General features: G+C 61.4%; 48 protein-coding genes (1 of these 48 running past the window's edge). 12 read left to right on the top strand and 36 right to left on the bottom strand.

Annotated elements, in window-relative coordinates; genetic code table 11:
- The 7 genes in view from N5D48_RS06455 to N5D48_RS06425 are tightly spaced (at most 47 nt apart) and all read left to right on the top strand, a layout consistent with a single transcriptional unit that may run on beyond the window.
- Positions 1–1412 carry the 3' portion of a hypothetical protein gene (locus N5D48_RS06455; RefSeq protein WP_279882361.1) on the top strand. It extends 364 nt beyond the left edge of the window, so only the last 1412 of its 1776 coding nucleotides appear in the window; the start codon falls outside the window, past its left edge; its stop codon occupies positions 1410–1412.
- Positions 1409–2026, top strand: coding sequence for a hypothetical protein (locus N5D48_RS06450; RefSeq protein ID WP_279882359.1), 618 nt, complete (start codon positions 1409–1411; stop codon positions 2024–2026). The genes N5D48_RS06455 and N5D48_RS06450 overlap by 4 nt, the downstream gene beginning before the upstream one ends.
- Positions 2027–2030: 4 nt before the next feature.
- Entirely contained in the window at positions 2031–2333 is a 303-nt protein-coding gene (locus N5D48_RS06445) for a hypothetical protein (protein WP_279882358.1), read from the top strand.
- Positions 2333–3811, top strand: a complete 1479-nt coding sequence (locus N5D48_RS06440; protein ID WP_279882356.1) for a GMC oxidoreductase — start codon at positions 2333–2335, stop codon at positions 3809–3811. The genes N5D48_RS06445 and N5D48_RS06440 overlap by 1 nt, the downstream gene beginning before the upstream one ends.
- Positions 3808–4812, top strand: a complete 1005-nt coding sequence (locus N5D48_RS06435) for a WavE lipopolysaccharide synthesis family protein (protein WP_279882354.1) — start codon at positions 3808–3810, stop codon at positions 4810–4812. Before N5D48_RS06440 ends, N5D48_RS06435 begins: the two co-directional genes overlap by 4 nt.
- Positions 4813–4859: 47 nt before the next feature.
- Positions 4860–5276, top strand: coding sequence for a hypothetical protein (locus N5D48_RS06430; RefSeq protein ID WP_279882352.1), 417 nt, complete (start codon positions 4860–4862; stop codon positions 5274–5276).
- Positions 5277–5298: 22 nt separating this feature from the next.
- Complete coding sequence (locus N5D48_RS06425; RefSeq protein ID WP_279882350.1) at positions 5299–6417, top strand: glycosyltransferase family 4 protein; 1119 nt, start codon at positions 5299–5301, stop codon at positions 6415–6417.
- A gap of 36 nt (positions 6418–6453) precedes the next feature.
- Here N5D48_RS06425 and N5D48_RS06420 read toward each other — a convergent pair whose 3' ends face one another.
- The 29 genes from N5D48_RS06420 to mtnA all read right to left on the bottom strand — a co-directional run bounded on the left by N5D48_RS06420 (position 6454) and on the right by mtnA (position 44471).
- Complete coding sequence (locus N5D48_RS06420; RefSeq protein WP_279882348.1) at positions 6454–9486, bottom strand: glycoside hydrolase family 99-like domain-containing protein; 3033 nt, start codon at positions 9484–9486, stop codon at positions 6454–6456.
- Positions 9487–9499: 13 nt separating this feature from the next.
- Complete coding sequence (locus N5D48_RS06415) at positions 9500–10852, bottom strand: ABC transporter ATP-binding protein (RefSeq protein WP_279882346.1); 1353 nt, start codon at positions 10850–10852, stop codon at positions 9500–9502.
- Positions 10842–11663, bottom strand: a complete 822-nt coding sequence (locus N5D48_RS06410; protein ID WP_279882344.1) for an ABC transporter permease — start codon at positions 11661–11663, stop codon at positions 10842–10844. Before N5D48_RS06410 ends, N5D48_RS06415 begins: the two co-directional genes overlap by 11 nt.
- A gap of 240 nt (positions 11664–11903) precedes the next feature.
- Positions 11904–12449: a dTDP-4-dehydrorhamnose 3,5-epimerase gene (gene rfbC / locus N5D48_RS06405; RefSeq protein WP_279882342.1), complete on the bottom strand. Its 546-nt coding sequence runs from the start codon at positions 12447–12449 to the stop codon at positions 11904–11906.
- Positions 12449–13333, bottom strand: a complete 885-nt coding sequence (rfbA, locus tag N5D48_RS06400; RefSeq protein ID WP_279882340.1) for a glucose-1-phosphate thymidylyltransferase RfbA — start codon at positions 13331–13333, stop codon at positions 12449–12451. Before rfbA ends, rfbC begins: the two co-directional genes overlap by 1 nt.
- A complete protein-coding gene (gene rfbD, locus N5D48_RS06395; RefSeq protein ID WP_279882338.1) occupies positions 13333–14232 on the bottom strand; it encodes a dTDP-4-dehydrorhamnose reductase in 900 nt (299 codons plus the stop codon). Before rfbD ends, rfbA begins: the two co-directional genes overlap by 1 nt.
- Positions 14229–15299 (bottom strand): dTDP-glucose 4,6-dehydratase, encoded by a 1071-nt coding sequence (rfbB, locus tag N5D48_RS06390; RefSeq protein ID WP_279882336.1) that lies wholly within the window; start codon positions 15297–15299, stop codon positions 14229–14231. Before rfbB ends, rfbD begins: the two co-directional genes overlap by 4 nt.
- Before the next feature lie 4 nt (positions 15300–15303).
- Positions 15304–16311 (bottom strand): glycosyltransferase family 2 protein, encoded by a 1008-nt coding sequence (locus tag N5D48_RS06385; RefSeq protein WP_279882395.1) that lies wholly within the window; start codon positions 16309–16311, stop codon positions 15304–15306.
- A 446-nt stretch (positions 16312–16757) separates the two neighbouring features.
- The gene (locus N5D48_RS06380) at positions 16758–18743 is read right to left on the bottom strand and encodes a nucleoside-diphosphate sugar epimerase/dehydratase (protein ID WP_279882334.1); all 1986 of its coding nucleotides are present in this window, start codon (positions 18741–18743) and stop codon (positions 16758–16760) included.
- Positions 18744–18840: 97 nt separating this feature from the next.
- Positions 18841–19851, bottom strand: a complete 1011-nt coding sequence (locus N5D48_RS06375; protein WP_279882332.1) for a glycosyltransferase family 4 protein — start codon at positions 19849–19851, stop codon at positions 18841–18843.
- Positions 19848–20810 carry an SDR family oxidoreductase gene (locus N5D48_RS06370; protein ID WP_279882330.1) on the bottom strand — a complete coding sequence of 321 codons (963 nt, stop codon included), beginning with the start codon at positions 20808–20810 and terminating at the stop codon, positions 19848–19850. The genes N5D48_RS06375 and N5D48_RS06370 overlap by 4 nt, the downstream gene beginning before the upstream one ends.
- Entirely contained in the window at positions 20810–22063 is a 1254-nt protein-coding gene (locus tag N5D48_RS06365; protein ID WP_279882328.1) for a glycosyltransferase family 4 protein, read from the bottom strand. Before N5D48_RS06365 ends, N5D48_RS06370 begins: the two co-directional genes overlap by 1 nt.
- 16 nt (positions 22064–22079) lie before the next feature.
- On the bottom strand, positions 22080–23210 hold the full coding sequence (gene wecB / locus N5D48_RS06360) for a UDP-N-acetylglucosamine 2-epimerase (non-hydrolyzing) (RefSeq protein WP_279882326.1): 1131 nt from the start codon (positions 23208–23210) through the stop codon (positions 22080–22082).
- A 27-nt stretch (positions 23211–23237) separates the two neighbouring features.
- Complete coding sequence (locus N5D48_RS06355) at positions 23238–24356, bottom strand: capsular polysaccharide biosynthesis protein CapF (protein ID WP_279882324.1); 1119 nt, start codon at positions 24354–24356, stop codon at positions 23238–23240.
- A 3-nt stretch (positions 24357–24359) separates the two neighbouring features.
- Positions 24360–25397: a polysaccharide biosynthesis protein gene (locus N5D48_RS06350; protein ID WP_279882322.1), complete on the bottom strand. Its 1038-nt coding sequence runs from the start codon at positions 25395–25397 to the stop codon at positions 24360–24362.
- Entirely contained in the window at positions 25394–26605 is a 1212-nt protein-coding gene (locus N5D48_RS06345; protein WP_279882321.1) for a glycosyltransferase family 4 protein, read from the bottom strand. Before N5D48_RS06345 ends, N5D48_RS06350 begins: the two co-directional genes overlap by 4 nt.
- Positions 26598–27803, bottom strand: coding sequence for an EpsG family protein (locus N5D48_RS06340; RefSeq protein ID WP_279882319.1), 1206 nt, complete (start codon positions 27801–27803; stop codon positions 26598–26600). The genes N5D48_RS06345 and N5D48_RS06340 overlap by 8 nt, the downstream gene beginning before the upstream one ends.
- Positions 27803–29269: a flippase gene (locus N5D48_RS06335; RefSeq protein ID WP_279882317.1), complete on the bottom strand. Its 1467-nt coding sequence runs from the start codon at positions 29267–29269 to the stop codon at positions 27803–27805. Before N5D48_RS06335 ends, N5D48_RS06340 begins: the two co-directional genes overlap by 1 nt.
- 375 nt (positions 29270–29644) lie before the next feature.
- On the bottom strand, positions 29645–30682 hold the full coding sequence (locus N5D48_RS06330) for a Wzz/FepE/Etk N-terminal domain-containing protein (RefSeq protein ID WP_279882315.1): 1038 nt from the start codon (positions 30680–30682) through the stop codon (positions 29645–29647).
- Between the two features lie 106 nt (positions 30683–30788).
- A complete protein-coding gene (locus tag N5D48_RS06325) occupies positions 30789–32219 on the bottom strand; it encodes an MBL fold metallo-hydrolase (protein ID WP_279882313.1) in 1431 nt (476 codons plus the stop codon).
- Between the two features lie 99 nt (positions 32220–32318).
- Positions 32319–32582, bottom strand: a complete 264-nt coding sequence (locus tag N5D48_RS06320) for a lipopolysaccharide assembly protein LapA domain-containing protein (RefSeq protein ID WP_279882311.1) — start codon at positions 32580–32582, stop codon at positions 32319–32321.
- Positions 32583–32602: 20 nt separating this feature from the next.
- Positions 32603–32899 carry an integration host factor subunit beta gene (gene ihfB, locus N5D48_RS06315; RefSeq protein ID WP_279882310.1) on the bottom strand — a complete coding sequence of 99 codons (297 nt, stop codon included), beginning with the start codon at positions 32897–32899 and terminating at the stop codon, positions 32603–32605.
- A 240-nt stretch (positions 32900–33139) separates the two neighbouring features.
- Entirely contained in the window at positions 33140–34816 is a 1677-nt protein-coding gene (gene rpsA / locus N5D48_RS06310) for a 30S ribosomal protein S1 (RefSeq protein ID WP_028690822.1), read from the bottom strand.
- A gap of 123 nt (positions 34817–34939) precedes the next feature.
- The gene (gene cmk, locus N5D48_RS06305) at positions 34940–35626 is read right to left on the bottom strand and encodes a (d)CMP kinase (protein WP_279882308.1); all 687 of its coding nucleotides are present in this window, start codon (positions 35624–35626) and stop codon (positions 34940–34942) included.
- Positions 35623–37863 (bottom strand): bifunctional prephenate dehydrogenase/3-phosphoshikimate 1-carboxyvinyltransferase, encoded by a 2241-nt coding sequence (locus N5D48_RS06300; RefSeq protein ID WP_279882306.1) that lies wholly within the window; start codon positions 37861–37863, stop codon positions 35623–35625. Before N5D48_RS06300 ends, cmk begins: the two co-directional genes overlap by 4 nt.
- Positions 37864–37957: 94 nt before the next feature.
- Complete coding sequence (pheA, locus tag N5D48_RS06295; protein WP_279882304.1) at positions 37958–39052, bottom strand: prephenate dehydratase; 1095 nt, start codon at positions 39050–39052, stop codon at positions 37958–37960.
- Complete coding sequence (gene serC, locus N5D48_RS06290) at positions 39052–40137, bottom strand: 3-phosphoserine/phosphohydroxythreonine transaminase (protein WP_279882302.1); 1086 nt, start codon at positions 40135–40137, stop codon at positions 39052–39054. The genes pheA and serC overlap by 1 nt, the downstream gene beginning before the upstream one ends.
- A gap of 246 nt (positions 40138–40383) precedes the next feature.
- The gene (gene gyrA / locus N5D48_RS06285) at positions 40384–43146 is read right to left on the bottom strand and encodes a DNA gyrase subunit A (RefSeq protein WP_279882300.1); all 2763 of its coding nucleotides are present in this window, start codon (positions 43144–43146) and stop codon (positions 40384–40386) included.
- Between the two features lie 248 nt (positions 43147–43394).
- A complete protein-coding gene (mtnA, locus tag N5D48_RS06280; protein WP_279882298.1) occupies positions 43395–44471 on the bottom strand; it encodes an S-methyl-5-thioribose-1-phosphate isomerase in 1077 nt (358 codons plus the stop codon).
- Positions 44472–44582: 111 nt separating this feature from the next.
- Between mtnA and N5D48_RS06275 the strand changes: the two genes are divergently transcribed.
- From N5D48_RS06275 to N5D48_RS06260, 4 genes are all read left to right on the top strand, one after another.
- On the top strand, positions 44583–45908 hold the full coding sequence (locus N5D48_RS06275; RefSeq protein ID WP_279882296.1) for a TRZ/ATZ family hydrolase: 1326 nt from the start codon (positions 44583–44585) through the stop codon (positions 45906–45908).
- A 63-nt stretch (positions 45909–45971) separates the two neighbouring features.
- Positions 45972–46670 (top strand): bifunctional 2-polyprenyl-6-hydroxyphenol methylase/3-demethylubiquinol 3-O-methyltransferase UbiG, encoded by a 699-nt coding sequence (gene ubiG, locus N5D48_RS06270; RefSeq protein ID WP_279882295.1) that lies wholly within the window; start codon positions 45972–45974, stop codon positions 46668–46670.
- Between the two features lie 2 nt (positions 46671–46672).
- The gene (gene mupP / locus N5D48_RS06265; RefSeq protein ID WP_279882294.1) at positions 46673–47344 is read left to right on the top strand and encodes an N-acetylmuramic acid 6-phosphate phosphatase MupP; all 672 of its coding nucleotides are present in this window, start codon (positions 46673–46675) and stop codon (positions 47342–47344) included.
- 122 nt (positions 47345–47466) lie between these two features.
- On the top strand, positions 47467–48207 hold the full coding sequence (locus N5D48_RS06260; protein WP_279882292.1) for a YciK family oxidoreductase: 741 nt from the start codon (positions 47467–47469) through the stop codon (positions 48205–48207).
- Between the two features lie 80 nt (positions 48208–48287).
- Here the strand turns inward: N5D48_RS06260 and N5D48_RS06255 are convergent, their stop codons facing one another.
- The 7 genes from N5D48_RS06255 to N5D48_RS06225 form a co-directional block, all read right to left on the bottom strand.
- Positions 48288–49073: an iron-containing redox enzyme family protein gene (locus N5D48_RS06255; RefSeq protein WP_279882290.1), complete on the bottom strand. Its 786-nt coding sequence runs from the start codon at positions 49071–49073 to the stop codon at positions 48288–48290.
- A gap of 38 nt (positions 49074–49111) precedes the next feature.
- Positions 49112–51568: an EAL domain-containing protein gene (locus N5D48_RS06250; RefSeq protein ID WP_279882288.1), complete on the bottom strand. Its 2457-nt coding sequence runs from the start codon at positions 51566–51568 to the stop codon at positions 49112–49114.
- A 144-nt stretch (positions 51569–51712) separates the two neighbouring features.
- The gene (locus N5D48_RS06245; RefSeq protein WP_279882286.1) at positions 51713–53545 is read right to left on the bottom strand and encodes an ABC transporter ATP-binding protein; all 1833 of its coding nucleotides are present in this window, start codon (positions 53543–53545) and stop codon (positions 51713–51715) included.
- Positions 53538–54170, bottom strand: a complete 633-nt coding sequence (locus tag N5D48_RS06240) for a DsbA family protein (RefSeq protein ID WP_279882284.1) — start codon at positions 54168–54170, stop codon at positions 53538–53540. Before N5D48_RS06240 ends, N5D48_RS06245 begins: the two co-directional genes overlap by 8 nt.
- A gap of 3 nt (positions 54171–54173) precedes the next feature.
- Complete coding sequence (locus tag N5D48_RS06235; RefSeq protein WP_279882282.1) at positions 54174–55106, bottom strand: rhodanese-related sulfurtransferase; 933 nt, start codon at positions 55104–55106, stop codon at positions 54174–54176.
- Between the two features lie 205 nt (positions 55107–55311).
- On the bottom strand, positions 55312–55608 hold the full coding sequence (locus N5D48_RS06230; protein WP_279882281.1) for a BolA family transcriptional regulator: 297 nt from the start codon (positions 55606–55608) through the stop codon (positions 55312–55314).
- Between the two features lie 10 nt (positions 55609–55618).
- Positions 55619–56140 carry a DUF2059 domain-containing protein gene (locus tag N5D48_RS06225; RefSeq protein ID WP_279882279.1) on the bottom strand — a complete coding sequence of 174 codons (522 nt, stop codon included), beginning with the start codon at positions 56138–56140 and terminating at the stop codon, positions 55619–55621.
- 153 nt (positions 56141–56293) lie between these two features.
- Between N5D48_RS06225 and N5D48_RS06220 the strand changes: the two genes are divergently transcribed.
- Positions 56294–57671 (top strand): class II fumarate hydratase (locus N5D48_RS06220; protein WP_279882277.1); only part of this gene is annotated, 1378 nt, incomplete at its 3' end.

Raw genomic sequence — 57671 nt, 5'->3', positions numbered from 1 at the left:
TGGAGCGCGGCGCCAACCGCGTGACCTATCGCAAGACCGGCTTGCTGCCGGCCCAAGGCGATGACGACCTGGACAGCTGGACCTTCGGCATCCCGGTCGGTCCCGAGGACGCCACGGTGCTCAATGCCGTGGTCGAGCGCATTCTCGAGCTGGACATCCCGCACAAGGAGATTCTGCTCTGCGGCACGCCCGGCAAGAACTTCCGCTACTTCGAGCAGGTGCGCATCGTCGGCGAGGACATCACCGCGCCGCCTGTGCAGATCTGCAAGAAGAAGAACCGCCTCGCCGACGAAGCGCGCTACAACAACCTGGTCATTCTCCACGACCGGGTGTTCCTGCCCGCGCACTTCGGTGAAATGGTTCGCCGCTTCGGGCCGCGCTATCCGCTGATGACGCTGCAGAGCATGTTCTTCGACAACGTGCGCAACTTCGGGCCGCGTCGCTATTCGGACTACGCCATGGCCATGGGCTCGATCGCCGAAGGCATGAAAGGCCTGCACCGCCGCGAAGATGCGGTGGTCAGCATCGCCTCGGCATTGTTCGCCGAAGTCGAGCGCACCGGTTTCTGCTTCGCAAGCCCCATGCGCTACACCAAGGATGCCAGCTACCCGACCGGCAGCCTGTATGTGTGCCGCAAGGAAGTGTGGCAAGCCTTCCCGCTGGACGAGTCGCTGCTATGGGCCGAGTTCGAGGATATCGAGCACGGCATTCGCGCCTCCAAGGGCGGCGTGCCGACCCGGGTCAACCCCCACGGCATCACCCAGACGGTCACATCCCGCGCCCTGCTCGGCACCGAAGCACCGGTCGAGTCGCGTAACGGCCGCTACAAGAGCATTGGCCCGGCGCAGTTCTCGCCACTGCGCAAGAAGCCGCTGATTCGCATGTCCGCGGAGGACGCACTGATCCGTCTGCAGCGATTCGCCGACAAGTACGTCAAGTCCGACCTGGCACCGCACATCCCGACCGGCCTGAAGAGCATCAGCTCGCGCGCCTGGCTGAAGCTGGTCAATAGCGTGGTGCAAAGCTGCAGCTTCGGCAACGACCTGGAGTCGGTCACGACCTTCATTCGCGATTTCGAGAAGTGGGTATTGCTGGATCAGTTGCCCAATACCGTGGTCGAGTCGATCGCGCTGCAGTTCCTCGCCGATCCGGTCGCGGCGAAGCGCAACCTGGTCTATGGCAGCACAGAGTTCCGTAACATGGTGCGCCAACGTCCGATCCAGAGCTGGTTCTACAAGGACCTGGGCGAGTACTTCCATCCTCGGGCACTGGCGTTGCCGGGCATCGTGCTGTCCGCCTTCAAGCTGTATCGCAACAATGGCGGGATCTTCTACTTCACCAGCTTCCGGGAATGCGTGCGGGCGATCTACAACTCCACCCCTTTCCATCGCTATGTGGCGCGCCAAAAATGAATATTTTCCTGATTTCCCAGGAGGCGGTCCGTGGCCAGCAAGCACAGGTGGCCACCTACCTGTCGCAGGTGCGCCTGCAACCCTCGCTGCTGACCTCGGTGATCGTGATCGATGAGTGCAAGTGGACCACGCCCGAGGCTAGCGCCGCGCCGGCGCTGCGCCAGTTCATGCTGGACGACTTCCTGCATGAAAAGGGCAGCGTCAACAACGGCGCGTTCGTCGCCGACGCCAACGTGATCGGGGAAAAGCTGAGCGCGGCCTCCGAGTCGTGGCTGATCGTCGACTTCGGTCTGCACGAATATCAAATCGCCATGGACTTCATCCGCAAGATGGCAACCTTCACGTTCCTGTTCAAGGACTTGCGCGAGAAGAACATCATCCTGCTGATGCCGCGTCCCTACCTGGGCTTCATGGGGCGTCACGTCAATGGTGCGTTCAACAGCACATCGACTGGCTCCGACAAGGCCTCCGACGCCGATCGCTACCAGATGTTCCTGCTCTCGACGCTGATGGAGAAGCTGTACCTCAGTGGCCCGATCATCGCCTGGCCGGTGTCCAAGGTACGGCAGCTGACGCGCTTCTTCTACGAGCGGATCGTCCGCGTGAGAGCTTGATCGGATGAAGCGCAGAACGTTCGTTGCCGGGCTGTGCGTGCTCACCAGCGGCGTGCTGGGCTACAGACTCGGCCAAAGTTCGCGGGAAGAGCCACTCGATTTCCAGGCGTTGCTGCAAGGCAATCCGGATGTGAAGTTCCATCACATGCCGCCCGAGCTGCTGATCAAGCTGTATTCGCGCAATCTCGCGGAGCAGGACCGCCAGGCGATCCTGCAGCACCTGATCCATCACAACCGCTCCTTGTTCGTGGCCGAGCCCTACGCCCGTAGCCTCGGCACACCCGGCTTCTACAGAGTCATAGGCTGATGTTTGTTGAAACACTGATTATCGGCAATGGCTTTGCCGGACGCTCGGTCGCCCATGGCCTGAAGGGGCCTTGCCTGATCGTCGAGCGCGGCGAGAAGTTCAATATCTTCGAGCGTCGCGCACGCTTCAACGCCATGGAAAAGGCGGATCGACACGATGCGCTGATTCGCCGCTCCTATGAGTCGAAACACGCGTTCAACGTGCCCGAGGAGCTGCCGCCCGACTGCGCTTCGGACTATATCCTGGTCGATGGCGGCTGCTCCAATCACTGGGGCGGCCTGAGCTTTCGCCTGTCCCAGGCAATGTTCGAGCAGAAGGTCGAAGACTTCCGCTGGCCGTTCGACTTCCAGACGATGCAGCCCTACTACCGTGAAGCCGAGCAGCTGCTGCGCATCAGCGCCGATCCGCGCGACCCGGACGAGCGCAATCCGCTCACCGAGATCAAGGGCACCGAGCGCTGGCACGAAGCGCTCTCGCCCTTCTTCCCGCAGGCCTACATCGGCGCGCAGGCACACAACCTGTCCATGGAGCCGGTCGAAGGTCAAGGCCTGTGCATGGGCGCAGGTGACTGCGAGCTGTGTCCGATGGACGCCAAGACCCGATCGCTGCACATCCGCGCCCAGGCCCGCGTGCTCAACGAAGTCCTGGTCGAACGCCTGCGTTTCGAAGGCGGCAAGGCCGTCGAGGCGATCTGCCATACCCCGAAGGGACCACTGAGCATCCGCTTCGATCGCGTGATCATCGCCGCGCACGGTGTCGAGTCGCTGAAACTGCTGTGGAAAAGCGACCTGCCCGCCGAAGTGCCACAGGCATTCATGGGCCGCTACTGCCAGGACCATGCCGTCGCCGAGCTGGCGTGCCGCCTGCCGCAGGCGAAGATTCCGTTCTTCCAGGTCAATACCGCCGCGCAAGTGGTGATCCCGGAGCTCAGTGGCGAACTCGACGGCATCGAGTACACCACCCTGGGCCTCATGACCCCGGGCAACGACGCCGCCCTGGCCGGTTCGCTGGATCTGGACAAGCTCAACGACTGGGCCATTCGCGAATCGCTGGAGGACCTGGCCGGCACCCTGAGCCTGTACATCCTGCTCGAAATCCCGCCGCAGTGGGATGTCTCGCTGTTCTACGAAGGCGGTGGCGTGCGCATGGATAGCGACGGCTATCACGGCAACAAGCACCGCTACGACGCCGTGATCGAAGCGATCTACACGAAGATGGAAACCCTCGGTGCAATTCCTGTGCGCGCCGCGGAGCAGTTGCATTATCGCGACGCGTTCGGCACCCACCACCTGGTTGGCATGCTGAACATGAGCGCCGGCGACAATGCCGTGGTCGGCGCGGACTTCCGCCTCAAAGGCAGCGACAACGTCTACATCGCAGGCTCTTCGCTGTTCCCGCGCTGCGGCTCGCGCAACCCGACAGTCACCGTGGTCGCCCTGGCCCGGATGCTGGCAGACCAGCTGAACGACCACGCATGAGCATCGCGTGCAGCAGGCTTTCGGTGGTCATCCAGGGTCCCCTGACAGAGGGCGGCCAGGCTATCGCCGAACGTGCCGTTCAAAGTGTGCGCCAATACCTGCCAGGTGCGCAGATCATCCTGTCGACCACCGACGATTGCGCCCAATTGCCGCTGGAGGGCGTGCAGTGCGTGACCGAGCGCGCAGCCAGGCACTTCGACGATGCCAACGGCAACATCAACAACGTCAACAAGCTCGTGGCCACCGTGAGCAATGGCCTGAGCCTGGCCGAGCGCGAGTACACCCTGAAGCTGCGCAGCGATCACGTGCTGTGCAGCGACGCCGTGCTGGCCTTGATGGGCAACGAGCAGCCCGCGCAATTGCTTGAAGCCAAGCTGGGTGTGTCGAACCTGTTCCTGCGCAATCCGGCACGGCTGTGCTACCTGTTCCACCTGAGCGACACCGTGCAGTTCGGCCGCACCGAAGATCTGCGCAAGCTCTGGAACACCGGCCCACTGACGGCCGACTTCCTGTACCTGGCAAATGGGCCGCGAATCAATCCGCTTGGCACATTCCAGGGCTACACCGAATTTCGCCTGCTGCCCGAACAGGCCATCTTGCTGCGCTTCGTCCAGGCATGCGGCCTGAAGCTGGATCTCGAGCATATCTCGCACACCCGCTTCGACCTGTTCTGCGCCTGGGAAGACCTGCTGCTGGACAACTTCGACGTTCACGACTGGCAGCACCTCGGCATCGTCCCGCCCGCCCGTTTCCTCAGCGCCCCTTATGCGCCTGGGTCAATCATGACCACCGATGAGCTGCGCGTGATGCGCGCACGACGCGGCAAGGCGCACAGGGTGCGGCGCTACCTGCACGTGCTGCTCAACAAATACGCGTTTTGCTGGTTGCGCCGTCGCTGGCTGGTCTCGGTGGCGTCGCTGCTGCTGTTTTCGTTCTCACCGAACCTCGCCCTTGCGGCACGCGACGCCTACCGTCGCCTGACGGGCGCGCAACGCTCCTGAACCCAGGCGTGCCAAGACTTCCCCACCACCACCCGGAGTATCGTTTCATGAACAAGATGTTCTTCGTTGGCGCCGCCCTGCTGGCCCTTGCCGGCTGTGACAAGCCAGCAGCACCAGCGGCCCAGGCCACCGCCCAGGCAGCCAACGTACCGCAGGAAGATGGCCAGTACCTGCGCTTCATCCAGTTGCCCGACGGTGAGACCCGCCTCGAAGCACATCGGGTCATCGGCAAGGTCTACAAGACGATCAGCGGCTACCCTGGCTTTGCCGTCAAGGCCGGCACCTTTGCCGACGTCAATCCACTGGTGGTGCGCATCAAGGACTGCGGCGTGATCAGCTTCAGCAACGTCGAAGGCAACGCCAAGGTCATGAAGGCCGAACGTACCGAGACCACGGACTTCAACGCCCAGTGCCCGATCCAGAAGGTCGATGGCCTGTGGACCAAGCTGGCAGTCGACGCCTGATGGTCGCGGGGAAGCATTTGCCGTGAAAGTACTGCACTTCTACAAGACCTTCGGGCCGGAGCAATTCGGGGGGGTGGAGATGTTCATCCGCCACCTGACCCATGCCACATCGGCCCAGGGCTGCGAGAACACGGTGCTGTCCCTGGCCGATGAGCCCCTGCCGCCCCAGCAGACACCCAGCGTGCGGATGTTCCAGGCCAGGCAGAACTTCAATGTCGCCTCGACGGGGTTCTCCTGGTCGGTGTTCGCGGATTTCGCGCGCCTCGCACAAGAGGCCGACGTGATCCACTATCACTTCCCGTGGCCATTCATGGACCTTGTCCATCTGGCCAAGGGCCTGAACAAGCCGAGCGTGGTCACCTACCACTCCGACATCGTGCGCCAGAAGGTGCTGCTGCAGGTCTACCGACCCCTGATGCACGCCTTCCTCGGGCGCGTGGATGCCATCGCCGCGACCAGTCCGAACTATCTGCAGAGCTCCAGCGTGCTGCGCCGTTATCGGCACAAGGCCCAGTCGATCCCCATCGGCCTGGACCAGTCCCTGTACCCGGTCGCGGACGCCGAGCAAGTGGCGCAGCTGCGCAACCGATACGGCGGACGGTTCTTCCTCTTCGTCGGCGTGCAACGTTACTACAAGGGCCTGCACTTCCTGCTCAAGGCCATGCAGTCGGCCCCCTGGCCACTGCTGATCGTTGGTGTCGGCCCCATGGAGCAGGAGCTGATGCGCATGGCCGAGCGTCTTCAGCTGTCCAACGTGCACTTCCTCGGTCGGGTCGATGAGCAGCAGAAGATCAATCTGATGCAGGCCTGCTACTCAGTGGTTTTCCCATCACACCTGCGCTCGGAAGCCTTCGGCATCGGCCTGCTCGAAGGGGCAATGCTCGGCAAGCCGCTGATCTGCTGCGAGATCGGCACCGGCACCAGCTTCATCAATCAGCACGCATCCACAGGTATCGTGGTTCCACCAATGGATGCCGATGCCTTGCACCGGGCGATGAAGACGCTGTGGGATGATCCCGCGCTGGCGCAGCGTTATGGCGAAGCCGCGCGCGCGCGTTATCTGGATGTGTTCACTGCCCAGGGCCTGGGGCAGGCGTATTCGGCGCTGTACCGTGAGGTGGTTTCACGGCCAAGCGCGTGAACGGGCGGGAGGGCTGCGCCCTCCCCCCTTCTCGGCCTAGCAACTGGAAACGCTGTACCCGGTCTTCTCGACCAGCAGTCCAACCAGGCGCTCGATCGCATGTGGCAACGTGCCGTCGGACAAGCCCCGCTCGATGTCGAAGTACGCCGGCAGAATCGCCTCGAGCCCCTCGAGCGCCTCGGGGCGCAGCCAGAACATGGAACCGGCAGGGAATCTGCCTCGGACGAACTCGAGCCCCAGCAGACGACTCGCATGGGCGATATCGTCGTGGTTGTACTTCATGTTCCAATCGGTGTGCTCTATCAGATATTTGCCCGGTGCGAGCAGGCCCAACGCAGGGTCCGCCTTGAAGCGCCCCACGGCCTCGAGCACCTTGTCAGTGCTGCCAGCCAGCGCGGAAACGAGTTCGTTGCGAATCTCGTTGCCATCGGATCGATAGGAGCTTTTCTTACCGTGCAGTTTGCAGATCGCCTCGTACCCCAGGCTGCGGATGCTCGATAGCACCTTGATGAACGGAAGTACATCCCGCCCCCGGTTCTCCACCAGCAAAACAGCGGCATCAGGGTAACTCTCACGCACGCGCAAGGCCGCTTCCCGGCTGGTCACGGTGAAGTAGAAATCGCAGCCCACGCGCTGCAGGTTCTGCAGGTAAGGCTCAAGCTCGTCGAACACTTCCACATAATGCACGTGGATGATCGCGGCGATGGCATTCTTCTTCCCAGGCTCCGGCGCGACAACCATGGTCGAGGCCTGATCATAGTCAGACAGCACATCGTAGGTAGCCTGCAGGTAGCCATAGCCATACTTGCGGTCGGGTTCCAGGTGAGTGCCCTCGGCCCACTCGTTCCAGGCATTGACGAACACCAGCTTCTCATCCGCCGCGTACTTCGGATTGCTGTGAGCGTTATTGCAGATGAACGACAACCATTGTTTATAGCGCAGCAGGCTGAAACCATGGAAAGTATGGCTGTTGTTCTGCTTCCTCGCCGTGTTGTCCCAGGACAGCATCGCCGTCCTGAACAATTTGTAATCCGGCTCCGCCGCCCTGACTACGTTGCCGACCACCTGTTCGTAGCTGAAAATGTTGCCTGCGTAATTGGCATTGGTCACCTGCAATTGCTCGTTGATGAGGTGACTCAGCGTGGTATGAGGCGGGAATTCGAGCGCCGCGTCGAAGCCAAACTCCTCCGGATCCTTGATGCCAAAGGTCTGCGCGCAGATCAAATACAGGCCAGGGAAGCCGTGCTTGACCACTTCCTCGCGCCACAGCTCTGCGGTTTCAGCCATCTCCGGAATGATGCTGGCTCGGTAGATGATAAGCACCGGCTTGCCATCGATCTTGATGTAGCGGCTGTCATTGAAGTACTTGATCAGATGCTGGATGAAAGCAAGCGAGTCTTCGGCACTGTGATCCTGAGCGATCAGTACATCGTGCTCCTGCCCGTCCCAGCGTCGCGTCCAGTTCTCGTTCGCCCAGGTCAGGCAGAACGGCATGTCGACATTGGGGTTGTTGAGCATCATCTCCAATGGCGTGTCCATCAGGATCTTGCCGGCGAACCAGTAGAAGTAGTAGTTGAAGCCGTGGATGCCATACTCTTTCGCGAGCCTGGCTTGCTCTTCCATGACCTTCGGCACACGCAGGTCATAGTACCCCGAGTGGATCGGCAGGTGAGGCTGGTAATGCCCCACGTAGTTTGGCGTGGCCTTGGTGACGTTGGACCACTCGGTGAATCCTTTGCCCCACCACTGGTCATTTTCGGCAAACGGATGGAACTGCGGCAGATAGAACGCAATGAGTTTGACGTCAGGGTGGATAGAAGGATTTTGCTTGTACTCGACAAACCCCTCATTGATCGTTTCGAACTGAATGACCGGAATGTTCGAACGATCGATGGTCGAATCCTTGCCTCGACCGCTCAACGTCCTGGCGATCCCCACTACTCGGCGGGCAACGCCGCTGATCCCCTCGCGGCGATAGAGACCGATGCCATTGCTCAACGTGCCACGAATCCCGCCGCGGGCCCGTAGCGCATTTCTTACGCGCGCCAGGAGGTGCCTCGCTCGTGCGATGTTCTTTCTTGCGGGTGCCACATATTTGCCCGCCCAGCGAAGCGGCTTGGTAACACGCCAGCTGGTGGACTGGCGCATCTCTGCCAGAACCTGGTTTTCCCGAAGCAGACTTTCTTCTCGTTCATCGAGCGAGCGAATCAGATCAGCGATTTCACCATCGCTTTTCACGACATCGCTCTTGATCCGCGCAAGTTCACTTTCAAGATCGAGAATGACTTCACGGGTACGTTCCAGTTCGACTTCGTACTTGGCGGCCACCGCCTGGTGCTCGACGGCTGCCGCTTGGTACTCGACAGCCGCGGCCTCATGCTCGGCGACGCAGGCGCCCAGTTCCTTGATGAGCATGAAGTCCTCGGTGAAACCTCGGGATTTGAGGTCCAGCAGAGGATTGTCGCAGGTGGCATTGGAATAGTTGGAATAACCGTAAAGGATTCGCTGTTTGTAGGAGGAGCCGTGGGAGGCATCCTTGACAAACACGGCAACGAAATCGTTCCAGGCGCTGGCTGGGTCGCTGTCGATAGTCCCTTCCGCTTTTCCAGCGACAAAGGACTCGAGCAGCGCTGGCTGGTAGCCATTTTTCTCTGCCCAGGCTACCAGGGCAGTCCCTGCATCGGGGTAGAAGCGCCAGCAGTCTACGGGATAGCGGTGAATGTAGCCGTTGCTCGGTGCGTTGAGGTACAGCACGCCCTCCGGCTTCAGGATCCGCATGAGTTCCAGGTAGAGCAACCAGAAAAACTGCGAATGCTCAAATACCGAACTGCAGACGATCACATCGACCGAAGTGTCTTCGAACGGCAGCTTGTACGGGTCGTCGAGGATAACATCGACACCGTCGCCCGCTACAAAATCGACACCAATGTACTCTACCCCCTCAGGGCAGACATCCCGAAGCGAGCCGTTGACATTCTGCGCACCGATATCAACAACCTTCTTGCCATGCACATTGGAAAGATAACTTTTAAAAAAAAGAGAGCCAAGATTTTTAGCGGAGGGATGCATATTCTACCTTTATTCAGGCCACACTAAGGCTTATATTTGTCAGAGGTATTCCGATAATACCTGTGGAAACCGGATCATGGTGAGAGCGTATCACCAGCCCTTCGTGAAACCAATGCAGCTGCCTATGCTCATGCTGGGTACCGTTGGCAACCGCTACTTGTATGATGTAATCGCCCTTGGCCAACCAAGGCATGAAGAACTCGAACTGGGCGGTCAGCCGGGCCCCAGCACGAGCAGCACAGGGCCTGTTCTGGTAGCTGAAGAACGTATTGTCACCGAACAACGTTTGCCCGAGACGGTCCTTGACAAAGAAGCCCACGATGGGTCGGTCAAGATCGACAGCGGTATCCACCTCGATCTTCAGGGCAACTTTCTCGCCCCCGACAACCCAGCTCAAACTGCCCCCCTGCGAGTCTGTCAGGCTGACATCGACAATTCTCGCATCGTTGCCGCCAAACGCGCCCTCTTCATTGGGTTCGAACCTGAATACTTCGATGTCGTTCCTGAGATTGCTGGCATTCACGAACGCAGCGCGCTGGTCTACCCAGTTCAACTCCGGCTCGCCTACTCGCGCGATTTTCTCGACCCGCGGGCCTGGAATATCATCGCCGCTCGACGCCTGATCGGACAGGTTGCTGAAAAGGTCGTTGAGGTAGTACTCACACACGGTCTTGGAGTCGCCCGTGCGGCGCTGCACGCCCCGATCGAGCCACACCACCCGGTCACAAAGGTTGATGATCGACGCGGTATCATGGCTCACAAAGATCAATGACTTCTCTTCACGAAACTTCCGAATGAATCGCATGCACTTCTGAGTGAAGAATGCATCGCCCACCGAAAGGGCCTCGTCAATCACCAGAATGTCCGCATCCACGTGGGCGACCACTGCGAAAGCGAGGCGAACGTACATCCCGCTCGAGTAGGTCTTGACGGGCTGCTCGAGGAAACTGCCGATGTCCGCAAACGCAGCGATATCCTCGAAGCGCGAATCGATCTGCTCTTTCGACAGTCCGTACAGAGAAGCCGCCATATAGACGTTTTCGCGCCCGGTGAACTCCGGATTGAAACCAGCGCCCAGCTCCAGCAGCGCGGCAACCCTGCCATTGACCTCGAGCTCGCCGCGAGTCGGGTTCAAAGTGCCGCAGATCATCTGCAACAAGGTGGACTTGCCGGACCCATTGCGCCCGATGATCCCTATCGTTTCACCCTTTTTGAGCGTGAACTCGACATCCTTGAGTGCCCAGAACTCCTGAAAGAAACTTCGGCGGCCACGGCACATCATCTGCAGCAAACGCTGATGAGGTTTTTCGTAGATGTGGTAGCACTTGCTCAGGCCACTTACCCTGATCGCAATATCAGACGACATCGGCGAACCCCTTTCTAGTTTTCTGGAACCAGGCAAAGCCCAACCAGGCGAATGCAAGGCTTGCCAGAAGAGAGACAAGCCAGTACCCGACTTCCGGTACCGTTCCCCAGACGAGTACGTCGCGGGTCTGCTCGATGAAGTGGGTCAGCGGGTTCAGGTTGATCAAGTAACGATAGCGCTCGGGTATCGCCGCAATCGGGTAGAAGATCGGTGACAGGAACATGAGGGCGGTGATCAGGATACCCACAATCTGCCCCACATCACGAAGAAATACGCCTAGCGAAGCGAGGAACCAGGCCAGACCAAGCACGAAGAAAATCAACGGTAGCAGCACAAACGGAAAGAGCAGGCTGGTGGCATGAGGCAGGCCGAACGAGATGATGTAGAAAACGAGCCAGACGGCCAGACTGATCACCAGATGAAAGAAGGCACCTGCCAGGGTGACGACAGGCAGCACTTCCAGTGGGAAAACGACCTTCTTCACATAGTTGGCATTGCTCACGACCAGGGAGGGCGCCCGGCTGATGCATTCCGAGAAGAAACCAAAAACGATCATCCCGGTGAACAGAATCAAGGCAAACTCTGTCTGCGAGCCACTTCCGCTTGTTCCCCAGCGCGCCTTGAACACGATACTGAAAACGAATGTATAAACAGCCAGCATGAAAATCGGGTTGAACAGCGACCAGAGCATGCCCAGATAAGACCCTCTGTATCTCCCGATGACCTCGCGCTTGGCCAGTGCGTAGACAAGGCCCTTGTTACGCCAGATATCGCCAAACATTGCCATTGGCGACGCAGAGAATCGTTGCATCAGTCATCCACCTTCGCAGCACCCGCCGCCCTGTCATTTTCATTCGCTGAGCCGAGTGTGAATATTCGAGCAACCGTACAATCGCACCAGACCTTCATAGAGCACACCACACCCTTGATTCCTCAGTCGAAAATAGAGATGGCTGAGCGCGCCTCCCCGAGCCAGGCGTCACCAGACGACCTGTGCCGTGCATGGTACTTGGGAGGAGCACCCAGCCTTGACGTACAGAACGATGCACGATCACTCGAACAAATCAGCCTGCGCCAACGTCGAACCGCGGATGTCCTTTTCAGACAGGATGGGTTCGCCCTGCAACTGCCAATCGATGGCAACCTGCGTGTCATTCCAGAGCAGGCAGCGTTCATGCGCCGGTGAATAGTAATCGGTAGTCTTGTACAAAAACTCCGCACTCTGCGAAAGGACATAGAAGCCGTGAGCGAAGCCCTCTGGCACCCACAGTTGTCTTTTGTTCTCGGCGGACAGTATGGCCCCGACCCACTGGCCAAACGTGGGCGATGAGCGCCTCAGATCGACAGCGACATCGAGCACCTCGCCTTGCACGACGCGCACCAGTTTCCCCTGAGCATGCTCGATCTGGTAGTGCAAGCCCCGCAACACACCTTTGGCAGAGCGGGAATGGTTATCCTGGACGAACTGTACCTTCCGGCCGATCTGCTCTTCAAACACTCGGTGATTGAAGCTCTCGAAGAAGAAACCTCGTTGATCACCGAACACCTTCGGCTCGAAGAGCACAACATCGGGTATCGCTAAGCGTGTTCCATTCATCAATAAATCTTCTCTTGCAGAATTCGCTGAAGGTACTGACCGTAACCATTTTTTGCCAACGGCGCCGCCAGCTTTCCGAGCTGCTCAGCAGTGATCCAGCCCTGGCGATAGGCAATCTCTTCCGGGCATGCCACCTTCAAGCCCTGGCGATGCTCTATGGTCGCGATGAACTGACTCGCTTCAAGCAGCGAGTCATGGGTTCCCGTATCGAGCCAGGCATAGCCGCGTCCCATGATTTCGACGGAAAGCTCGCCTCGATCCAGATACACGCGATTCAGATCAGTGATTTCCAGTTCGCCACGAGGAGACGGGCGAATGCTCTTGGCGAAATCGACGACCTGCTGATCATAGAAGTACAGCCCGGTCACAGCGTAATTGGACTTGGGCTGTGCAGGTTTCTCCTCGAGACTCTCTGCTTTGCCGTCTTTGTTGAACTTCACAACACCATATCGCTCCGGATCATTGACATGGTAAGCAAAGACCGAGGCACCGACTTCGCGACTGGCAGCATTGCGTAGCAGGTCCTGGAAGAGATGGCCATAGTAGATATTGTCACCCAAGACCAGCGCGGACAGATCGTTGCCAATGAACGACTCACCAATCAGGAATGCCTGCGCCAGGCCGTCCGGCGAGGGCTGAACCGCGTACGAGAGGTTCAACCCCCACTGCTCGCCAGTCCCTAGCAGTTGCTCGAAGCGAGGCGTGTCCTGAGGCGTCGAGATGATCAGAATATCGCGGATATCCGCCAGCATCAGGGTGCTCAGCGGATAGAAAATCATCGGTTTGTCGTAAACCGGCAGTAACTGCTTGGAAATCGCTAGCGTTGCAGGATGCAGACGCGTGCCCGAACCGCCCGCGAGAATGATTCCTTTACGTTTTTTCATCATTTTTTCTCAATGATTTCCGTGAGCATCCGAGCCACCCCAGCTTGCCATTCCGGCATTCTCAGTGCGAAAGCCTTTTGCAGTTTCTCTGTATTCAGTCGCGAGTTGCCAGGCCGTTGCGCGGCGGTCGGATACTCGTCGGTCCCCACGGCCTTGACCGTGGCGGCTGTCGCCTTGAGGGGCAGCCCGGCGGCGGCGGCCTGGTCGAGCACGTACCGCGCGTAGCGACACCAGGTCGTCTCTCCTGCCGCAGCCACGTGATAGAGGCCGCTCAACTCCGGCTGCCGGCGCACGGCGACAATAGCCAGAGCCGCGACATCGGCCAACAACTCGGCACTGGTAGGCGCCCCGAACTGGTCATCGATCACACTCAGCGTCTCGCGCTCCTGAGCCAGGCGCAGCATCGTCTTGGCAAAGTTATTACCGCGCGCGGCATAGACCCAACTGGTCCGCAGGATGAGATGCGCGCAGCCAGACTCTCGAATAGCCTCTTCACCCGCGAGCTTGGTCTTGCCATAGACGTTCAGCGGATCAACGGTATCGATCTCACGCCACGGGGCGATCCCATGGCCTGGGTAGACATAATCAGTGGAGTAATGCACCAGGAGGCTTTTGGCCTTGGCCGCCCATTCGGCCATCACCGCGACCGCCTCGGCATTTACGCGCAAGGCTTTGTCTGGCTCCGACTCGGCCTTGTCCACCGCCGTATAGGCGGCAGCATTGACGATGACGTCGGGGGCGTAGCGCTGCAAGGTGTCAGCGAGCCCTTCAAGATCGCCAAGGTCACCGCAATAGTCAGTACTGCGCGAGTCCAGTGCGAGCAGCTCGCCCAGCGGTGCCAGGCTGCGCTGCAACTCCCAGCCCACCTGACCATTCTTGCCCAGCAGAAGGATCCTCATGCGCCGCGCCCGTCATAGTTCTGCTGCACCCAGTCACGGTAACTGCCGGACTGCACGTTGCTGACCCACTCCTGATTGTCCAGATACCACTCCACAGTCTTGCGGATACCGGTCTCGAACGTTTCTGCGGGCTTCCAGCCAAGCTCGCGCTCGAGCTTGCGTGCATCGATGGCATAACGCCGGTCGTGTCCTGGACGGTCCGTGACATAGGCAATCTGGGCACTGTACGCCTTGCCATCAGCACGAGGCCGCAGCTCGTCCAGCAGCTCGCAAACGCGGTGCACGATTTCCAGATTGGTCTTTTCGTTCCAGCCGCCGACGTTATAGACCTCGCCCACCTGACCGGCTTCCAGCACGCGGCGAATGGCGCTGCAGTGATCTTTCACATACAACCAATCACGCACCTGCAGGCCGTCGCCATAGACCGGCAAGTCTTTACCTGCCAAGGCATTGACGATCATCAATGGAATGAGCTTTTCCGGAAAATGATAGGGTCCGTAGTTGTTCGAGCAATTGGTCGTCAGTACCGGCAGACCGTAAGTATGATGGTAGGCGCGCACGAGATGATCACTGGCGGCCTTGCTCGCCGAATAGGGGCTGTTAGGTTGATACTGGTGAGTTTCGCTGAACGCAGGCTCGTCGCGATCCAGAGAACCATAGACTTCATCGGTGGAAACATGCAGGAAGCGAAACGCTTGCTGTTCATCCGCGGCAAGAGAGTTCCAGAAGGCACGAACGGCCTCAAGTAGCCGGAAAGTGCCAACTATATTGGTTTGAATAAATTCTTCAGGCCCATGAATAGAGCGATCGACATGCGACTCGGCAGCAAAGTTGATGACGGCCCGTGGCCTGTACTTCTCCAGCAGCCCTTTAATGGCGGACCCATCAGCGATATCCACATTGACAAAAACATGCTGCGGATTTCCGTCCAGGCTGGCGATATTTTCCAGATTACCAGCATAAGTCAACTTATCGACATTAATTACCGTCTCACCCGAAGCCGCAACCCAGTCAAGTACGAAGTTCGAACCAATAAAGCCAGCACCGCCAGTTACCAGAATAGTCATAGGGTCAGATCTTTTTCAGTATGATGGCAAAAAGCAATCCGAGATTGCCGAGAACGGTCTGTCGATACAAACCGGCCCTGAACATGTTCAGGACTCGCATAGGTAGACTTTGCAGGCGCGCAGCCTTGAACAGCAGAAGCGTCTTCTGATGCTCGTTGCTCAAACGGTGCCGCATGCCTTCCAGCGCCACGATATTCTGGGCGTTCCATTCATGAAAGCGCCCACGCAGCAACATGACCAGGCGACGCACTCGGGCGCGCCAATCGGCATTGCTGCCAATGACATTATCGCCATGCTGCCGATAAAGGACTCTGGGCTCGGGGTCATAGCGAATCACACCACCTGAACCGGAGACGAGTTGATAGCACCACCAATCGTGCGCAGGAACCGCCAGGTTAGCCCCTGCCTCCACGATCAAGGCACGCGCGGCCTGATTGAAAACCATGGTATTGCCGCCGGCAATACTCTGCACCAGGGCATTCTTGAAGTGAGGGGGATGGTGAAACCTCGGGGACAAGCCACGGCCCTGTCCATCTTGATCGATGAGCTGAGTACGACCGCAGTACAAAGCGGGCACATCAGCGGGGATGCTCCGCAGCCACTCAACGGAAACTGCGAGTTTCTCGTCACTCCACACGTCATCCTGATCACACCAGGCGAAGAACTCAGCCTGGATATCGGCCTGACAAGTCAATGAAAGAAAGTTCTGTACGAACCCCACGCCAGGACCCGCGATAGTTCTAACTTTATTTCTACCCCATACATCCGCAAACCGCTCAAGTAGCGCATGAGTCTGATCGGTCGACCCATCATCGGACACATGCAATGACCAGTTCTCATGTCGTTGCCGTGCAATCGACTCAAGCTGCTGGGACAGAAAAGCTGCGCCATTATAAGTACACATGAGGATGGCAACGTGCGCGATGCCCGGGACGCTATGCTGTTGTGAATGCGCCCCAGAATCCGACCTATCAACGTCAGGAGGCTGAGAATGCACGGTTACGGACCTCATCATTGGGTTGACTCTCCACATCCGCTTCTATGGTTTTGGGCGGATTCAAAAAAATCAGGCACATCAGAGGCTAGCACACCCCATCGTAAACCAGAAGGGTTCGGCCACTAGGCTGCAGACGCCGGTTTTCCACTATCCGAATGGCACTGCAAGAGTGAGATAGACGTAGCAATCGCCTTGGCTGACATCAAATAAATAGCGATAACGCACAGGCGTCGCCAAGACGAAGGGACTATGGAAAACATAAACCAGCGACAACAAAAATCAACTTTTAAAATCGCGATCCACTGCCGCGAAATAAAAATGTCACTGGAATGGCGGTCCATGCTTTGCTTGGCTAGCTAAGACCGCCATGGGCGGGAGAAGTTCAATGATGATGAAACGCTGGCGAGGGCCACGTGGCGGTTATCGGCCCAGCCCTCGCAGCCAGGCGCGCCCCGCCATGCTCAAGGCTCCTGCCGACGCTGCTGGTGAATCCAGTCGACGATCTCGCCATCCGGCGCATAGCCACTGACCAACTCCCGCAGCAGTTGCCGAACCTGGTTGTAGTCATCTGCGGCGATGGCCTTGAGCAGGCTGCCCAGGCGCTCCTTGAGCCGCTCCCAAGCCAGGTAGTCCTCTTGCGCGCTCATGATCATCGGATGCCGGGTCGACACCACGTTGTCGCCGATCAGCAGCTCTTCGTAGAGTTTTTCCCCCGGTCGCAACCCGCTGAACTCAATGGCAATGTCGCCATGCGGGTTATGCTCCGAACGCACGCTCAGGCCAGACAGGTGGATCATCTTCTCCGCCAGCTCGACGATCCGTACCGGCTCGCCCATGTCGAGCACGAAGACATCGCCGCCCTGCCCCATGGAGCCCGCCTGGATCACCAGTTGCGCCGCCTCGGGGATGGTCATGAAATAACGGGTGATCTTCGGGTGGGTGACCGTCAACGGCCCGCCCGCCTTGATCTGCTGATGGAACAGCGGGATGACCGACCCGGACGAGCCCAGCACATTGCCGAAGCGCACCATGGTGAAACGCGTCTTGTTGACCCGCGAGACATTGGCCGGATCATTGAACAACACCGGCGCCTGCTCACGGCTCAACGCCTGCAGCACCATTTCCGCCAGGCGCTTGGTGCTGCCCATGACATTGGTCGGACGCACTGCCTTGTCGGTGGAAATCAGCACGAAGTTGGACACGCCTGCCTGCAATGCCGCCTGGGCCGCGTTCAGGGTCCCCATGACATTGTTCAGCACACCCTCGGCGACATTGTGCTCGACCAGCGGCACGTGCTTGTACGCCGCAGCGTGATAGACCGTGTCCACCCGCCAGGCGCTCATGACGTCGAACAACTGCGCGGGATTGCGCACGGAGCCAAGGATCGGCAGGATGCGAACTGGCGACGACGTGCGCTGGGCGCAGGCCTCCAGTTCCGAAAGGATGCTGTAAAGGTTGAACTCGCCATGCTCCAGAAGCAGCAACGTGCTGGGCTTGAGCGCGAGGATCTGTCGGCACAGTTCCGAACCGATCGAGCCGCCTGCGCCGGTCACCATGACCGTCTTGCCCTTCACGCAATGCTCGAGGAGGTCGGCCTGGGCCGGCACGGCATCACGCCCCAGCAGGTCGGCGATATCCACCTCCTGGAGGTCGTCGACCTTGACCCGGCCACTGGCCAGGTCCATGAAGCTTGGCACACTGCGCACATGCAGTGGATACCCTTCGAGCAGGCCGAGAATCTCGCGCCGGCGTGTGCGGCTGATCGACGGCACGGCCAGCAGTAACTCCTCGGCGCCGGTCTCCTCGATCATCCGCTGGATCTGCCGGGGCTTGTAGACATGCAGGCCAGCGATTACCCGCCCGGCAATGCTGCTGTCATCGTCGATGAAGGCCACTGGGCGCATCATCTTGCCCATGCGCAACGCCGCGACCAACTGATTGCCCGCCGAGCCCGCACCATAGATAACGACTTTGAGCAGGCCGTCGTCACGATTGCTGAAGGGTATGTGCTGAGCCGCGGCAAACCAGTCGCCGAGAAAGTACTGGCGCATGGCCAGGCGCAGCCCGCCGATCAACACCAGGCTCAGCCACCAGTAGTTGAAGATGACCGAGCGCGGCACGAGATACTGATGATTGGCCGACCAGTAGACAATGAGGCCAAGAATCAACGCCGACAGCGTCACCGCCTTGGCGATGACCATCAGCGCGTCATTGCCGAAGTAACGCATCACCGCTCGGTACATGCCGAAACGGATGAACAGTGGAATCGAGACCAATGGCGCGCAGGCGAACAGCCAGAGATGATCCTGGGCCAGCTCGATGGACTCCGCGAACCCCAGACGCACCACGAAGGCCAGCCACATGGCCATCCATACCAGCACCACATCGGCCAGTACCTGGATCATTCGTTTCTTGGCCCGCGGCAGCCCTAGCAGAAATGCCCGCATTCTTTCCCAACCCCTTTCGTACACCTTTCCTGTCCCTATCTGAGCAGATCTTTCTTGTTCGTCAGGCCGCACGCCTGCGCGGCCCCAACTGCGCGCATTACTCGACGCCGCCCGCGTTGTAGGCCACCGCCAGCCCTGCCAGCGGCACATAGGCGATGAGCAGCCCGACGAAGCCATCGATGCCGAACAGCATGACGCAGGCCGCCACCGGCAACAACCAGCACATCGTCAGCAACGCCACTGCCAGGGTCACCGGCAAATGCCCACCGACTCGCCGCGAGGCGAACTGATAGGCATGGCTGCGGTGTGCCTCGTAGACCTTGTCGCCACGCAGCAACCGCCGGATCAGGGTGAACGTGGCATCGACCACGAACACCCCCAGTAGAATCAGCCAGCACCAGAACAGCTGTGACGACACCCAGGCCGCCTGCAGGGACAGCAGGCCCAGCGCGATGCCGAGGAATCCGCTGCCGGCGTCGCCCATGAAGATCTTGGCTGGGGGGAAATTCCAATACAGAAAGCCGCCCACCGCCATGATCAGGATCACGGGCAAGACCATCAGTTGCTCGAAACCGCCCATCCAGTACAGCACGCAGGCGCCCAGGCAGACACAGATGGCCTCGACGCTGGCGATGCCATCGATGCCGTCCATGAAATTGTAGAGATTGAGCAGCCAGACGAGATAGACCGCCGCAAGCATCGCGCCCGCCCAGCCGAGATCGATCTCGATACCGAATACCGTCAACGGCGGCAGGCCGCCGAGCCAGAACAGCCCCCAGGCCGCCGCGATGAAATGCCCCAGCAGCCGCCAGCGGGCAGCGATATGCCCGTGATCATCCATGAAACCGATGATCGCGATCAGGCCACCGGCACCGGCGACAGCGAACACCGTGCGCGAATCCAGCAGACCACTGGCACCGAGCGCCACCAGTGCCAGCAGGAACGAAACCACGATCGCCACGCCTCCGCCACGGGGCGTTGGCACCACATGAGAGCTGCGCGCATTGGGAATGTCGATGATGCTTCGGGCCAGCGCGTAACGGCGCAGGCCCGCGGTCATGAGCAGGGAGATCAGCAGCACCAGCGGTGCCAGCCACCATTGAGTCATTTGTTCATTTGTTCCTGGTAATGGCGGGCGGCTTTCGCCAACGCCCGGTCCACGCTCACCGGCGGCGTCCAACCGAGCAGCGAGCGCGTTTTTTCGATATCGACCTGCAGCGATCCGCACAGGCGCTGCGAGAGCGCGCGTCGACCGAGCAAGGTGGCGCCGAGCGCCAGCAGCGCGGCAGGCACAGGCAGCAGCCTGGCCGGCTTGCCCAGGGCTTTCGCCATGCGCTGCAGCAGGCTGGTGGTGGACAGGTCCTCGCCATCGCTGACCAGGAAGGTCTGGTTGGCGGCGGCCGGATGAGTCGTGCACAGACGCACCAGGTCGACGAGGTTGTCCAGGGCGACCAGGCTGCGACGGTTGTGTATCGCGCCGAACGGCAGGGGCACGCCTTTGTCCAGCCAGCGCATCATGGCCAGGAAGTTGGCCTTGACGCCCGGGCCGTAGACCAGCACGGGGCGAATAATCACCACCTCCAGGCCTGTGCGCATGGCCAGCTCGCGCAGCCCCTGCTCCGCTTCCATCTTCGAGATGCCATAAGGATCGGCGGGCGCGGGCTCGTCATCGGCACGATAGGGTCGCCCCGAAACGGTCCCTTCGCCATTGACCTTGATCGAGCTGATGAAGACGAAACGCCGAGCGCCCGCCGCCACCGCCTGCTGGGCGAGATTGAGCGTGCCCTCGACATTGACCTTGCGAAAAGCAGCCAATGGGTCGGCCTCGGTATCGTTCATCACGTGCACGCGGGCGGCCGAGTGGATGACTACCTCGACGCCCTCAAGAGCGGCCCGCCAGTCAGTCTCGGCATCGATCGCAGCGATAGAGAAAGCCGCCGCCTCGAACTCGGCCGGGGCGGCACTACGGATCGCCGCGCGCACCGCATGGCCACGCGCCGCGAGATCCGCCAGCACCGCCTTGCCTACAAAACCGGTGGCGCCGGTCAACAAAACTGTTGAACTCATCAGCAACTTGTCCTTCGCAGCGAAGCGTCACGGAACAGGGATTCCAGGCGCGACATCAGTTTTTCCTTGGCATAGCGCTGCTCGTAGTAAGCTCGCCCCGCTCGCCCCATGGCCACCCGCTCTGCCTCACCGGCTTCAGCCAGCGCGCAGGTGATGGCGGCCAGGCCGCCGGCGTCGCCGGAATTGCAGGCAAGCCCGGCGCCGGACTCCTCGATCACCCGCGCGGCCTCTCCATTGATCATGCCGAGCAGCGGCCGACCTGATGCCAGGTAGGCCTGGACCTTACCCGGGATGGTCTTTTCGAACACATCGTTGGTCTTGAGCGACACCAGCAGCGCGTCGGCCTGGGCGAACAGCCCTGGCATGGCCTCGAGTGGATGGCGCCCGAGCAGCTGCACATTGTCGAGCTTGCGCAGGGCGATCTGCGTGGTTATCCACTCGCTCATGCGCCCGTCGCCAACGATCACCCAGCGCACCGCTACCTTGTCACGCAGGGCTTCGGCCGCATCGAGCACGGCGGGAAAGTCCTGGGCCTCGCCCAGGTTGCCGGCGAATACAACGGTGAACAGACCGGGCACGCGCTGGATCAATGCCGGCCCGCAGAGCGACGCCTGTGAAAAGTCGTCCTCCGCCCAGCTCGGGAAATAGACCAGGCGCTCTTCGGCGATCGGGCGGCTGCAATACTGGCGCACGTTGTCGAAAAAGCCATGGGACTGCAGCAGCAGGTAGTCCGTGCGGTTGTAGATCCACGAGACCATCCTGCCCACCAGCCCCAGCAGGCGCGGGTGCTTGACCACACCGACCGCGCGCAGGGTCTCGGGCCACAGATCGAGCACCCAGACGAACACCGGCGCCCGCTTCAGACGGCCGATCACCAGAGCCGGGATCGCCGCCAGAATGGGCGAGACGGCATACACGAACACGGCATCGAAGCGTTGCCCACGCAGCTTGAACGCACCCAGCGTGGAGGCGCTGAGCAGGAACGACAGGTAGTTCAGCACCAGCGTGAAGCTGCGCTTGCCACGCGGGACCAGCGGCACGCGAACCACTTCGGCACCCTCATAGCGTGCGAAGGCCTCCGGATCTCGCCGGAAGCGCTCGAACACCTTGCCTTCCGGGTAGTTCGGCAACCCGGTCAGCACGGTGACTTGGTGTCCCTTGGCCGTCAGGTCGCGGACCAGGTCATTGATCCGCATGTTCTCCGGCCAGAAGTACTGGGACACGACCAGTACCTTGAGTGATGTTTCAGCCATGGTTGCTCTATTGGGTTCAGTACCGCTTCCAGACGACGCGATTCACGTAGTCGGTGTAGCTGTGGAGGATCCGCACGACCTTGTCCGAGACGTTCGGCATGCTGTAGTCCTCGACCAGGCGCAGACTGCGCGTTTCGCCGCGAGCCTGGCTTTCGAGGATGCTCAGCCCTTGCAGCACACGCTCGGTTTCCAGCCCGACCATCATGGCCGCCGCCTCTTCCATGCCTTCCGGGCGCTCATGCGCCTCGCGGATGTTCAGCGCCGGGAAGTTGAGGATCGAGGCCTCTTCGCTGATGGTACCGCTGTCGGACAACACCGCCTTGGCTTCGAGCTGCAGCTTGTTGTAGTCCTTGAAGCCCAGTGGCTTGAGCAGGCGCACGTTGCCATGGAAGGTGACGCCCATGGCGGTCACGCGCTTCTGGGTACGCGGATGGGTGGAAACGATCACCGGCAGGTCGAACCGCTCGGCCACGGTATTGAGCACATCCACCAGCTTGAGGAAGTTGGTGTCCGAATCGACGTTTTCCTCGCGATGGGCGCTGACGACGAAGAACTTGCCAGGCTCCAGCCCGAGACGCTCGAGCACATCGGACGCATCGATGCCGTCACGGTAGTGATTCAACACCTCGAACATGGGGCTGCCAGTCTTGATCACTCGGTCGGCCGGCAGGCCCTCACGCAGCAGATAGTCGCGCGCGATAGTGCTGTAGGTGAGGTTGATATCGGCGGTGTGGTCGACGATGCGGCGGTTGATCTCTTCCGGCACGCGCATGTCGAAGCAGCGGTTACCGGCCTCCATGTGGAAGGTCGGAATCTTGCGGCGCTTGGCCGGCAGCACCGCCATGCAGCTGTTGGTATCGCCCAGCACCAGCAGTGCGTCCGGCGCGATCTCTGCCAGCACTCGATCGACGGCGATGATCACGTTGCCAATGGTCTCGGCACCCGTCGCACCCGCCGCGTTGAGGAAATGGTCCGGCTTGCGAATGCCGAGATCACTGAAGAAGATCTCGTTCAGTTCATAGTCATAGTTCTGGCCGGTATGCACCAGGACGTGGTCGCAGTGCAGGTCCAGCGCCGCCATGACGCGCGACAGGCGGATGATTTCAGGGCGCGTGCCCACTACGGTGACGACTTTCAGTTTCTTCATTTCTGACTTCTACCTTGAAACGCCGGCTCAGGCGTGGGTACCCACGGGCCGGGCATATGTATCCGGGTGATCACGATCGAAAATTTCATTGGCCCACAGCATGACGATCATTTCATCGTCACCGACGTTGGTGATGTCGTGCGTCCAGCCCGGGACCGTTTCCACAACCTGCGGCTTGTCGCCAGTGGTGAACAGCTCGTGGAACTCGCCCGAGACCACATGCCTGAAGCGGAAGCACGCCGAGCCCTTGATCACCAGAAACTTCTCGGTCTTGCTGTGGTGATAGTGCCCACCGCGCGTGACACCTGGATGCGCGGTGAAATACGAGAACTGCCCGGAATCCCGGGTTTTCAGCATTTCGACGAAGACACCCCGTGGATCGCCGTACTTGGGCACCTCGTAGGTGAACTTTTCTGGCGGCACGTAACTCAGGTACGTCGAGTACAGCGCACGCACAAGGCCGGTACCGACCGGCTCGGTGATCATGGTCCGGCGGCTGTCGCGAAACGCTTGCAACTGCTCGGCCAGTTGGCCAACCGTGATCGCGTATACCGGCTGAACCTCGACGAACGCGTCTGCGCCGCCCTTGCCGTCCATCAACTCGATGAAGGTAGCGATCACATCATCGACGTAGGTCAGATTGATCTGCGCATCAGGGTCGTTGATGCTGATGGCCAGGTCACGCGCGATATTGTGACAGAAAGTCGCGACCGCCGAGTTGTAGTTGGGCTTCGCCCATTTACCGAACACGTTAGGCAACCGGAAGATGTGCACGGGCACGTCAAGCTCTTCGCGCAGGGCCAGCAGTTCATCTTCCGCGTCACGCTTGCTCTTGCCATAGGGATTGTCGAGCTTGGCCTGGGTGGAGGAGCTGTAGACCACGGGAATCTTGCGACCGCTGGCGCGCACCGCCGCGCACAGCGCACGGGTCAGGTCGGCGTTGCCGACATGGAACTCTTTCGGATCCTGCGGCCTGTTCACACCCGCCAGATGGAAGATGAAGTCGGCCTGCGCGACCATTCCCGGCAACGCGTCCAGCGCATGTTCACGGGTGAATCCCATGACCTCGACATCACTGCGCTCGCCAAGATGCACAAGCAGGTTCTTGCCGACGAAACCATTGATTCCGGTGATCAGGACACGCATGGCTTATTCCTCGGGCGCCGCGTTTTCGCCACGCTTGATGGCACGCATGAAGTCGAGCTTGAGCAGCAGTTCCTGCATGCCGTCGACATCCAGGCGCTCAGTGTTGTGCGAGTTGTAGTCTTCCGTGCGAGAGATCTTGGTTTCCCCTTCCTCGACGAACTTGGCGTAGTTCAGGTCGCGCAGGTCCGGCGGCACACGGAAGTACTCGCCCATGTCTTCGGCGCAGGCCATCTCTTCGCGGCTGAGCAGGGCTTCGAACAGCTTTTCACCGTGACGAGTGCCGATCACCTGGATCGGGTGATCCGGCTGCCCAACGAGTCTGGTCAGCGCCTGGGCCAACGTTTCCACGGTCGCCGCCGGCGCTTTCTGCACGAACAGGTCGCCGTTGTTGCCGTGTTCGAACGCGTACAGCACCAGATCAACGGCATCGGCCAGGGTCATCATGAAGCGAGTCATGGTCGGATCGGTGATCGTCAACGGCTTGCCGGCACGAATCTGGTCGATGAACAACGGAATGACCGAGCCACGCGAAGCCATCACGTTGCCATAGCGGGTGCCACAGATGACGGTCTTCTTCTCGTCCACGTTGCGCGACTTGGCCACCATGACCTTTTCCATCATCGCCTTGGAGATACCCATGGCATTGATCGGGTAGACGGCCTTGTCGGTGCTCAGGCAGACCACACGCTTCACTTCGTTCTGGATGGCCGCCTCCAGCACGTTCTCCGTGCCAAGGACGTTGGTCTTCACCGCTTCGAGCGGATGGAACTCACAGGAAGGAACCTGTTTGAGCGCTGCGGCATGAAAGATGTAATCGACACCGCGGCTGGCGGCCAGAATACTTTGATAATCACGCACGTCGCCGATATAAAACTTCAGCTTGTCGCTGGCATAGCGCTTGCGCATGTCATCTTGCTTTTTTTCATCGCGGCTGAAAATACGGATCTCGCCAATATCCGTATCGAGGAAGCCTTTAAGCACAGCATTACCAAACGACCCGGTACCGCCTGTGATCAGGAGGGTTTTACCTTTGAAATTCATACTTTCTCGCATGCTGATAAAATGTTGCTGGTAGCAGATTCGACTTTCATTTCCTGCTCATAATAGTGCCGGCCGTTTGACGCGCAGCGCGCCAAAAATACGCTATCCAGGCGCATTTTTTCAAGGGCCTGGCCAAGCGTCACGGGGTCACCGGCCTCTACCCACAAGCCTGCTTTCATGTCATCGACCAGAATACTCCCGAACTCGGTGTAGCGATCGATGGAGGCAAGAATCGGCAAGCCCACTTTCAGATAATCAATGGATTTCGAAGGAAAACTCGGCACGGCATGCTGGCCGGACAACGACACGATTCCCACATCACAAACCGCCACCACGTTTTCATACTCGTCACGCGGCACATAATCAATAAACAGAACGTTGTGCAGTCGCTCCTCGAGGGCGCGCGCCTTGAGCCGCGGCAGCTCGCTGCCACGGCCGATGAATACGAACTGATACGCGGGATCACCCTTCAGGCTCGCGGCCAGGTCGAGAATATTGTCCAAGCCCTGGACGACGGACATGGCACCACCGTAAATGGATACGAACGCGTCCTGCTCGATAGCGTACTTTGCTCGAATGGCCTTGCGCTGCTCCGATGACATCTCCACTCGGGGCAGCTGCTTGGTCCACAATGGCAACAAGCTGACCCGCGCGGCATCGACTTCATAGTTGCACCGCAGGAATTCGGCACTGCCCTTGGTCATGCAACCGATGGCATCGAACTTGTTGTACAGACGATTCTCCCAGCGCACGAAGAAGTTGAACAACTTGCTGCGCCCACCGGACCACAGATCACGCATGTAATAGGGGAAAAAATCCCAAAGAATCAGATACTTCTTGGCCTTCGGCTTGACCCGGAAGAAATCCAGCAAACCCCATATCACGATGCAGGGCGTGGTGGCCACGATCACATCGGCCTCGAGGATCTTCTGCTTGTAGCGCAACCTGACCAAGAGCGAGAACAAGAAGATCTTCAGCATCGCGCATATGAAGTTTTTCTTGTAGAAAAACTTCCAGAGGCGCTGGCGGTAAACCTTCACGCCATTCAGGTCGATGACCGCGTTGCCACCGTCCGCGTACTCCCAGCTCAAGGCAAGCACGGAAACCTGCTGCCCCTCGCGAGAGAAACACTCGGCCAATTCATTGGTCAGCCACCCCTCTCCCGCACCGCACGGGTACTTGGTCGTCAATAACAAAACCTTACTCATTCGAGCCTCGCCATAGCCTACGCAATTCTTCATGCAATTCGTCCACTCTCTGCGCGCCGGTACTGCGAACCTCGATCCGCTCGGAAAAAAGGCTCTGATAGGGGAAGTAGACCATTGCAAGATGGGTCAAGACAAATTTCCCATACAGGGCGCCACTCACCACGCATACGACACCGCACAACAACGAGCGATTGACCCACGTGGAAAAATCGAAAGCCCGCCATATATAAGCCAATAAAAAAAACAAAAAGAATGCCTGAAATCTCGACAAAAATGTCGGATAAGCCCAAAAGAAAAAACTGATGACCACGGCCATACACGCCAGCGCAAACTGAAACTGTTGCTCTGGGGTATAGTCGCCCGCACGCAACTGCATGCGTCGACGATACCCGGAAAGATGAAACAGCGCCAAAAACAGCACGGTAAACAACAACTTATACAGCACACTGACACTGGGTGTATCCAAGCCTTCGTAGATTACATACTTCTGTAAAAAAGGCAGGGCCGCCAGCACGCTGATCAGGCCGCCAGGCATATTGACCCCGATCAAATAACAGGCCGCCAACCCCCACACGCACCACTTGGACAGCGTGTAATTGATTCCGACCAGGCGGACCGCAAAAAACACCCCGATCGCAAAGATGCTTGAAGTATGAAACATGCTGGCTGCCAGGAAAAACAGGCCGCACACCAGCCACTTACGCTCAAAACAGTAAACAGCGCCACAGAGAAACAACGCCAGCGCGAGCCCCTGACGCATCAAGGAGAAAGAATTTATCAAATAGAGATCAGGCACCGTGTAGTAAACAGCTAGCGCCAACAGCGCAAAGGTCTTGAAAAACTTCCTGATGAACACGGCAACCAGAAAAACCTGCAATGCACTGACGAAGAACTGGAACGCGGTGAAGTCCAACGCCCAATATCGAAACAAACCAGCCAACAACCTGAACCCAAGTTCGAACTGATACTTGCCCTCGAGCCGATCGCCCATGACATAGAATTCTTCGTAGGCAGGCCAGTCATAGCCCGTCTCGTAACGCGTTGCGGAAAAAACAATCAACATCAACGAAAGCACGGCATACACCGCCTTTTCCGTGCGTGGATTCAGCCCTCCGAGAGCCCACGCCCACAGCGCGCCCCCCCATACCGCAAGGAGCACGATCGTATACACATCGAGGAAGCGGCTTGCCAGCTCCATCAAGCTTCTGTCTTGGCTTTCAGCTTCAAGGATCTGACCATCATCAGGATGATGGCCGCCACAAACACTGCACCAACCAGGCCAGTCAGCATCAGGCGCGCGTAGAGTTCCCACTCTTTGATCACGCTATAAACCCCCAAGACAAGCAAGACGCTCGCCGTCAACAGGGCAACGCGCTTGATGAACGAAACGTTCAGCTTTTCACAGGCGAGATACAACAAGATCCCCGTGTCGAATACTGCCCTGGCCACCCAGACCCATGCGGCCCCGACCACTCCGAACTTGAGCGTGAGCCCCCAAAGCAAGAGCAGGAAAACCGGCACCTCCAACACCTGCAGCAGAGCGACGGCCCTGGCGTTGCCCGCCCCCTGCAGCAATGTGAGGGGCACGTGCGCCATGCAGTTGATCAGGATTGCAAACGCGAAGATGACCAGAAGCTCCTGACCCTCGCGGGCAAACTCCACCCCGACCCAGAAATCCAACAAGTCGTATGAAAATGTCGCCAGCGTCAACGACAAGGGAGCGATCACGATGAAAATGGCCGCACTCGACAGGTCGAACAGCTTGACGGTGCCGTTTCGAGACGCGGCGGAACAGGAAAGGCCACCGGAAAACATCGGAAACAATACTGCGGTCAATGCTCCCGGAAGAATCCATAGCTTGGTCACCAGCTCGTTGGGGGTCACGTAAAAGGCAACCGCATTGGCCGAAACCAGAGCCCCCAACACGAACCGGTCGGCATAGGCCATGATCGGGCCGACGACACTGGCAACCGACAGCCACCCGCCGCTGGCACAGAGTGATTTCACATGACGGCCATCCCATGCCAATGACCGATGCTCGATCGGCGCCACATGCGCGCGAGCGTAGTACCAATAGACGATACAGGCCACAAGCCTGCCAAGCGCAAGCACCGCGGCGATGAGGTCCAGCCGCGGGCCAAAGACGCCACACACCAGCACCGGCCCAATGAACGTATAGATCCCCAAAGGCAAACGCACGGCATTGACCCTGCCGAACGCCTGACGCGCTTCCAGCACGCCCCTGAAGCCGGAGGCCAGAATGATGAACGGCACGGACACAGCCATTATCTGAAAGGCAGCGGTGGTTTCCTGCAGGTCCGTCACGCCCTTCACGAAACCGACAATCTCGCCGCTGAGCACGAACATGCAAGCGCCGACGACGACGCCAACCCCGACCATGAGCGCATAGGCCGTCCCCATGACGGCCCCCAGTTCTTGAGGTGCGGGCTGAGCATCCAGCCTGGCAACCTGCAGCGTCAGCGCCCGCCCAAGACCAAGATCAAAAATTCCCGCATAGCTGACGACGGCCCACATCAACGCGAGCAGGCCAAACTTTTCAGCGCCCAGCAGTTGAATGAGGTAAGGGATGGTGAAAACCGCAACAACCATGGGCAAGCCCAGTCCCGCAAGATTCAGGACCGCGCCTTTTACAACTTTCGACATCGAGCTCATAGGGGTCTATCAAATTATTCAATCATTTGCGCCGCTACCACGGCTCGAACCCATGCCAGGGACTCATTCTCAAAAGCAGCCGATTCCATGCGGGCTCGAATCGGCGAAACGCAGGATGATACCCGAACGACGGAGTCAAGGCTGAGTTCGTCAGCTTGAGTCGGGCTCGCCTGGCGGCAGGGCACGGATGTCGCGACGGCTATTTTCACCGAAAAGTGCCGAACACTGGGGGACCGTACATGACAGGGGCGACATGATGGCGCAAAAACTCATCGAGATCACCCTTGCATGGCAAACTATCGCCCCCGCCAACGAAAAATTGCCCACCCAGGCAACGCCTGACGCCGACACCATTGCCCTGGCAGCTCATCTTTCAACGCCGGAACGCTGCACGCCGCGCATCAGCAGAACCACCGCCACCGCCATCACACAACCAATGACAAACCCGAAGAGCACGATCATCGCTTTCTTCGGCTTGATGGCCCTGTCCGGGATCTGCACCTGCCCGTCTTGCCGATACACGCTGATCTTCTCCTCGTCCAAGCGCAACTGGTGATAGAAGGACAGCAGCTCCTCGCGCTGGCGAAGATCCTCGACAAATGGATCGTCCATCGTCCGCGTGCGCAACGCGCCGATCTGCGCCTCCAGCGCCTTGGTACCGCGCATGTAGGTCAGCAATTCGTCGGCCCCAGCCGCCCCTGCATTCGGCATGACCAAAGGGTCCCTCAGACCAATGGACTGGGCCACCGCCAAGGCTTCCGTCAGTCGATGAATCTTGTCTTCACGCTGTTGCCGGGCACCACTACGGGCCGCCCTGATGTCCTGCTCAAGATGCCGGGCCTTCAGCATCACCTCGGACTGGACGTTCTGAATGGCCTCTTCGCGACCAAGCGCCCCAGCCATCGTGGTAAATCGAACGGCCCAATCAGCGGCCTGCCTGGCATCAGGAAGTTCGACACTGACCACATGACGCAGGGCACCATCCCTGGACGCCTTGTCGACAGTAATCCGAGCCCGAAACTGCTCGAACAAGGCGTCCCGCGCATCACCGCGCTGCGCACTCGGCAAACTGGGCAAGTAGATTTCCTGGAAAAACCGGCGACGCAGCGCCTCCGATTGCAAATGACTCAGGTAAATACCGTAGACATCACTGGTGCCAAGCAAGCTAAGCCCGCTTACTTCGCCTCGCACATAGTTCAGCGGCGCAATATCCTTCTGCATCGGCGGCTGAACCCATAGACTGACTTGATACAACGGTGTCGCAAGGAATGCATAGACCAGCGCCATGAGCGTGCTCAACGCTACAATCGAGGCAACTATCAACTTCTTGGCAAGCAAGTACCTCAACCACTCGGAAAGATCAATTTCATCATTACGCTCACGGCACTCATGCTCACGGGGCATCTATTAGAATTTCCTCGGCTGTAACGTTTTTTCGACCACAACGAGTCACACACCCGAAACGAAGTTCAACGTACGGGATCAAGAACGGGAGATCAGTATTGGGCCGCTAGGGGATTTCGACCTCGACCGCCTTGCCGCAGGCGCGATATCGACGCTTCAGCGCATCGGCCAACTCGCGCTTGGCGACATCGTCACCATGCACCAGCACTATCTTGCCCGCAGGCTCGGCCTGTCCCATCGCAAACGTCACGAGTCCGTGCTGGTCCGCGTGCCCGGAGTACCCACTCAAGGTCATCACCTTTGACCGGATCTCGTACCGTTGGCCATCGAGATCGACCCGTACAAGGCCCTCCTCCTCCTCACTGGCCTGGATCACTGCCCCGGGCGTTCCCTTTACCTGGTGCCCGACGAACATCACCTCATGCCGCGGATCTTCCAGCATTGCCTTGAGATAATTGACAATCCGCCCCCCCGAGCACATGCCATTGCCGGCAATCACAATAGCTGGCCGTCCGGTGCTCTTGAGATAGTTGACGACCTGCTGGTGACGGGCATGCGTGTCAATGATGACGAGCTGTCGAAACCCCAGCGGATCACGCCCCTGCGCCAGGCGCTCCCTGGCTTCCTCACGCCAGAACAGGTGCAGCTCGCGATAGGCCTGGGTAATGCGCTGAGCCAGCGGCGAGTCGAGTACTACGGGCAAGCGCGCCCAATCACTGAACCCCTCCGCCGGCGCATCCCCCTCCTGATCCGATAACCCCTTGCGATGCAGGATATCTTCTATTTCATAGAGCAACTCTTGCGTACGCCCCAGGCTGAAGGCAGGTATCAAGATGGTGCCGTGATCCACCAGGGCACGGTCGATTGCTGCTTCGAGCTGCTGTCGGCGCCCGCTGCGATCCGGATGCAGGCGATCGCCATAGGTGCTCTCCATTACCAATACATCAGCACGCTCCAGCGGACTTACCGGACACAACAGGGGATTGTCGGAAGCCCCCAGATCGCCAGAAAAGACTATGCGCGTACAAGCATCAGCCAGTTTCACTTCGCACTCGGCGTAAGCCGAGCCAAGTAGATGCCCGGCACGCTGCAAACGAATAGCGCAACTCAAGCCAGGGCGCTCCACGACCACGTGCCACTGCCCAAACGGTATGGGAAAGATATGGTACTGAAGAAACGTTACATAGCGTGCAAGTTGCCCTGAATCGGCACTGATGGCCAGGCGATAGGCATCCTCGAGCACCAGCGGCAATAACTTTGCGGAAGGCTCGCTGCAGAAGATCCGCCCACGAAAACCGGCGGCAAAAAGATGAGAGATACGACCGACATGATCTAGATGGACGTGGGTAACGATCACGGCGCGAATGCCGCAAACATCGAAGCCCAGTTCGTTCGCCCGCGAGCCAGGCTGACGCTCTGCTCCCTGCTCCAGCCCACAATCGATCAGAAGACTGGTCGCATCATCCAGATGCAGCTGATGGCAGGACCCCGTCACACCACGGACTCCGCCATGGTGATCGATCGCTGGGAATTGCATCTTGCTACCCCTTCGGCTGCCGTTGAGAAAGTGCGTATTACTTCACTTCTCGCACGGCAAAAAAATGGGCATCTTCCCTGCGAACTGTAGGACGCTTCCTTAACTCTCGGAGAAGGCCGCTCGACGGGCAGCAGCGCTGATCTTGCGCTTGCCGCGCATCAGACCATAAGCCCCCAGAAGAGGGCCGATTGCCAAGCCAACAAGCAGCGCAGCCAGCACCAACACCGCCACCGGAATGGCCGGCGCTGTCCAGCCAAACATCATCAGTGACACTGCTTGCTGATTCTCCAGTACGAAGAACAGCACCACTGCCGCCAGCAGCAACACGAACAGCGCCACTACGGCGCGCTTGAGGTTACGCATCGGACTGCTCCTTCAATTGCTCAGCCAGGCTCATGCTCTTCTTCATTGACCCGGTCACGCAGCTCCTTGCCAGGCTTGAAGTGTGGGACATATTTGCCCACGAGACTGACCGACTGCCCGGTCTTGGGATTGCGCCCTACGCGCGGCGCGCGATAGTGCAGCGAGAAACTGCCAAAGCCGCGGATCTCGATGCGATCCCCGGTCGCCAGGCACTGCGACATCTGCTCAAGCATGGTCTTGATGGCTAACTCGACGTCCTTGGACGAGAGCAGCCCCTGATGGGTGACAATACGTTCGATCAGCTCCGACTTCGTCATATTTTTCCCTTCGTTATCAAGCAGCTAGATCATTGCTTAATCAGTTTGTAGCATGCTCCGGCTGATTTGAACAGGCCGGTTCTTGACTAAACAAAAAAATTCAAGATACGGATTTTTTCACGAGCCATGAGAAGCCTCCTAAATCGGCGCAGGGAGCGAATAGCCAAGCGCTGCCGACAAATCGCAGGTACAAAAAAAGGGCGACCCGAGGGTCGCCCTTTTTCACCGATCAAACAGAACTCAGTTCTGCTTGGCCATTGCTTCGCGCAGCAGCGCGGCCATGGTGGTGTCGGCAGCCGCTTCCGGAGCGTTTTTCAGGCTCTGGATGGCTTCGCGCTCTTCAGCATCGTCCTTCGATTTGATGGACAGGCTGATGACGCGGGACTTACGGTCGACGCTGATGATCTTGGCTTCGATCTCTTCGCCTTCCTTCAGCACGTTACGGGCGTCTTCAACGCGGTCACGGCTGATTTCGGAAGCCTTCAGAGTAGCTTCGATGTCGTCGGCCAGGGTCACGATAGCGCCCTTGGCGTCAACTTCCTTGACGATACCTTTTACGATAGCGCCCTTGTCGTTGACAGCAACGAAGTTGGAGAACGGATCGTCTTCCAGCTGCTTGATGCCCAGGGAGATGCGCTCGCGCTCTGGGTCAACCGACAGGATGACGGTTTCCAGCTCGTCGCCCTTCTTGAAGCGACGCACGGCTTCTTCGCCAGCTTCGTTCCAGGAGATGTCGGACAGGTGAACCAGACCGTCGATGCCGCCGTCCAGGCCGATGAAGATACCGAAGTCGGTGATCGACTTGATGGTACCGGTGATCTTGTCACCCTTGTTGAACTGGCCGGAGAAGTCTTCCCATGGGTTCGATTTGCACTGCTTGATACCCAGGGAGATACGACGACGCTCTTCGTCGATGTCCAGAACCATGACTTCCACTTCGTCGCCAACCTGAACGACTTTCGACGGGTGGATGTTCTTGTTGGTCCAGTCCATTTCGGAGACGTGCACCAGGCCTTCAACACCTTCTTCCAGCTCAGCGAAGCAGCCATAGTCGGTCAGGTTGGTGACGCGAGCCATGACGCGGGTGCTTTCTGGGTAGCGGGCTTTGATAGCAACCCATGGGTCTTCGCCCAGTTGCTTCAGACCCAGCGAAACGCGGTTGCGCTCGCGATCGTACTTCAGGACCTTGACGTCGATCTCGTCACCAACGTTGACGATTTCCGACGGGTGCTTGATACGCTTCCAGGCCATGTCGGTGATGTGCAGCAGACCATCGACGCCGCCCAGGTCAACGAACGCACCGTAGTCGGTGAGGTTCTTGACGATACCTTTGACCTGCTGGCCTTCCTGCAGCGATTCCAGCAGAGCTTCGCGCTCGGCGCTGTTTTCGGCTTCCAGGACGCTGCGACGGGAAACGACAACGTTGTTGCGCTTCTGGTCCAGCTTGATGACCTTGAATTCCAGCTCTTTGCCTTCGAGGTGGGTGGTGTCGCGCACTGGGCGGACATCAACCAGGGAGCCCGGCAGGAACGCACGGATGCCGTTAACGTCGACAGTGAAGCCGCCTTTAACCTTACCGTTGATAACGCCCTTGACCACTTCTTCGGCAGCGAAAGCAGCTTCCAGAACAATCCAGCACTCGGCGCGCTTGGCTTTTTCACGGGACAGCTTGGTTTCGCCAAAGCCGTCTTCGACCGCGTCCAGCGCAACGTGAACTTCGTCACCGACCTTGATGGTCAGCTCGCCAGCTTCGTTGATGAACTGCTCGAGCGGGATGACGCCCTCGGACTTCAGGCCAGCGTGAACGGTAACCCAGTCGCCGTCGATGTCGACAACGATACCGGTGATGATGGCACCCGGCTGAAGATTGAGGGTTTTCAGGCTTTCTTCAAAGAGTTCTGCAAAGCTTTCGCTCATTTTAATTCCTGTAGATTCGGGCGAAACAGACGCCCATAGCCACATTCCAGACAATGTGGGTTTCGTTAAGTAAAGAAGAACTGGCAGGACGTTGACTGGTGCCCCTGCCCGCTCTCCTCTCCATCAGGCCAGGTCGCGCAGGGCGAGCTCGCTTCTGATGCGTTGCAGCACCTGCTCGATGGACAACTCCGTGGAATCCAGCTGAATGGCATCGACCGCTGGCTTGAGCGGGGCCACTGCGCGCTGGGTGTCGCGCTCGTCGCGCGCACGGATCTCATCTAGCAGACTTGACAGACTAACATCTTCACCCTTGCCCTTCAACTGCAGGTAGCGGCGACGGGCACGCTCCTCGGCGCTGGCGGTGAGGAACACCTTGAGTGGCGCGTCGGGGAACACCACGGTACCCATGTCGCGACCGTCGGCGATCAACCCCGGGGTCTCGCGAAAGGCGCGCTGGCGCTGCAGCAGCGCCTCGCGCACGGCCGGCAGCGAAGCGACCATCGAGGCGCCGGCGCCGACGGTCTCGGTACGAATGACATGGCTGACATCCTCACCCTCGAGAATGATCTGCTGCAACTTGCCCGGCTCGGCGGCGATGAACTGCACGTCCAGATGGGCGGCCAGGGCCTTGAGCAGCTCTTCGTTGGTCAGGTCGACACCGTGATTGCTGGCATTGAAGGCGAGCAGGCGGTACAGGGCACCAGAATCGAGCAGTTTCCAACCCAGTTCGCGGGCCAGCATGCCGGCGACCGTGCCCTTGCCCGAGCCACTCGGCCCATCGATGGTGATGACTGGTGCTTGCGAACTCACGACTTGCCCTCTTCGGCGACACGAATGCCAACTTCGGCGCACAGTGCCAGGAAGTTCGGGAACGACGTGGCGACGTTGGCGCAATCATGGATGACGATCGGCGCACTGGCGCGCAGCGACGCGACACTGAAGGCCATGGCAATGCGATGGTCGCCATGGCCATGCACTTCACCTCCGCCGATCTGGCCGCCGTCGATGATGATGCCGTCCGGGGTCGGCTCGCACTTGATGCCCAGGGTGATCAGGCCGTCAGCCATCACCTGGATGCGATCCGACTCCTTGACCCGCAGCTCTTCGGCGCCACGCAGCACGGTGCGCCCTTCGGCACAGGCCGCGGCGACGAACAGCACCGGGAACTCGTCGATCGCCAGCGGCACCAGGTGCTCGGGGATCTCGATGCCCTTGAGCTTGGCCCCGCGCACACGCAGGTCGGCCACCGGCTCGCCGCCGACCTCACGCTGGTTTTCCAGGGTGATGTCACCCCCCATCAGGCGCAGGATATCGATCACACCGGTACGAGTCGGGTTGATGCCGACATGCTCGAGCACCAGCTCGGAACCTTCGGCGATGGACGCCGCCACCAGGAAGAACGCCGAGGAGGAAATATCCGCCGGCACCTCGATGCGGGTGGCGGTGAGCTTGCCACCGGACTGCAGGGATGCCACCGGGCCGTTGGACTCGACCGAGTAGCCAAAGCCGCGCAGCATGCGCTCGGTGTGGTCACGGGTCGGTGCCGGCTCAGTGACGGTAGTGGTGCCTTCGGCGTACAGGCCGGCCAGCAGCAGGCAGGATTTGACCTGGGCACTGGCCATCGGCAGCGTGTAATTCAGCGCCTTGAGCTTGTGCCCGCCACGGATGGTCAGCGGCGGACGGCCTTCAGGACCGGTCTCGACCACCGCGCCCATTTCGCGCAGCGGGTTGGCCACGCGATTCATCGGACGCTTGGACAGCGAGGCATCGCCGGTCATGGTGGTGTCGAACGGCTGTGCCGCCAGCAGGCCAGACAGCAGGCGCATCGAGGTACCGGAGTTACCGACGTACAGCGGCCCGGGTGGCGGCTTGAGGCCGTGCAGGCCGACGCCATGAATGGTCACGCGGCCGTGGTGCGGGCCCTCGATGACCACACCCATGTCGCGGAAGGCCTGCAAGGTGGCCAGGGCGTCCTCGCCCTCGAGGAAACCTTCCACCTCGGTGGTGCCTTCGGCCAGCGAGCCGAGCATGATCGAGCGGTGGGAAATCGACTTGTCGCCAGGTACGCGGATCCGTCCGGACACGCGGCCACCCGGTTGGGCCAGGAAAATCAGATCGTTGGCGTTCATAGCGTCCACATAGGCCCGGCGGGCCAGGATTTTACTGAAATGCTCGCGGGCAACCCGAGCGCGGGTAAACACACCCAGCAGCTGGTGCCCGTCCCCAGCATCGACCGCGTCGCGCAAGGCGTCGAGGTCGCTGCGAAATGTATCGAGAGTGCGCAGGACCGCCTCGCGGTTGGCGAGGAAGATGTCATGCCACATGATCGGGTCGCTGCCGGCGATTCTCGTGAAATCGCGAAAGCCCCCCGCAGCGTACCGGAAGATGTCCAGGTTTTCATTGCGCTTGGCCAGCGAGTCGACCAGGCCGAAGGCCAGCAGGTGCGGCAGGTGGCTGGTGGCGGCCAGGACTTCGTCATGGCGTTCGACCGGCATGTGCTCGACATCGGCGTCCAGCGCGCGCCAGAGGCGATCGACCAGGGCCAGGGCCTGCGGATCGGTTTCCGCCAGCGGCGTGAGGATCACCTTGTGGCGACGGAACAATGCGGCATTGGAGGCTTCCACGCCGCTTTGCTCGGAACCCGCGATAGGGTGCCCCGGCACGAAGCGCGGCAGGCGCTCGCTGAAGGCTTGACGGGCGGCGCGCACCACATTGCCTTTGGCGCTGCCCACGTCGGTGATGACCGCATCGCCAAGCTCGAGCTCAGCCAGGCGAGCCAGCACCTTTTCCATCGCCAGGATCGGCACCGCCAGCTGAATGACGTCGGCACCGACACAGGCACTGGCGAGATCCTCCTCGCAGCGATCGACCACGCCGAGAGCCACGGCCTGCTTGCGCGACTCGGGATCCAGATCGACGCCGACCACTTCGCCGCACAGGCCGCTTTCACGCAGGCCCTTGGCGAAGGAGCCACCGATCAGGCCCAGACCTACCACGACGAGCCGGCCGATGAGCGGCGTGGGATTGTTTGTTACAGCATTAACCACGAGTGCGAACCCTGTTCAAAAATCAAGACAGCCCGTAAGTCCATCGCGGGCAAGCCCGCTCCCACGAGGCCAGCGATGGACCTTGAAACAAACCTCAGAGCACCGCCTTCGGATAGGAACCCAGCACCTTCAGCGCCACGGCCTCCTGGCTGATCTGCTCCAGCACCGCCCTGATCAGCGGATCGCGGTGATGGCCGACGAAGTCGATGAAGAACACATAGGTCCACTTGCCACTGCGCGACGGCCGGGTCTCGATGCGCGTCAGGTCGATGCCGTTTTCGTGGAACGGCACCAGCAACTCGTGCAGGGCGCCCGGCTTGTTGCTCATGGAGACGATGATCGAAGTCTTGTCGTCGCCAGTCGGCGGCACTTCCTGGTTGCCGATCATGAGGAAACGCGTGGAGTTGTCCGGACGATCCTCGATTTTCTCCGCCAGGCGGGTCAAGCCATACAGGTTGGCCGCCATGTCGCCGGCGATCGCCGCCGAGTTCCACTCGCCCTTGACCCGCTTGGCCGCCTCGGCATTGCTCGATACCGCCACGCGCTCGACGTTCGGGTAGTGGGCGTCCAGCCATTTGCGGCACTGGGCCAGCGACTGGGCGTGGGAGTAGATGCGGGTAATGCTGTCGGTCTTGGTGTTCTCACCCACCAGCAGGTGGTGGTGAATGCGCAACTCGACCTCGCCGCAGATGACCATGTCGTGCTCGAGGAAGCTGTCCAGGGTGTGACTGACCGCACCCTCGGTGGAGTTCTCCACCGGCACCACGCCGAAGTTGACGGCACCGGCCGCCACTTCGCGGAACACCTCGTCGATGGCCGCCATCGGACGACTGACCACGGCGTGGCCGAAGTGCTTCATGGCCGCGGCCTGGGTGAAGGTCCCTTCCGGGCCGAGGTAGGCGACCTTCAACGGCTCTTCGAGCGCCAGGCACGACGACATGATCTCGCGGAACAGCCGCGCCATCTCTTCGTTATCCAGCGGCCCGTTGTTGCGCTCCATGACGCGCTTGAGCACCGCAGCTTCACGCTCGGGGCGATAGAACACCGGCGCCTCGCCTTCGGCCAGCGACGCCGTCTTGACCTTGGCCACTTCCTGGGCGCACCGGGCGCGCTCGCTGATCAGCTCGAGGATCTTCTCGTCGAGACTGTCGATGCGCACGCGCAGTGCCTTGAGTTCCTGATCGGACATCATCCATGCTCCTTTTCGAATTCTTCCATGTAGTTGACCAACGCCTCGACGGCCTCCAGGCCCAGGGCGTTGTAGATCGAGGCCCGCATGCCACCGACCGAGCGGTGCCCCTTGAGATTGAGCAGGCCACGGGCGTCGGCGCCGGCCAGGAAGGCCTTGTCCAGGCGCTCGTCGGCCAGACGGAACGGCACGTTCATCCACGAGCGAGCGTTGTGGCTGATCGGGTTGGTGTAGAACTCGCTGCCATCGATGAAACCGTACAGGCGGTCTTTCTTGGCGCGATTGCGCTGTTCCATGGCCTCGACGCCACCCTGCTCCTTGAGCCACTCGAAGACCAGGCCCGAGAGGTACCAGGAATAGGTAGCCGGGGTGTTGTACATCGAACCGTTGTCGGCCGAGACCTTGTAGTCGAGCATGGTCGGGCAGCTGCTGCGGGCATGACCCAGCAGGTCTTCACGCACGACCACCACCACCAGGCCGCTGGGGCCGATGTTCTTCTGCGCGCCGGCGTAGATCAGGCCGTACTGCGACACGTCGATCGGGCGGGAGAGGATGTCCGAGGACATGTCGACCACCAGCGGCACATCGCCGGTCTCGGGCACCCAGTCGAACTGCAGGCCGCCAATGGTCTCGTTGGACGCATAGTGGACGTAGGCCGCGTTCTTGGTCAGATTCCATTCGTTCTGACCCGGAATGGCCAGGTAGTCGTAAGGCTTGGCGCTGGCGGCGACGTTGACGCTGCCGAAGCGACGCGCTTCCTCGATGGCCTTCTTCGACCAGATGCCGGTCTCGACGTAGTCGGCGGTGCCGTTCTCCGGCAGCAGGTTCAGCGGAATCTCGGCGAACTGCTGGCTGGCGCCGCCCTGCAGGAACAGCACCTTGTAGTTGGAGGGGACGGACAGCAGGTCGCGCAGGTCCTGCTCGGCCTTTTCCGCGATGGCCACATAGTCGTCGCTGCGATGGCTCATTTCCATCACCGACAGGCCCTTGCCACGCCAGTCCAGCATCTCGGCCTGGGCACGCTGCAGGACAGCATCGGGAAGCGCGGCCGGGCCTGCGCAGAAGTTAAAGGCTCGTTTGCTCACATCCACTCTCGCTCTGCCAAATAGAACAAATCGTAACTCACAGACCCCATCGGCTCCTGTAGGAGCGGCCTTGTGTCGCGAAAGGGCTGCGCAGCAGCCCTCGGCATTTTGCAGCGCCGCCGAAACCCTGGGGCCGCTTCGCGCCCCTTTCGCGACACAAGGCCGCTCCTACAGAAAGCGGACGTTGCCTGTTCCAATCAGTCAAACGGGGCGACCTTGGTCGCCCCGTTCGGGTTGTTGCATCGGTTATTCCTGAGGTGCCTCTTCGGCGCCTGCGCCGTCCTCGTCCAACGCATCGAGCGGGGCGCCCTCCTCGTCCGTCTCGATGATGTCATCGAGCTCTTCCTCGGATGGCTCCTGGACCCGTTCAAGCCCCACCAACGTCTCGTCGGCGGCCAGCTTGATCAGCGTGACACCCTGGGTGTTACGGCTCAGGCTGGACACTTCACCGACCCGCGTGCGCACCAGCGTGCCCTGGTCGGAGATCAGCATGATCTCTTCGCCTTCCTGTACCTGGATGGCACCGATCAGCAGGCCATTGCGCCCCTTGGTGCCCATGGCGATCACGCCCTGGCCGCCACGGCCGCGACGCGGGAACTTGGACAGCGGAGTACGCTTGCCGAAACCACGCTCGGAGGCGGTGAGGATCTGCGCGCCGGATTCCGGAATCAGCATGGAGATGATCTGCTGCCCTTTGCCCAGTTTCATGCCGCGCACACCACGGGCGTTACGGCCCATTTCGCGCACCACGCTCTCGGCGAAGCGGATCACCTTGCCGGCGTCGGAGAACATCATGACTTCCTTGGCGCCATCGGTGATGGCCGCGGCGATCAGGGTGTCGCCTTCCTTGAGCTTCAGGGCGATCAGGCCGTTGGAACGCGGACGGGCGAACTGAACCAGCGGGGTCTTCTTGACGGTACCGGAAGCGGTGGCCATGAAGATGTAGGCGCCCGTCGGCTCGGCAAGCCACTCAGGGGTATCGCCGTCTTCCTCGTCGATTTCCTCGACCTCGACCACTTCGCCTTCGATCACGGTGTCGTCCGCGTCCTCCAGCTCTTCGTCGGAGCCTGCGCTCTGCTGCAGGGCTTCCAGGTCGATCTGCAGCATGGCGGTGATGCGCTCACCTTCCTCCAGCGGCAGCAGGTTGACCAGCGGGCGGCCGCGGGCGGCGCGAGAGGCCTCGGGGATTTCGTAGGTCTTCTTCCAGTACACCTTGCCCTTGCTGGAGAACAGCAGCAGGGTGGCGTGGCTGTTGGCGACCAGCAGGTGCTCGATGTAGTCCTCGTCCTTGACCCCGGTCGCCGACTTGCCCTTGCCACCACGGCGCTGGGCCTGGTACGCGGACAACGGCTGGGTCTTGGCGTAACCACCGTGGGAGATGGTCACCACGCGCTCTTCTTCCGGAATCATGTCGCCGTAGTTGAGGTCGTGGCTGGCGTTGAGGATCTCGGTGCGACGCGCATCGCCGTACTCGGCACGGATCGCCTCGAGCTCTTCGCGGATCACTTCCATCAGGCGCTCGGCGCTGCTGAGGATGCGGATCAGTTCGCCGATCTGCTCGAGGATTTCCTGGTACTCGGCCAGCAGCTTCTCGTGCTCCAGGCCGGTCAGGCGGTGCAGGCGCAGCTCCAGGATCGCCTGGGCCTGTTCCGGCGACAGGTAGTACTTGCCATCGCGCAGGCCATACTGCTCCGGCAGGTCTTCCGGACGGCAGGATTCAGCGCCGGCACGCTCGACCATGACTTGCACGGCGCTGGACTCCCAGGCGGTGCTGATCAGCGCTTCCTTGGCTTCGGACGGCGTCGGCGAAGCCTTGATCAGGGCGATGACCGGATCGATGTTGGACAGCGCGACCGCCTGGCCTTCGAGAATGTGGCCACGTTCGCGGGCCTTGCGCAGCTCGAACACGGTGCGACGGGTCACCACTTCGCGGCGGTGACGGACGAACGCCTCGAGCAGGTCCTTGAGGTTCAGCAGGCGCGGGCGACCGTCGATCAGGGCGACGATGTTGATGCCGAACACGCTTTGCAGCTGGGTCTGCTGATAGAGGTTGTTGAGCACCACCTCCGGCACCTCGCCGCGACGCAGCTCGATGACGATGCGCATGCCGTCCTTGTCGGACTCGTCGCGCAGCTCGGTGATGCCTTCGATCTTCTTCTCCTTGACCAGCTCGGCGATCTTCTCGATCAGACGTGCCTTGTTCAGCTGGTACGGGAGTTCGGTGACGACGATCTGCTGGCGGCCACCGACCTTGTCGATGTCCTCGATCTCGGAACGGGCGCGCATATAGATGCGGCCACGGCCGGTGCGATAGGCCTCGATGATGCCCTGGCGACCGTTGATCAGGCCGGCGGTCGGGAAGTCCGGCCCCGGGATGAACTGCATCAGCTCATCGACCGTGATGTCGGAGTTGTCGATCAGCGCCAGGCAGCCATCGATCACTTCGCCGAGGTTGTGCGGCGGGATGTTGGTCGCCATGCCCACGGCGATACCGCTGGAACCGTTGACCAGCAGGTTGGGGATCTTGGTCGGCATGACCGCCGGGATCTGCTCGGTGCCGTCATAGTTCGGCACCCAGTCCACGGTTTCCTTGTGCAGGTCGGCCAGCAGCTCGTGGGCCAGCTTGGACATACGCACTTCGGTGTATCGCATGGCCGCGGCGTTGTCGCCGTCCACCGAACCGAAGTTGCCCTGGCCGTCGACCAGCAAGTAGCGCAGCGAGAATGGCTGGGCCATGCGCACGATGGTGTCGTACACGGCGGTGTCGCCGTGCGGGTGGTACTTACCGATCACGTCACCGACCACACGGGCGGATTTCTTGTACGGCTTGTTCCAGTCGTTGCCCAGTTCGCTCATCGCGTACAGCACGCGGCGATGCACGGGCTTCAAGCCGTCGCGCGCATCGGGCAGCGCTCGCCCGACAATCACGCTCATCGCGTAGTCGAGGTAAGACTGTCTCAGTTCGTCTTCGATATTGACCGGTAGGATTTCTTTGGCCAGTTCGCCCATGAGAAGCCTGATTCCTTTTTCTGGTGAAACTTCGCCTGATCCCTCGAAGGACGAACGAAGCTCGCCGCCGCAGCGCAAAGGGGGTGCGACGACTTACGACAAATCAATGAGTTGTGCCATGGATCTGCGCAATGAAGACCGCTGCAACGAGCAGTCTTGGAAACTGCCGGATGTTATCACAATCGCGGGCGGCATGGGAGATATGGCAGGTTGCCTTGCAGCGCCATGCGATTGCATGAAAAAACGCCTCAATGGAGGCGTTTTCGGCACATCAGCTGGGCGATCTTCGCCGTGTCCGGGCGCTCGACCACGCCCTTTTCGGTGACGATCACATCGATCAAGTCCGCCGGGGTCACATCGACCACGGGATTGTACGCCTCGACATCGGCCGTCACCTGGATGCCGGCCACCTCCAGCAACTCCTCCTCGCCACGGACTTCCAGCTCGATGTCTTCGCCCGTGGCCAGGTTCAGGTCGATGCTGCTGCTCGGCGCCACCACCATGAAGCGCAGGCCATGGTGCATGGCCGCCACCGCCATCTGGTAGGTACCGATCTTCGCCGCCACGTCGCCGTTGGCGGCGACACAGTCGGCACCGACCACCACCCAGGTGATGCCCTTGGTCTTCATCAGGTGCCCCATCGCCGCATCGGCGACCACGGTCACCGGCACGCCGTCGGCGGCCAGCTCCCAGGCGGTCAGGCGCGACCCCTGCAGCCAGGGGCGGGATTCGCAGGCATAGACCTGCTCGACCATGCCCTCCAGAGTGGCGGCGCGAATCACCCCCAGGGCGGTGCCGAAACCACCGCTGGCCAGGGCCCCGGCATTGCCATGGGTGAGCAAGGCCTGCTCGCTGCCCTGATGTCGGCGGATCTGCTCGACGCCGAACTGGGCCATGGTCAGGTTGGCCTCACGGTCGCTCTCGTGAATGGCCACCGCTTCGGCTTCCATCGCCGCCAGCACGTCTTCACCCGGGCGCAGGCGCAACAGACGCTCACGCATGCGGTTCAGCGCCCAGAACAGGTTGGCCGGGGTGGGCCGCGCCTCGCCCAGCAGCAGGAAGTCTTCCTCCAGCGCCTCTTCCCAGTCATCGCCTTCGGCCACGCGCCGGCGCAACGCGAGCACCAGGCCGTAGGCGGCACAGATGCCGATCGCCGAGGCGCCGCGCACGACCATCTCGCTGATCGCCTCGGCCACCTCGGCCACCTCGGTACAGCTCAACCAGCACTGCTCGAGCGGCAGCAGGCGCTGGTCGAGCAGATGCAACGCGCCATCGCGCCACTCGATACCCGTCACCGTTTCCGCTGCCATCAGTAGCTCGCGCATCGCCTCTCCCCGTCGCCCTGGCATCAAAAGCCGGCGATTATAGCGACCCTCAGCCACGGACGCTCGGGTATACTGCGGGTTTCGCCGATCCGACCCAGGTATATGCCACGCATGCCCACCGCCCCTCCCCTCCTCGACCTGCTGCTCGTGCCGGACTGGCTGGTCCCCGTGGAGCCGGCCGGCGTGGTGCTCGAAGGCCATGCGCTGGGCATCCGCGAGGGTCGGATCGCCTGGCTCGGGCCGCGCGAACGGGCGCCACAGGCCCTGGAAGTGCGGCAATTGCCCGATTGCCTGCTGACGCCCGGCCTGATCAACGCCCATGGTCACGCCGCCATGTCGCTGTTTCGCGGCCTGGCCGACGACCTGCCGTTGATGACCTGGCTCAAGGAACACATCTGGCCGGCCGAAGGCCGCTGGGTGGACGAAGCGTTCGTGCGCGACGGCACGGACCTGGCCATCGCCGAACAGCTCAAGGGCGGCATCACCTGCTTCGCCGACATGTACTTCTTCCCCCGCGAAGCCTGCGACCGCGTACACCGCAGCGGTATCCGCGCGCAAGTCGCCGTGCCGCTGCTGGACTTCGCCATCCCCGGCGCGCGCACCCCGGAAGAGGGCCTGCACCTGGCCATCGAGCTGTTCGGCGAGCTGCGCCATCATCCGCGCATCACCATCGCCCTCGGCCCGCACGCGCCGTACACGGTCGGCGATGCCACCCTGGAAAAGATCCGGGTGATTGCCGACCAGCTGGACGCGCCGCTGCACATGCACATCCACGAGACCGCCGGCGAAGTGGAGCAGGCGCTCAAGGACAGCGGCGAACGACCACTGGCCCGCCTCGCCCGGCTCGGCCTGCTGGGACCGAACCTGCAGGCAGTACACATGACCCAGATCAGCGACGAAGATCTGGCGCTGCTGGTAGAAAGCAACACCAGCGTGATCCACTGCCCCGAATCCAACCTCAAGCTGGCCAGCGGCTTCTGCCCGGTGGAGCGATTGTGGCAAGCCGGGGTAAACGTGGCGGTGGGCACCGACGGCGCCGCCAGCAACAATGACCTCGACCTGCTCGGCGAAACCCGCACCGCCGCGTTGCTGGCCAAGGCCGTCGCCGGCTCGGCCACCGCCCTGGACGCCCACCGGGCGCTGCGCATGGCCACGCTCAACGGTGCCCGCGCGCTCGGACTGGAGGCGACCATCGGCTCGCTCGAAGTGGACAAGGCCGCCGACCTGGTCGCCTTCGACCTGTCGGGACTGGCGCAGCAACCGGTGCACGATCCGGTCTCGCAACTGATCTACGCCACCGGCCGCGACTGCGTGAAGGATGTCTGGGTCGCCGGCCATGCCCTGGTGCGGGATCGCCGCCTGACCCGAATGGACGAACAGGCCCTGGCCGCCAACGCCCGTGCCTGGGGAGCCCGCGTCCGCGGGCACAACGATTGACCGGCCGGCAGCCACGGCTGCCGGCCTGTGACACATTCATAGAAGCTTCAGAGGACCGTTCAGATGAGCAACGTCGACCACGCCGAAATCGCCAAGTTCGAAGCACTGGCCCACCGTTGGTGGGACCGCGAAAGCGAGTTCAAGCCACTGCACGACATCAACCCGCTGCGGGTCAACTGGATCGACGAGCGCGTCGGCCTTGCCGGCAAGAAGGTGCTGGACGTCGGCTGCGGCGGCGGCATTCTCAGCGAGGCGATGGCCCAGCGTGGCGCCACCGTGACCGGCATCGACATGGGCGAGGCGCCGCTGGCGGTGGCCCAGCTGCACCAGCTGGAGTCCGGCGTGGCGGTGGAGTACCGGCAGATCACCGCCGAGACCCTGGCCGAGGAAATGCCCGGGCAGTTCGACGTGGTCACCTGCCTGGAGATGCTCGAGCATGTTCCCGATCCCTCGTCGGTGATTCGCGCCTGCTACCGCATGGTCAAGCCGGGCGGCCAGGTGTTCTTCTCCACCATCAACCGCAACCCGAAGGCCTATCTGCTGGCCATCGTCGGCGCCGAGTACGTGCTCAAGATGCTGCCGCGCGGCACCCACGACTTCAAGAAGTTCATCCGCCCCTCCGAGCTGGGGGCCTGGAGCCGCGCCGCCGGCCTCGAGGTCAAGGACATCATCGGCTTGACCTACAACCCGCTGACCAAGCACTACAAGCTGTGCAACGACGTCGACGTCAACTACATGATCCAGACCCTGCGCGAGGAATGAGCATGCGCCTGCGAGCAGTACTCTTCGACATGGACGGCACCCTGCTGGACACGGCGCCGGACTTCATCGCCATCTGCCAGGCGATGCTCGCCGACCGCGGCCTGCCGGCCATCGACGACGCGCGCATCCGCGAGGTGATCTCCGGCGGCGCCCGCGCCATGGTCGCCGCCACCTTCGCCATGGCCCCCGAGGCCGACGGCTTCGAGGCCCTGCGCCTGGAATTCCTCGAGCGCTACCAGCGCGACTGCGCGGTGCACAGCAAGCTGTTCGACGGCATGCCGGAACTGTTGGCCGACATCGAGAAAGGCAACCTGCTGTGGGGCGTGGTCACCAACAAGCCGGTGCGTTTCGCCGAGCCGATCATGCAGCGCCTGGGCCTGGCCGAGCGCTCGGCCTTGCTGATCTGCCCGGACCACGTGAAGAACAGCAAGCCCGACCCCGAGCCACTGATCCTGGCGTGCAAGACCCTCGACCTGGACCCGGCCAGCGTGCTGTTCGTCGGCGATGACCTGCGCGACATCGAGTCCGGTCGCGACGCCGGCACCCGCACCGCGGCGGTGCGCTATGGCTATATTCATCCAGAGGACAACCCCAACAACTGGGGCGCCGACGTGGTGGTGGACCACCCGCTGGAGCTGCGCAAGGTGATCGACAGCGCGCTGTGCGGCTGCTGATTTCAAGCTTCAAGCTTCAAGCTTCAAGCTTCAAGCTTCAAGAAAGAGTAGCCCCAACACTAATCCGCTTTCTCTTGTAGCTTGCCGCTTATAGCTTGCAGCTCATACCCAAGGACAGACCTATGTTCGACTACACCGCCCGTCCCGACCTGCTCAAGGGTCGGGTCATCCTGGTCACCGGCGCCGGCCGCGGCATCGGCGCCGCCGCCGCCAAGGCCTATGCCGCCCTGGGAGCCACCGTGCTGCTGCTGGGCAAGACCGAGGCCAACCTCAACGAGGTCTACGACCAGATCGAAGCCGCCGGTCATCCGCAGCCGGTGGTGATTCCGTTCAACCTGGAAACCGCCCTGCCCCACCAGTACGACGAACTCGCGGCGATGATCGAAGAACAGTTCGGGCGCCTCGACGGCCTGCTGAACAACGCCTCGATCATCGGCCCGCGCACGCCGCTGGAGCAGCTGTCGGGCGATAACTTCATGCGTGTGATGCATATCAACGTCAACGCCACCTTCATGCTCACCAGCACGTTGCTGCCACTGCTCAAGCTGTCGGAGGATGCCTCGGTGGTGTTCACCTCCAGCAGCGTCGGACGCAAGGGCCGGGCTTACTGGGGCGCGTATGGGGTATCGAAGTTCGCCACCGAAGGGCTGATGCAGACCCTGGCGGACGAGCTGGAAGGCGTGGGACCGGTGCGCTCGAACAGCATCAACCCGGGCGCTACGCGCACGGCAATGCGCGCCCAGGCGTATCCCGGCGAAAACCCGCAGAACAATCCGCTGCCGGAGGAGATCATGCCGGTCTACCTGTACCTGATGGGGCCGGACAGCAAGGATGTGAACGGACAGGCGCTGAACGCGCAGTAAATCTTGATGGACATCGCGGGGCAAGCCCGCTCCCACGCCACTGAAACGGTGTGTGGGAGCAGGCTCGCCCCGCGATGGTTTTACCCCGCCGCCAACGCCGGGCGCGCGCGCCCTTGCTGGCGCCCTTCGAGCTGCATGCAACGCTCCAGGAACAGGAACATGCAATCGTAGCTCTTGCAGATCGCCCGGCGCAGTTCGGTGCGCAGCCCCAGCGTGGGCTTCTCGCCCGCCAGGGTGCAGATGATCTCCAGTGCCTCCCAGGGGTGCGCATCATCGTACTGCGCATGCATCTTCAGCCACTTCATGGCCCGCTTGCGGGTGTCCTCGGGGAAGCCCTGGGCGTAGGTATCGTTCGCGCAGACCACCGCCGACCACTCGCCGGTCGCGCCTTCGATGGCATAGTTGGTAGCCGCCATGGCGATGGCCAGCGACTCGGTGGCGCATACCCGCCAGCACCAGTCGTTGAGGCCATTGAGCTCCGGCGGCACCTCCTGCGACTGCAACTCATGCAAGTGAATACCGTGGGCCTGGCACCAGTTCACCCAATAGTCGGCATGGTTGAGTTCGACGCGGATGTTGCGCATCAGCCAGCGTCGCGCCATGTCCTCGCCTGGGTGGCGGGCATAGCGGGTCTTGGTTAGGTTGTGGGCCATGTAGAGGGAGAACTGCTCGACCACCGGCCAGCCACCGATCAGGTACTGGCGGATGGTCGACTGCTTGAGCTGGCCGTCGCGCAGGCGCTGGTAGAACTCATGCTCCACCACCCGACGCTTGCTTTCGCGGCAATCCTCTATCAGTTGTTGGGCCCAATCCGGATAACTGGCCGGATCCATCAATGGTCCGATCCGTACGAACGCGTCGATCACTGTCAGCTCCTTGATTCCCTGTGATTTTCGGGCGTTGTTCAGCGAAAGGTCCCCGGCGCCCGGTGCAAGAGGGGCCTCGCGGCAATCCGTTGACGCTGCAGGCTGTCGCAGGTGAACACCTGCGGGCGCTCGATGAGATAGCCCTGGGCGTAGTCCACGCCGATCTCCTGCAAGGCCTGCTCGATCAATGGCGTTTCGACGAACTCGGCAATGGTCCGCTTGCCCATGACGTGGCCGATGTGATTGATCACCTCGACCATCGCCCGGTTGATCGGATCATCGAGCATGTCCTTGACGAAACTTCCGTCGATCTTCAGGAAGTCTACAGGCAAATGCTTCAAATAGGCGAATGACGACATTCCGGCGCAGAAGTCGTCGAGGGAGAATCTGCAGCCCAATCCTTTCAATTCATTGATGAATCGAATAGCGCTGCCCAGATTGGCGATCGCGCTGGTTTCGGTAATTTCGAAACAGATCAACCGTGGCGGGATATCGAACTCGCCAAACAGCCGCTGCAGGTACTCCAGGAACTTGTCATCGCCGATGCTGGAGCCGGAAAGATTGATCGCGCACATGGCCAAGGGGCCCTCCCGCCCCTCGTCCAGGCACTGGCGGATCACCTGGAAGACACTGCGCACCACCCAACGGTCGAGGGCGGTCATCAAGCCATAGCGCTCCGCTGCGGGGATGAAACTGTCGGGCAGGATGGTGCGCCCGCTCTCGTCATGCAGGCGCAGCAGGATTTCGATATGCCCGGGGCCTTCATGGGGCTGCAACGGTGCGATTTCCTGGGCATAGAGGCAGAAGCGGTTTTCTTCCAGCGCCACATGCAGGCGCTGGATCCAGGCCATTTCGCCGAAGCGCATCGACAGCTCGCTGTCGTCCGCGTGGTACACCTGGACGCGATTGCGGCCTTTCTCCTTGGCCATGTAGCAGGCCATGTCCGCAGCCCTCAGGGAAGCCTCCAGGGTGTTGTGGGCCTGGGTCATATGCACCAGGCCGATGCTGACCGTGGTGACGAAAGGCCGCCCCTTCCAGACGAAATGCAGGCTTTGCACGGCCTGGCGCAACTGCTCGGCGATGCGCTCGGCCTGTTCCGAAGGGCAGTTCTCCAGCAACACGCCGAACTCGTCACCACCCAACCGGGCCAGTGTGTCGCCTTCGCGCAGGCCCGATTGCAGCACGGCGCAGATATGCCGCAACAGCTCATCGCCGGCCGCATGGCCACAGGTATCGTTGACCAGCTTGAACTGGTCGAGATCGAGGAACATCAACGAATGGCGCCCGGCCTGGCGAGCCAGGCCGTTGAGGGCCTGTTCGAGGCGATATTCGAACTCGCGACGGTTGGCCAGCCCCGTCAGGGCGTCGTGGGTCGCCTGCCAGGACAGGTTGGCGATGTACTGGCGCTCCTGGGTCATGTCGTGAAGCACCACGACGATGCCACTGACCTGCCGCTCGGTGAGGATCGGCGACCCGACCAGATTGACCGACACCGTGCTGCCATCCAGGCGCTGGATCAGCCGCGCATGTTCGGCGCCGCCCTTGAGACTGCCACTGAGCACCTGTTCGACCAAGGTACGGCTGTCGGCCTGGGCATTTTCATCGAGCAGGCTGAACAATGACGCCAAGAGCAGGCCCTGAGCCTGGGCCGCCTGCCAGTGAGTCAGTTGCTCGGCTGCCGGATTCATATAGGTGATGTAACCCTCGACGTCGGCGGTGATCACCGCATCGCCGATCGACGCCAGGGTGATCTGCGCCCGCTCCTTCTCTTCCTGCAGCGCGCTGGCGAAGGCCTGGCGCTGAGCCAGCAACTTGCTCGAACGCCGCCAGGCCATGGCGATGAGAAACAGCGCGGTAGCCAGGTTGGTGAGCATCAGCACTTTCAGCAACATGCGCGAGCCTTCGCCCAGGGCATCGCTGAACGCCTTGGCCGCCGGCGTCACGCCATCGTTGATGGCGACGATACGCGCCCGCCAGCTGGCCATCTGTCGCGCATCGACGTTGCCGGCGGCAAACCCCTCGCGCATCTGGCCGGCAAGCACGTCCAGCTGGCGCAGGTAGTCGTCGCCGATGTTCCAGTAGTCGATGGCGGTCTCCATGTAGCTGACATGGCGGAAATTGCGGTAGAACCAGATGATCCGGGCAACGTCGTCGGGATGGTTGCCACCCTGCAGAATGCCCCGGCGCGCGGCTTCCAGATCAGGGACGGGGCGGTCCAGGGCCAAGCGCAGGTCATGGTCTCCCTGGGGCACGAGAATGGCCCGGCGATAACGCTCGTAGGTCTGTGGGTCGCGATCGGCCACGTAGAGGTTGAGGTAATAGATGGCGTCTTTCTGCGCCTTGGACCACAGGCTCTCGCCCGCGACATAGGCACGCATCGCGGACAGGGCGTAAAGGCTCAGGCTGCCCAACAGCACCTGGAACACCACAACGGCGACGAATGGCCAGATGATACCCAGCAACCTCGGCGCTTCGAGAGTCCGTTTTCCCTTCATGTAATCCCTGTCATGACGGCAGATAAGGCACAAATCGACCTAGACAAGCACAGCGTAGGCCATTTGCCATGAAGGAGCGACAAGCCGACGGCTTCAAGCGCCAAGAAAAACCTTCCGCTCGCGTGCCGCTTGCCGCTGCCTGTCTCAGGTCTGCTGCAGGTGCCCGTACAGCTTGGCGTACAAGCCGCCCTCGGCGATCAGTTGCTGATGGCCGCCATCCTCGGCGACGTGCCCGCCGTCGAACACCAGCACCCGGTCCGCCTGCTTCACCGCCGACAACCGGTGGGCGATGATCAGCGTGGTGCGGCCACTGAGAAAACGGGCCAGGGCCTGGTGCAGGTTGTATTCGGTGGCGGCGTCCAGCGCCGAGGTCGCCTCGTCGAGGATGACCACCTTGGGTTCGGCCAGCACCATGCGGGCGATCGCCAGGCGCTGGCGCTGGCCGCCCGACAGGCGCACGCCGGAACGCCCGACGATGCTGTCGAGCCCCTGCGGCAACGCGGCGATGGTGGCGTCCAGCTGGGCGATGCGCAGGGCCTGCCAGCAGGACTCGTCACTGCATTCACGGCCCAGGGTCAGGTTGGCGCGCACGCTGTCGTTGAACAGCGACGGATGCTGCAACACCACCGCGACGTTTTCACGCAAGGTTTCCAGGCCGATCTCCTGCAGGCTGGCGCCACCGAAGCGGATGGTACCGGCCTGGGCGCCGTACAGCCCCAGCAACAGTTGCACCAGGGTGCTCTTGCCGCCACCGCTGGCGCCAACGATGGCCACCTTCTCGCCCGGCGCGATGGACAGGTTCAGCTGGTCGAGCACCGGCTCGTCGGCATAGGCGAAGCGCAGGTCACGGACCTCGATGCCAACCGTTTCGCGCCCGGCGAATGGGTCACTGGCGGCCGGGTACTGCGGTTCGTCGGCACGCGCCAGCAGCTCGTTCAGACGACTCAGCGCGCCACCCGCCGCGTAGTAGGCATATTGCAGGTTCAGCAACTGCTCCACCGGCCCGATCATGAACCACAGGTAGCTGAACACCGCCAGCATCTGACCGATCGACAAGTCGGAGAACAGCACCGTGAGCATCGCCGCGGCACGGAAGATGTCGATACCGAACTGGAACAGCAGGCCGCTGGCCCGGCCACTGGCATCGCTCTTCCACTGCGAGGCCACCGCATAGTCGCGCACCTCGCGAGCGCGCAGACCCAGACGGCCGAGGAAGTAGCCCTGGCGGTTGCCGGCACGGATCTCCTGGATCGCGTCGAGGGTCTCGGTCAGTGCCTGAGTGAAGCGCGCGGTGCTGTCGTTCTCGAGCTTCTTCAGGTGCTTGACGCGCTTGCCCAACTGCACGGTGAAATAGATCACCAATGGGTTGAACAGCAGGATCAGCAGCGCCAGCTGCCAATGCATCCAGAGCAGGATGGCGGCGGTGCCGGTCAGCGTGAGCACGGCCACCAGGAAGCGGCTCAAGGTTTCGCCGACGAACTTGTCGAGGGTGTCCAGGTCGGTGACCAGGTGCGTGGTCACCGTGCCGCTGCCCAGGCTCTCGTACTCTTTCAGCGAGATGCGCTTGAGCCGCTCGATCAGGCGGATGCGCAGGCGATAGACGATGTCCTTGGCCAAGCCGGCGAACAGTTTGGCCTGGACCACGTTGAACGCCAGTGCCGCCAGGCGCAGGCCGAGGGTGGCGACCAGCATCAGGCCGATGTAGCCCGCGGCCACCTGCCAGCCCGCCGGCAGGAAGTTGTTCATCCACTTCAGCGCAGCGTCACCGTGGCCCAGCAGCACCTCGTCCACCAGCAACGGCAGCAGCAAGGGGATGGGCACGCTGCACAGCGCGGCGAGCACGGCCACCAGGTTGGCGGTCCACAGGGCTTTCCTGTGGTGCAGGGCCAGGCGGCGGATTTCCGCCCAGCTCAGGCGATCGGGCACGGCGGGAGACTTCCCTGGCACAGGGTCTGGCGACCCTGGCAGATCAAGCACAGGCAGCCTGCTGCAGCCAGCGGCCGAGCAGCGGTTGCAGACTGTCCAGCGACTGGTAGCCGTTGGTCAGCAACGCCAGCTGGCCGTTGCGCTCGGCCAACAGGGTGGGAAAACCGGCGATGCCCAGATCCTGCACCCAGCCGAAGTCTTCGCTGGTGGCGGTGCGGGTGTCCGAGTGAGTGAAGCGCTGCGCGAACTGTTCGCGGTCGAAACCGGCCAGTACGGCCAGCTCCACCAGCTGCGGGGCGCGGGTGACATCCAGCCCCTGCTCGTAGAACGAACGCTGGATCAGCCCGAGCAGCGTCCAGGCCCGTTCATCGTCCAGCTCGCGCGCCGCGACCAGGGCGCGGCACGCGGGCTCGGTGTCATAGACGAAGCCGTCAGGCATCGCGCCATCGAAAAGGAATGGCTGCCCGGTGGCGTCATGCACCGCCTGCCAGTGCTCGAGGATGTACTTGCGGGTCGAGGCATCCAGGGCGCTGCCGCCGCTGCGCAGCCCACCGGGTACCAGGCGGGTGGCGACACCAGCCTCGCGCGCCTGGGCGATCAGCGCCTTGGCCACCGGGGCGAAGCCCCAGCACCAGGAGCACATCGGGTCCATCACATAGAGCAGGCGTGCGGACATGCATCAGGCCTCGGCTTTGTAGTTGTAACCGATCGGGTGCGGCAGGTTGCGCGCCTTGGCCAGCTCGATCTGCTTCTGGCGGTCGATGGCACTGCGCCGGGTCTTCTCGCTCAGGGTGTCCCAGCAATGCGGGCAGCTGACGCCTGGCGAATAGTGCTCCGACTCACGGTCCTTCGCATCGATCGGGTGGCGGCAGGCATGGCACTGGTCGTACTCGCCCTCGCTCAGGTCGTGACGCACGGTGACCCGATTGTCGAAGACGAAGCAGTCGCCGTCCCAGAGGCTTTCTTCCTGCGCTACCTCCTCGAAGTATTTCAGGATGCCGCCCTTAAGATGATAGACGGCTTCGAAGCCCTCGCCGAGCATGTAGCTGGAGGCCTTTTCGCAACGGATGCCACCGGTGCAGAACATCGCCACCTTCTTGTGCTTGCTCGGGTCGAAGTTGGCCTTGATGTACTCCGGGAACTCGCGAAAGCTCTCGGTCTTCGGGTCGATGGCGCCCTTGAAGGTGCCGATGGCCACTTCATAGTCATTGCGGGTATCGATCAGCAGAACTTCCGGATCGCTGATCAGGTCGTTCCAGTCTTTCGGCTCGACGTAGGTGCCGACCGCCTGGTTCGGGTCCACGCCCGGCACGCCGAGGGTGACGATCTCTTTCTTGAGCTTGACCTTGGTGCGGTAGAACGGCTGCTCGTCGCAGTACGACTCTTTATGGTCGACATCCACCAGGCGCGGGTCACTGCGCAGCCAGGCCAGCAGCGCGTCGATGCCTTCGCGGGTGGCCGAGACCGTGCCATTGATGCCTTCGTTGGCCAGCAGCAAGGTGCCTTTGACGCCGTTGTCGAGCATGGCCTTGAGCAGCGGCTCGCGCAGTTCGACGTAGTCCTGCAGGGTGACGAACTTGTACAGCGCCGCCACGACGATCGGTTGGGTCATGAATCTGAAACTCCTGGTGGTTGCCCTCGTAAGGGGCGGACCGGGTTTGACATGAAAAAGCATGGGGGCGCCTTGCGCCCCTTTCGCGACACAAGGCCGCTCCTACAGGGGAATGCGTATTCCTGTAGGAGCGGCCTTGTGTCGCGAAAGGGCCGCAAAGCGGCCCCCGGATTTTGCGAGATTGTACCAGAACGACGGAAAGGATTCAGTGCCCGCCGCCGGCGCACACCGGCGAGGCCGGCGCCGCGCCGACCGCCGCCCATTCCTCGGGCGTATAGGTGTGGATCGCCAGGGCGTGGATCTGACCCATCAGATCACCCATGGTGGCGTAGACCTTCTGGTGACGCTTGACACTGTTCAACCCGGCGAACTGGGCGCTGACCAGCACCGCCTTGTAGTGCGTCTCCTGGCCACGGCTATGCATGTGGCTCTCGTTGAGCACTTCGAGGTGATCGGTGCCCAGCGGCGCCAGTTGCTGTTCGATGCGTTGCTGCATGCTCATCGCGTCGGGCTCACTTCTTCGCCGGGGCGGCCTTGCCGGCGCTCGGGTCGAGTTCCTTGGTCATGTCGTCAAGCAGCTTGTTGACCACCGGCACGGCGGGCTCGAGGCTCTGCTGGGTCAGCTGTGCCGACTGCTGGGTGACTTTCGGCATCTCGCGCAGGACCTTCTTGCCCAGCGGCGACTCGTAGAACTTGACCAGGTCGTTCAGCTCGGCCTCGGTGAAGGTCGCGGTGTACAGGTCGACCATCTTCGGCTTGAGCTTCTTCCAGCCGATGGCGTTGTCCAGGGCGGCGTTGGCCTTGGCCTGGTAGCTGTCGAGCACGTTTTTCTTGGCCGCCGGTGCCTTGGTCTGCTCGAAGCGCTGGGCGAACATCTGCTGGACCTGCATGTACACCGGAGTGCCCAGCTTGTCGGCGTTGGCCAAGGTCAGGAATTTCTCGGCGGCGGCATTGTGGCCGGGAGTGGCTGCGAGTACCTGGCCGCTGGCGCAGACCAGGGCGACGGCGGCACAGAGGGCACGGAGACGGGTCATTGCATTTCCTTCAAGAGAGGGAGGCGGATACCTCAGGGTAGAGCATTCTGCGCCGTGATGGCGAAGTGCTCAAGTGGCACGACGAGCAGGGGAACCGCTGCGTCGAATCAGGGCCTAAACTGCGGTTTCGAACTACAAAGGAGTGAGCGCAGCATGAGCCGTATCGAGACAGACAGCCTGGGCCCGGTCGAAGTTCCAGACGACGCCTACTGGGGCGCGCAGACCCAGCGTTCGCTGATCAACTTCGCCATCGGCAAGGAACGCATGCCGCTTGCGGTCCTGCACGCCCTGGCGCTGATCAAGAAAGCCGCTGCCCGGGTCAACGACCGCAACGGCGATTTGCCCGCCGACATCGCCCGCCTGATCGAGCAGGCCACCGACGAGGTGCTCGAGGGCGAGCATGACGACCAGTTTCCTCTGGTGGTGTGGCAGACCGGCAGCGGCACGCAGAGCAACATGAACGTCAACGAGGTCATCGCCGGGCGCGCCAACGAGCTGGCCGGCAAGGGCCGCGGCGGCAAGGTGCCGGTGCACCCCAACGACCACGTCAACCGCTCGCAGAGCTCCAACGATTGCTTCCCCACCGCCATGCACATCGCCGCCGCGAAGGCCGTCCACGACAAGCTGCTGCCAGCGATCGCCGAGCTGTCGGCCGGGCTGGCCGAGCTGTCGGCACGGCACACGCACCTGGTCAAGACCGGGCGCACGCACATGATGGATGCCACGCCGATCACCTTTGGCCAGGAGGTCTCGGCCTTCGTCGCCCAGCTCGACTACGCCCAGCGCGCCATCCGCGCGACGCTGCCAGCGGTGTGCGAACTGGCCCAGGGCGGCACCGCCGTGGGCACCGGCCTCAACGCCCCGCACGGTTTCGCCGAAGCCATCGCCGCCGAGCTGGCCGCGCTGTCCGGCCTGCCGTTCATCACCGCGCCGAACAAATTCGCCGCCCTCGCCGGCCACGAACCGCTGACCAGCCTGGCCGGCGCCCTCAAGACCCTGGCCGTGGCCCTGATGAAGATCGCCAACGACCTGCGCCTGCTGGGCTCCGGCCCACGCGCCGGGATTGCCGAGGTACGCCTGCCGGCCAACGAGCCGGGCAGCTCGATCATGCCCGGCAAGGTCAACCCGACCCAGTGCGAAGCACTGTCGATGCTGGCCTGCCAGGTGCTGGGCAACGACGCGGCGATCGGCTTTGCCGCAAGCCAGGGGCACCTGCAGCTGAACGTGTTCAAGCCGGTGATCATCCACAACCTGCTGCAGTCGATCGAACTGCTGGCCGATGGCTGTCGCAACTTCCAGCAGCATTGCGTGGCCGGGATCGAGCCCGATGCCGGGCAGATGGCCGCGCACCTGGAGCGCGGCCTGATGCTGGTGACGGCGCTGAACCCGCATATCGGCTACGACAAGGCGGCGGAAATCGCCAAGAAGGCCTACAGCGAGGGCAAGACCCTGCGCGAGGCGGCGCTGGAACTGAAGTACCTGACCAACGAGCAGTTCGACCAGTGGGTCCGCCCGGAGAACATGCTGGCGC

The organism is Pseudomonas sp. GD03858 (assembly GCF_029840925.1).
GTDB lineage: Bacteria > Pseudomonadota > Gammaproteobacteria > Pseudomonadales > Pseudomonadaceae > Aquipseudomonas.
The sequence above is the reverse complement of the archived record's forward strand: the minus strand, read 5'-3'. Positions and strand labels throughout refer to the sequence as shown.

Coding starts and splice junctions, on each gene's coding strand:
- N5D48_RS06450 (WP_279882359.1), top strand. CDS start 1,409: ATGAATATTTTCCTGATTTCCCAGGAGGCGGTCCGTGGCCAGCAAGCA.
- N5D48_RS06445 (WP_279882358.1), top strand. CDS start 2,031: ATGAAGCGCAGAACGTTCGTTGCCGGGCTGTGCGTGCTCACCAGCGGC.
- N5D48_RS06440 (WP_279882356.1), top strand. CDS start 2,333: ATGTTTGTTGAAACACTGATTATCGGCAATGGCTTTGCCGGACGCTCG.
- N5D48_RS06435 (WP_279882354.1), top strand. CDS start 3,808: ATGAGCATCGCGTGCAGCAGGCTTTCGGTGGTCATCCAGGGTCCCCTG.
- N5D48_RS06430 (WP_279882352.1), top strand. CDS start 4,860: ATGAACAAGATGTTCTTCGTTGGCGCCGCCCTGCTGGCCCTTGCCGGC.
- N5D48_RS06420 (WP_279882348.1), bottom strand. CDS start 9,486: ATGCATCCCTCCGCTAAAAATCTTGGCTCTCTTTTTTTTAAAAGTTAT.
- N5D48_RS06415 (WP_279882346.1), bottom strand. CDS start 10,852: ATGTCGTCTGATATTGCGATCAGGGTAAGTGGCCTGAGCAAGTGCTAC.
- N5D48_RS06410 (WP_279882344.1), bottom strand. CDS start 11,663: ATGCAACGATTCTCTGCGTCGCCAATGGCAATGTTTGGCGATATCTGG.
- rfbC (WP_279882342.1), bottom strand. CDS start 12,449: ATGAATGGAACACGCTTAGCGATACCCGATGTTGTGCTCTTCGAGCCG.
- rfbA (WP_279882340.1), bottom strand. CDS start 13,333: ATGAAAAAACGTAAAGGAATCATTCTCGCGGGCGGTTCGGGCACGCGT.
- rfbD (WP_279882338.1), bottom strand. CDS start 14,232: ATGAGGATCCTTCTGCTGGGCAAGAATGGTCAGGTGGGCTGGGAGTTG.
- rfbB (WP_279882336.1), bottom strand. CDS start 15,299: ATGACTATTCTGGTAACTGGCGGTGCTGGCTTTATTGGTTCGAACTTC.
- N5D48_RS06385 (WP_279882395.1), bottom strand. CDS start 16,311: ATGAGGTCCGTAACCGTGCATTCTCAGCCTCCTGACGTTGATAGGTCG.
- N5D48_RS06380 (WP_279882334.1), bottom strand. CDS start 18,743: ATGCGGGCATTTCTGCTAGGGCTGCCGCGGGCCAAGAAACGAATGATC.
- N5D48_RS06375 (WP_279882332.1), bottom strand. CDS start 19,851: ATGACTCAATGGTGGCTGGCACCGCTGGTGCTGCTGATCTCCCTGCTC.
- N5D48_RS06370 (WP_279882330.1), bottom strand. CDS start 20,810: ATGAGTTCAACAGTTTTGTTGACCGGCGCCACCGGTTTTGTAGGCAAG.
- N5D48_RS06365 (WP_279882328.1), bottom strand. CDS start 22,063: ATGGCTGAAACATCACTCAAGGTACTGGTCGTGTCCCAGTACTTCTGG.
- wecB (WP_279882326.1), bottom strand. CDS start 23,210: ATGAAGAAACTGAAAGTCGTCACCGTAGTGGGCACGCGCCCTGAAATC.
- N5D48_RS06355 (WP_279882324.1), bottom strand. CDS start 24,356: ATGCGTGTCCTGATCACCGGAATCAATGGTTTCGTCGGCAAGAACCTG.
- N5D48_RS06350 (WP_279882322.1), bottom strand. CDS start 25,397: ATGAATTTCAAAGGTAAAACCCTCCTGATCACAGGCGGTACCGGGTCG.
- N5D48_RS06345 (WP_279882321.1), bottom strand. CDS start 26,605: ATGAGTAAGGTTTTGTTATTGACGACCAAGTACCCGTGCGGTGCGGGA.
- N5D48_RS06340 (WP_279882319.1), bottom strand. CDS start 27,803: ATGGAGCTGGCAAGCCGCTTCCTCGATGTGTATACGATCGTGCTCCTT.
- N5D48_RS06335 (WP_279882317.1), bottom strand. CDS start 29,269: ATGTCGAAAGTTGTAAAAGGCGCGGTCCTGAATCTTGCGGGACTGGGC.
- N5D48_RS06330 (WP_279882315.1), bottom strand. CDS start 30,682: ATGCCCCGTGAGCATGAGTGCCGTGAGCGTAATGATGAAATTGATCTT.
- N5D48_RS06325 (WP_279882313.1), bottom strand. CDS start 32,219: ATGCAATTCCCAGCGATCGATCACCATGGCGGAGTCCGTGGTGTGACG.
- N5D48_RS06320 (WP_279882311.1), bottom strand. CDS start 32,582: ATGCGTAACCTCAAGCGCGCCGTAGTGGCGCTGTTCGTGTTGCTGCTG.
- ihfB (WP_279882310.1), bottom strand. CDS start 32,899: ATGACGAAGTCGGAGCTGATCGAACGTATTGTCACCCATCAGGGGCTG.
- rpsA (WP_028690822.1), bottom strand. CDS start 34,816: ATGAGCGAAAGCTTTGCAGAACTCTTTGAAGAAAGCCTGAAAACCCTC.
- pheA (WP_279882304.1), bottom strand. CDS start 39,052: ATGTCCGATCAGGAACTCAAGGCACTGCGCGTGCGCATCGACAGTCTC.
- gyrA (WP_279882300.1), bottom strand. CDS start 43,146: ATGGGCGAACTGGCCAAAGAAATCCTACCGGTCAATATCGAAGACGAA.
- mtnA (WP_279882298.1), bottom strand. CDS start 44,471: ATGCGCGAGCTACTGATGGCAGCGGAAACGGTGACGGGTATCGAGTGG.
- N5D48_RS06275 (WP_279882296.1), top strand. CDS start 44,583: ATGCCCACCGCCCCTCCCCTCCTCGACCTGCTGCTCGTGCCGGACTGG.
- ubiG (WP_279882295.1), top strand. CDS start 45,972: ATGAGCAACGTCGACCACGCCGAAATCGCCAAGTTCGAAGCACTGGCC.
- mupP (WP_279882294.1), top strand. CDS start 46,673: ATGCGCCTGCGAGCAGTACTCTTCGACATGGACGGCACCCTGCTGGAC.
- N5D48_RS06260 (WP_279882292.1), top strand. CDS start 47,467: ATGTTCGACTACACCGCCCGTCCCGACCTGCTCAAGGGTCGGGTCATC.
- N5D48_RS06250 (WP_279882288.1), bottom strand. CDS start 51,568: ATGAAGGGAAAACGGACTCTCGAAGCGCCGAGGTTGCTGGGTATCATC.
- N5D48_RS06240 (WP_279882284.1), bottom strand. CDS start 54,170: ATGTCCGCACGCCTGCTCTATGTGATGGACCCGATGTGCTCCTGGTGC.
- N5D48_RS06235 (WP_279882282.1), bottom strand. CDS start 55,106: ATGACCCAACCGATCGTCGTGGCGGCGCTGTACAAGTTCGTCACCCTG.
- N5D48_RS06230 (WP_279882281.1), bottom strand. CDS start 55,608: ATGAGCATGCAGCAACGCATCGAACAGCAACTGGCGCCGCTGGGCACC.
- N5D48_RS06225 (WP_279882279.1), bottom strand. CDS start 56,140: ATGACCCGTCTCCGTGCCCTCTGTGCCGCCGTCGCCCTGGTCTGCGCC.